Annotated in this window: 47 protein-coding genes, 1 tRNA gene and 1 pseudogene (1 of these 49 only partly in view); 36 read left to right on the forward strand and 13 right to left on the reverse strand. The window is 34.0% G+C overall.

Annotated elements, in window-relative coordinates; genetic code table 11:
• Positions 1 to 238 (reverse strand): Arm DNA-binding domain-containing protein (locus FLEMA_RS77390; protein ID WP_374755634.1); only part of this gene is annotated, 238 nt, incomplete at its 3' end.
• A 400-nt stretch (positions 239 to 638) separates the two neighbouring features.
• Between FLEMA_RS77390 and FLEMA_RS74135 the strand changes: the two genes are divergently transcribed.
• The 13 genes from FLEMA_RS74135 to FLEMA_RS74200 all read left to right on the forward strand — a co-directional run bounded on the left by FLEMA_RS74135 (position 639) and on the right by FLEMA_RS74200 (position 15334).
• Positions 639 to 2450, forward strand: coding sequence for an McrB family protein (locus tag FLEMA_RS74135; protein ID WP_044173583.1), 1812 nt, complete (start codon positions 639 to 641; stop codon positions 2448 to 2450).
• A complete protein-coding gene (locus FLEMA_RS74140) occupies positions 2447 to 3730 on the forward strand; it encodes an McrC family protein (RefSeq protein WP_044173585.1) in 1284 nt (427 codons plus the stop codon). The genes FLEMA_RS74135 and FLEMA_RS74140 overlap by 4 nt, the downstream gene beginning before the upstream one ends.
• A gap of 402 nt (positions 3731 to 4132) precedes the next feature.
• Positions 4133 to 5341, forward strand: a complete 1209-nt coding sequence (locus tag FLEMA_RS74145) for a site-specific integrase (protein WP_044173588.1) — start codon at positions 4133 to 4135, stop codon at positions 5339 to 5341.
• A 601-nt stretch (positions 5342 to 5942) separates the two neighbouring features.
• A complete protein-coding gene (locus FLEMA_RS74150) occupies positions 5943 to 6923 on the forward strand; it encodes a hypothetical protein (RefSeq protein WP_044173591.1) in 981 nt (326 codons plus the stop codon).
• Between the two features lie 9 nt (positions 6924 to 6932).
• Complete coding sequence (gene avs2 / locus FLEMA_RS74155; RefSeq protein WP_044173593.1) at positions 6933 to 10472, forward strand: AVAST type 2 anti-phage system protein Avs2; 3540 nt, start codon at positions 6933 to 6935, stop codon at positions 10470 to 10472.
• A gap of 49 nt (positions 10473 to 10521) precedes the next feature.
• A complete protein-coding gene (locus FLEMA_RS74160; protein WP_044173594.1) occupies positions 10522 to 11061 on the forward strand; it encodes a hypothetical protein in 540 nt (179 codons plus the stop codon).
• Complete coding sequence (locus tag FLEMA_RS74165; RefSeq protein WP_159102730.1) at positions 11058 to 11750, forward strand: hypothetical protein; 693 nt, start codon at positions 11058 to 11060, stop codon at positions 11748 to 11750. Before FLEMA_RS74160 ends, FLEMA_RS74165 begins: the two co-directional genes overlap by 4 nt.
• Positions 11751 to 11752: 2 nt before the next feature.
• A complete protein-coding gene (locus tag FLEMA_RS74170) occupies positions 11753 to 12298 on the forward strand; it encodes a hypothetical protein (protein WP_044173599.1) in 546 nt (181 codons plus the stop codon).
• 123 nt (positions 12299 to 12421) lie between these two features.
• A complete protein-coding gene (locus FLEMA_RS74175; protein ID WP_044173602.1) occupies positions 12422 to 12754 on the forward strand; it encodes a helix-turn-helix domain-containing protein in 333 nt (110 codons plus the stop codon).
• Positions 12751 to 13170 carry a hypothetical protein gene (locus FLEMA_RS74180; RefSeq protein ID WP_044173604.1) on the forward strand — a complete coding sequence of 140 codons (420 nt, stop codon included), beginning with the start codon at positions 12751 to 12753 and terminating at the stop codon, positions 13168 to 13170. The genes FLEMA_RS74175 and FLEMA_RS74180 overlap by 4 nt, the downstream gene beginning before the upstream one ends.
• Positions 13157 to 14290 carry a hypothetical protein gene (locus tag FLEMA_RS74185; protein ID WP_144080157.1) on the forward strand — a complete coding sequence of 378 codons (1134 nt, stop codon included), beginning with the start codon at positions 13157 to 13159 and terminating at the stop codon, positions 14288 to 14290. The genes FLEMA_RS74180 and FLEMA_RS74185 overlap by 14 nt, the downstream gene beginning before the upstream one ends.
• 391 nt (positions 14291 to 14681) lie before the next feature.
• On the forward strand, positions 14682 to 15101 hold the full coding sequence (locus FLEMA_RS74195) for a hypothetical protein (RefSeq protein ID WP_044173566.1): 420 nt from the start codon (positions 14682 to 14684) through the stop codon (positions 15099 to 15101).
• 2 nt (positions 15102 to 15103) lie between these two features.
• Positions 15104 to 15334 carry a hypothetical protein gene (locus tag FLEMA_RS74200; RefSeq protein ID WP_044173608.1) on the forward strand — a complete coding sequence of 77 codons (231 nt, stop codon included), beginning with the start codon at positions 15104 to 15106 and terminating at the stop codon, positions 15332 to 15334.
• 115 nt (positions 15335 to 15449) lie between these two features.
• Here the strand turns inward: FLEMA_RS74200 and FLEMA_RS0154450 are convergent, their stop codons facing one another.
• From FLEMA_RS0154450 to FLEMA_RS0154475, 4 genes are all read right to left on the reverse strand, one after another.
• Positions 15450 to 15953 carry a hypothetical protein gene (locus tag FLEMA_RS0154450; protein ID WP_044173612.1) on the reverse strand — a complete coding sequence of 168 codons (504 nt, stop codon included), beginning with the start codon at positions 15951 to 15953 and terminating at the stop codon, positions 15450 to 15452.
• On the reverse strand, positions 15893 to 16300 hold the full coding sequence (locus tag FLEMA_RS74205) for a hypothetical protein (protein ID WP_144080158.1): 408 nt from the start codon (positions 16298 to 16300) through the stop codon (positions 15893 to 15895). Before FLEMA_RS74205 ends, FLEMA_RS0154450 begins: the two co-directional genes overlap by 61 nt.
• A gap of 98 nt (positions 16301 to 16398) precedes the next feature.
• Complete coding sequence (locus FLEMA_RS0154470; protein ID WP_144080159.1) at positions 16399 to 17580, reverse strand: hypothetical protein; 1182 nt, start codon at positions 17578 to 17580, stop codon at positions 16399 to 16401.
• 72 nt (positions 17581 to 17652) lie between these two features.
• Entirely contained in the window at positions 17653 to 18084 is a 432-nt protein-coding gene (locus FLEMA_RS0154475) for a hypothetical protein (RefSeq protein WP_044173617.1), read from the reverse strand.
• Positions 18085 to 18223: 139 nt separating this feature from the next.
• On the opposite strand from FLEMA_RS0154475, the gene FLEMA_RS74210 reads away from it, so the two are divergent.
• From FLEMA_RS74210 to FLEMA_RS74230, 5 genes are all read left to right on the forward strand, one after another.
• Complete coding sequence (locus tag FLEMA_RS74210) at positions 18224 to 20983, forward strand: tetratricopeptide repeat protein (RefSeq protein WP_044173620.1); 2760 nt, start codon at positions 18224 to 18226, stop codon at positions 20981 to 20983.
• A 95-nt stretch (positions 20984 to 21078) separates the two neighbouring features.
• Positions 21079 to 21513 (forward strand): hypothetical protein, encoded by a 435-nt coding sequence (locus FLEMA_RS74215; protein ID WP_044173623.1) that lies wholly within the window; start codon positions 21079 to 21081, stop codon positions 21511 to 21513.
• A 161-nt stretch (positions 21514 to 21674) separates the two neighbouring features.
• Positions 21675 to 23114, forward strand: coding sequence for a hypothetical protein (locus FLEMA_RS74220; RefSeq protein WP_044173625.1), 1440 nt, complete (start codon positions 21675 to 21677; stop codon positions 23112 to 23114).
• Positions 23098 to 23883 carry a hypothetical protein gene (locus FLEMA_RS74225; protein WP_144080160.1) on the forward strand — a complete coding sequence of 262 codons (786 nt, stop codon included), beginning with the start codon at positions 23098 to 23100 and terminating at the stop codon, positions 23881 to 23883. The genes FLEMA_RS74220 and FLEMA_RS74225 overlap by 17 nt, the downstream gene beginning before the upstream one ends.
• Before the next feature lie 89 nt (positions 23884 to 23972).
• Positions 23973 to 25772 (forward strand): caspase family protein, encoded by a 1800-nt coding sequence (locus FLEMA_RS74230; RefSeq protein ID WP_044173629.1) that lies wholly within the window; start codon positions 23973 to 23975, stop codon positions 25770 to 25772.
• Positions 25773 to 25778: 6 nt separating this feature from the next.
• On the opposite strand, the gene FLEMA_RS0154655 is transcribed toward FLEMA_RS74230, so the two are convergent.
• Positions 25779 to 28628, reverse strand: a complete 2850-nt coding sequence (locus FLEMA_RS0154655) for a tetratricopeptide repeat protein (RefSeq protein ID WP_044173631.1) — start codon at positions 28626 to 28628, stop codon at positions 25779 to 25781.
• A gap of 145 nt (positions 28629 to 28773) precedes the next feature.
• Here FLEMA_RS0154655 and FLEMA_RS74235 point away from each other — a divergent pair, with 145 nt between their 5' ends.
• Together FLEMA_RS74235 and FLEMA_RS74240 are read left to right on the forward strand one after the other, a co-directional pair.
• On the forward strand, positions 28774 to 29292 hold the full coding sequence (locus tag FLEMA_RS74235; protein ID WP_044173634.1) for a hypothetical protein: 519 nt from the start codon (positions 28774 to 28776) through the stop codon (positions 29290 to 29292).
• Between the two features lie 207 nt (positions 29293 to 29499).
• Positions 29500 to 30183, forward strand: coding sequence for a hypothetical protein (locus tag FLEMA_RS74240; RefSeq protein WP_044173636.1), 684 nt, complete (start codon positions 29500 to 29502; stop codon positions 30181 to 30183).
• Positions 30184 to 30228: 45 nt separating this feature from the next.
• Here the strand turns inward: FLEMA_RS74240 and FLEMA_RS0154695 are convergent, their stop codons facing one another.
• The gene (locus FLEMA_RS0154695) at positions 30229 to 31044 is read right to left on the reverse strand and encodes a LuxR C-terminal-related transcriptional regulator (RefSeq protein WP_026997261.1); all 816 of its coding nucleotides are present in this window, start codon (positions 31042 to 31044) and stop codon (positions 30229 to 30231) included.
• 698 nt (positions 31045 to 31742) lie between these two features.
• Here FLEMA_RS0154695 and FLEMA_RS77400 point away from each other — a divergent pair.
• The 9 genes and pseudogenes from FLEMA_RS77400 to FLEMA_RS76335 all read left to right on the forward strand — a co-directional run.
• Positions 31743 to 31835 (forward strand): annotated as a pseudogene (locus FLEMA_RS77400) (hypothetical protein); the annotation flags it as partial.
• A gap of 75 nt (positions 31836 to 31910) precedes the next feature.
• Complete coding sequence (locus FLEMA_RS74245; RefSeq protein WP_510186136.1) at positions 31911 to 32201, forward strand: hypothetical protein; 291 nt, start codon at positions 31911 to 31913, stop codon at positions 32199 to 32201.
• 107 nt (positions 32202 to 32308) lie between these two features.
• Positions 32309 to 33241, forward strand: coding sequence for a hypothetical protein (locus tag FLEMA_RS74250; protein ID WP_044173638.1), 933 nt, complete (start codon positions 32309 to 32311; stop codon positions 33239 to 33241).
• Between the two features lie 417 nt (positions 33242 to 33658).
• On the forward strand, positions 33659 to 34984 hold the full coding sequence (locus FLEMA_RS74255) for a hypothetical protein (RefSeq protein ID WP_044173639.1): 1326 nt from the start codon (positions 33659 to 33661) through the stop codon (positions 34982 to 34984).
• Positions 34985 to 35775: 791 nt separating this feature from the next.
• On the forward strand, positions 35776 to 36354 hold the full coding sequence (locus tag FLEMA_RS74260) for an FHA domain-containing protein (RefSeq protein WP_044173642.1): 579 nt from the start codon (positions 35776 to 35778) through the stop codon (positions 36352 to 36354).
• 26 nt (positions 36355 to 36380) lie between these two features.
• Positions 36381 to 38633, forward strand: a complete 2253-nt coding sequence (locus tag FLEMA_RS74265; protein ID WP_044173644.1) for a serine/threonine-protein kinase — start codon at positions 36381 to 36383, stop codon at positions 38631 to 38633.
• A gap of 1 nt (position 38634) precedes the next feature.
• Positions 38635 to 39519: a serine/threonine-protein kinase gene (locus FLEMA_RS74270; protein ID WP_044173647.1), complete on the forward strand. Its 885-nt coding sequence runs from the start codon at positions 38635 to 38637 to the stop codon at positions 39517 to 39519.
• Positions 39516 to 40745 (forward strand): PP2C family protein-serine/threonine phosphatase, encoded by a 1230-nt coding sequence (locus tag FLEMA_RS74275; RefSeq protein WP_052354269.1) that lies wholly within the window; start codon positions 39516 to 39518, stop codon positions 40743 to 40745. Before FLEMA_RS74270 ends, FLEMA_RS74275 begins: the two co-directional genes overlap by 4 nt.
• 601 nt (positions 40746 to 41346) lie before the next feature.
• Complete coding sequence (locus FLEMA_RS76335) at positions 41347 to 42762, forward strand: FHA domain-containing protein (RefSeq protein ID WP_052354272.1); 1416 nt, start codon at positions 41347 to 41349, stop codon at positions 42760 to 42762.
• A gap of 378 nt (positions 42763 to 43140) precedes the next feature.
• Here FLEMA_RS76335 and FLEMA_RS77405 read toward each other — a convergent pair whose 3' ends face one another.
• Positions 43141 to 43347, reverse strand: a complete 207-nt coding sequence (locus FLEMA_RS77405) for an integrase core domain-containing protein (protein WP_052354274.1) — start codon at positions 43345 to 43347, stop codon at positions 43141 to 43143.
• Between the two features lie 832 nt (positions 43348 to 44179).
• Here FLEMA_RS77405 and FLEMA_RS76345 point away from each other — a divergent pair.
• The 3 genes from FLEMA_RS76345 to FLEMA_RS74295 all read left to right on the forward strand — a co-directional run bounded on the left by FLEMA_RS76345 (position 44180) and on the right by FLEMA_RS74295 (position 46072).
• Complete coding sequence (locus tag FLEMA_RS76345) at positions 44180 to 44464, forward strand: hypothetical protein (RefSeq protein WP_052354276.1); 285 nt, start codon at positions 44180 to 44182, stop codon at positions 44462 to 44464.
• A complete protein-coding gene (locus FLEMA_RS76350) occupies positions 44461 to 44697 on the forward strand; it encodes a hypothetical protein (RefSeq protein WP_052354278.1) in 237 nt (78 codons plus the stop codon). Before FLEMA_RS76345 ends, FLEMA_RS76350 begins: the two co-directional genes overlap by 4 nt.
• A 64-nt stretch (positions 44698 to 44761) precedes the next feature.
• Complete coding sequence (locus FLEMA_RS74295) at positions 44762 to 46072, forward strand: NlpC/P60 family protein (RefSeq protein WP_144080162.1); 1311 nt, start codon at positions 44762 to 44764, stop codon at positions 46070 to 46072.
• Positions 46073 to 46494: 422 nt separating this feature from the next.
• On the opposite strand, the gene FLEMA_RS0155075 is transcribed toward FLEMA_RS74295, so the two are convergent.
• A tRNA-Asp gene (locus tag FLEMA_RS0155075) sits at positions 46495 to 46568 on the reverse strand.
• 107 nt (positions 46569 to 46675) lie between these two features.
• On the opposite strand from FLEMA_RS0155075, the gene FLEMA_RS74300 reads away from it, so the two are divergent.
• A complete protein-coding gene (locus FLEMA_RS74300) occupies positions 46676 to 47194 on the forward strand; it encodes a DinB family protein (RefSeq protein ID WP_044175227.1) in 519 nt (172 codons plus the stop codon).
• Between the two features lie 135 nt (positions 47195 to 47329).
• Positions 47330 to 48103 (forward strand): diaminopimelate epimerase, encoded by a 774-nt coding sequence (dapF, locus tag FLEMA_RS74305; RefSeq protein ID WP_044173651.1) that lies wholly within the window; start codon positions 47330 to 47332, stop codon positions 48101 to 48103.
• A 163-nt stretch (positions 48104 to 48266) separates the two neighbouring features.
• Here the strand turns inward: dapF and FLEMA_RS74310 are convergent, their stop codons facing one another.
• Positions 48267 to 52820, reverse strand: a complete 4554-nt coding sequence (locus FLEMA_RS74310; protein WP_052354280.1) for a translocation/assembly module TamB domain-containing protein — start codon at positions 52818 to 52820, stop codon at positions 48267 to 48269.
• 441 nt (positions 52821 to 53261) lie between these two features.
• Here FLEMA_RS74310 and tsaD point away from each other — a divergent pair, with 441 nt between their 5' ends.
• On the forward strand, positions 53262 to 54260 hold the full coding sequence (gene tsaD, locus FLEMA_RS74315) for a tRNA (adenosine(37)-N6)-threonylcarbamoyltransferase complex transferase subunit TsaD (protein WP_044173653.1): 999 nt from the start codon (positions 53262 to 53264) through the stop codon (positions 54258 to 54260).
• Positions 54261 to 54369: 109 nt separating this feature from the next.
• On the opposite strand, the gene FLEMA_RS0155175 is transcribed toward tsaD, so the two are convergent.
• A complete protein-coding gene (locus tag FLEMA_RS0155175; protein ID WP_044173655.1) occupies positions 54370 to 54933 on the reverse strand; it encodes a hypothetical protein in 564 nt (187 codons plus the stop codon).
• 74 nt (positions 54934 to 55007) lie between these two features.
• Positions 55008 to 55760: a DeoR/GlpR family DNA-binding transcription regulator gene (locus tag FLEMA_RS0155180; RefSeq protein ID WP_026997272.1), complete on the reverse strand. Its 753-nt coding sequence runs from the start codon at positions 55758 to 55760 to the stop codon at positions 55008 to 55010.
• Between the two features lie 66 nt (positions 55761 to 55826).
• Here FLEMA_RS0155180 and nudK point away from each other — a divergent pair, with 66 nt between their 5' ends.
• The gene (gene nudK / locus FLEMA_RS74320) at positions 55827 to 56408 is read left to right on the forward strand and encodes a GDP-mannose pyrophosphatase NudK (RefSeq protein ID WP_044173657.1); all 582 of its coding nucleotides are present in this window, start codon (positions 55827 to 55829) and stop codon (positions 56406 to 56408) included.
• A gap of 80 nt (positions 56409 to 56488) precedes the next feature.
• On the opposite strand, the gene FLEMA_RS0155200 is transcribed toward nudK, so the two are convergent.
• A protein-coding gene (locus FLEMA_RS0155200; protein WP_026997273.1) for an adenylosuccinate synthase crosses the window boundary here: on the reverse strand, positions 56489 to 57671 show its 3' portion. Its footprint extends 98 nt past the window's final position; only the last 1183 of its 1281 coding nucleotides appear in the window; its start codon lies off the right edge, out of view; its stop codon occupies positions 56489 to 56491.

Here is a 57671-nt window from a genome sequence, read left to right on the forward strand (position 1 = left end):
GTGATTCTTCAGCAGTAAAACTTGCCTTTTCATCCTCTAACTGCATCAAAAGTCGTCTTGCATCTGTTTTTGTTCTTTCAATTTTAATAATCATTTCAGTGGCAAGAGGATGTTTTTTAGCTGGTAAATTTTTCTTATCATCCCACATTGCTTTGGAGCAACTCATACCCACAGAGATATATTTAGGTTTTCGGTCTTTAATCAATCGAACCATAATAGGATGTTCCCCGTTTTTAATACTTTGGAGGTGTACAAAAGCACATCAATAGAAGCCATTTACAAATTTTGATTTATATGGTTTAAACATAGTTTAAACAAATGTAGCAAAAAAATACAATTAAATACAAATAACCAAAAGAATAAACGCATATAAACGTTTAAAAATCAGATATTTAAAAATATATCAATATAAATAAAAACAAACAATACATGCCTGTCACGCATGAGGTCGCTAGTTCGAGTCCCGTCCAGACCGCAAAAGCTCAGAAATTTCTTTCTGAGCTTTTTTTGTGTTTATAGCCCTCCACCTTACACTTTTTAAGTTTATATTTGGTATCTAATTATACCTTCTTCGATATAAAATTACCTGTTTCATCTATACTCTTAAACCAACCTAACCACCCAAGGCCCATTTTAAAATGACCAAATTACAACAACTACACGAAGACATTTACACTTTTCTATTAGACTATCATCAGAAAAATCCTTCTTTTTATTTTGCACCAAGAACAAGGTCTATACCAAATGGGAAAACGCTTACTGATGGCTACTGGTTTAATGGTAATGACGACTACTTATTCATTGGATTTTATGTTCCTAACGACGGCGATAACAAAACCAGAACCATAGGCATTTTTGTCAAATTTAAAAATGAAGAAATTGCAAATGCGTATCTTTTAATCACATTTAGAGATGAAAAGTCTGAGGCTTATATTCCATTTTATCAAGGAATCCTAGAATCTTTGGCAACACAAGGGGCGTTTCAGATGGAAACAGAAAGGAAATATAGAAGATTTTACTCGAATCCTCAAGATTGGAGAGGCTTTTTGAGCTGTTTTCTGGAAAAAGAAAAGCCATTAATTGACCATTATATTAATGAAAAAGGGCTGAGTAATGAGTTTTTCATAACGCCTTCGGGCTTTGACAGCTATTTAAAAACAATTGAAGGTTTCAGAAATAGAGAATACAAACCAAATTCACAGTCGGAAAAGTATCATACCAAAAATACCATTAGCAACATGGCAACACCTAACCCCTACCCGCTCAATCAAATTCTCTACGGCCCTCCCGGCACTGGCAAAACTTATAGTACTGTTGAATTAGCTTATAAAATTATTCATAACGATTCGCCAAGCAGTTATGAAGAAGCTCGCAATTGGTACAAAATGGCTTTAGCTCATACAGAAGACCGTCAGGTTGAGTTTATTACTTTTCACCAAAATTATAGTTATGAAGATTTTGTGATGGGTATTAAGCCACAATTGAGTGAAGATACTTTGGGCTTTCGTGAACATAAAGGGATTTTCTTTGAGATTTGCCAAAGAGCTTTGAAGAATTTACGGCAATCATCATTAGAAGAAAGTGTAGAAGAACCTACTTTTTTTGAGGTTTTAGATGAATTTATTCGTCCACTTATCGAAGAAAATAAGCCGATTGTAATTCCGATGAAGTCTAATAACTATTCATTTAAACTCATCAATTTAACAGAAAAAAATATTGGTTTTGAAAAGCAAAGTGGAGCTACAAATCATAGTTTAAGCATTAAAACAATTCAAGATTTATACGAAGGGAATCGAGAGTATAACCTTCAAGGTTTAGGAGTATATTATTATCCACTCATTGAAGTTTTAAAAGCATTTGCCAAAACTAAAACAAAAAGAGTACAACCAGTAGCCCTCAAAAACTACGTAATCATCATAGACGAAATCAACCGTGCTAATATCTCAAGGGTTTTTGGCGAACTTATTACACTGTTGGAAGAAGACAAACGTTGGGGAAATGAATTTGAAACAGAAGTACGTTTGCCCGATGGTGTTACCAAATTTACTGTGCCTAAAAACCTCTACATTATTGGTACAATGAACACCGCTGATAAATCAATTGCTTTGTTGGATATTGCCTTACGACGACGCTTTGAATTTACGGCTTTATATCCTGATTCATCAAAAGTTAGCCCCAATTATCAAACGTTTTTTGAATCGCTAAATGAGCAAATTGTCGCTAAAAAGGGGATAGATTTTACCATTGGACATTCTTATTTTATGACTAAAAATGGTGAGGAATTAGACTTCGTTAAAACGATGAATAAGAAGGTAATTCCATTGTTGAACGAATACTTTTACAACGCTAAGGATAACAAGCTTGTCGCTGAGTTGATAGAAAAAGCGATTGCCAAAGCTGGTTTTACCCATACTATTGTTCCAAGTGCTTATCAACTGCTCATTCAATGATACAATCAATTTATGAATTTGGTAAAGAAATAAGTACTGGCCTTTCTGACGATAAAATCAAGCGTTTTAAAACCTATCTTGATGAAGTTTGGCAAAGCAGAAAACAGTATGGTTTGGAGGAAGATGAACGTGATTCTTTCTATGGTTCAGACAAGAAAAAGCAGCGTTTCCTGACTTTTGATGGAGATAAAATCAGAGCGAATAACTACGTCGGTTTCATTCAGTTTGAAGGGCTTACGCTTAATATTTATCCTAAAATTTGCCAAGAAATGCCCCAAGAGCAAATTAGCTCAAAGGTACTTTACTGGTTAAGTTATGGGAAGAAAATTAATTTGCCATTTGCAGAATTACCGCTCGACCGCCAAGCATTTGATACTTGGTTAGAAGCCTTTATTTTTCTGTTTGCCCACCATACAGAAGAAATTTTGACCAATCAGCCTTATCAATCTTACCAAGAAATTACCGAAGAAACGAGCTATTTGCGAGGTTCGTTAGCCATTCAGCCGTATGTACAACATAATTTATTGACAGGCAGACACCAGTTTTTTCATTGTACTTACGAGCCATTTTTATACGACAATCAGTTTAATCGAATTGTAAAATTCGTTTCCAGAATGCTTTTATCATTCACAAACAATGAAAAAAGTAAGCAAAAACTGAATAGTCTATTGTTTTTATTAGACGATGTGGCGGACGAATATTGCCAAGAAAGCCATTGTGATTTAGTAAAACTCAATCCACTTTATCAAGATTTGGCGATTATATTAGAAATGGCTCGAATGTTTTTGTCGTCGTCAAGCATTAGTCAGTCGGATACCAATAAAAATAATTTCTGTCTTTTATTACCGATGGAAGTAGTTTTTGAGGAATTTATTTTTGGAATCATTGAGACTCATTTTAGCGATAGAAAACCCAACGCTCAGGGAAAAGGATTTTTAACAGAGCAAAGCGTATTTCAGATAAAGAATGACATTATTCTGCAAAATCCCAATTTGGTGATTGACACCAAGTACAAAATCCGAGATAAAAAAGATAGTAAAAAAGGGATTTCACAAACCGATATGTATCAAATGCTTGCATACTCCATCAGGCGAGAAATTGACCAAGTATTATTGATTTATCCAAAAAACGGAGCGAAGCCTTCGGAAGTAGATACTTTTACCATTGCCGATAAATTTGCCAATGATAAATTAATAACAATTAAGGCGGCTGACATTGATATTTGTGGTGAAGAAGATGAGATAATTAGGCAAATTAACGAGGTTTTAGCTACTGACTAATGCCTTACAATTTATAGTTGTATAGAAGAATGAAAACCGATGACATTATTCAAGAACTCTGATAATATCTATATGTTGTGTTAGATTCGGCAATAAAGAATAATATGACGGCTAGGCACATGTACTACATTAGTGCTATTTTCATAAGTAGAATGAAACTAATAAACACAAAAAAAGCTCAGAAATTTCTTTCTGAGCTTTTGCGGTCTGGACGGGACTCGAACCCGCGACCCCATGCGTGACAGGCATGTATTGTTTGTTTTTATTTATATTGATATATTTTTAAATATCTGATTTTTAAACGTTTATATGCGTTTATTCTTTTGGTTATTTGTATTTAATTGTATTTTTTTGCTACATTTGTTTAAACTATGTTTAAACCATATAAATCAAAATTTGTAAATGGCTTCTATTGATGTGCTTTTGTACACCTCCAAAGTATTAAAAAATGGGGAACATCCTATTATGGTTCGATTGATTAAAGACCGAAAACCTAAATATATCTCTGTGGGTATGAGTTGCTCCAAAGCAATGTGGGATGATAAGAAAAATTTACCTGCTAAAAAACATCCTCTTGCCACTGAAATGATTATTAAAATTGAAAAAACAAAAACAGATGCAAGACGACTTTTGATGCAGTTAGAGGATGAAAAGGCAAGTTTTACTGCTGAAGAATTCACCAAGAAACTTAAAAACCAAAGTAAACGTATAACAGTACTTCAGTTTCTCGATGAGGTAATAACTGACCTGATGAAAGCGGATAAGGTAGGCAATGCAAACGTTCATAAAAATTTAAAGAAAGTACTTGAGCGTTTTAGAAATCAAAAAGACTTCACTTTTTCCGAATTGGACGGTTCTTTTTTGCGAAGGTTTGAGCAAGATTTCAGAGAAAGAGGTGTTTCTGAGGTTTCTATGAGTGTACACTTTCGTACTTTGAGAGCCTTGTACAATAGAGCAGTGGTAGAAGATTTTGCCAAGAAGGAAGCAGACCCTTTTGTTGATTACAAAATCTCTAAATTCAACACTAAAACGCAGAAAAGAGCTATTAAAAAAGAGGATATTGTTAAAATAGCTTCTCTCAAAATTGAAAAAGGAACTAGACTTTATGATTCTCAAAACACTTTTCTTTTTAGCTATTATTGTTCTGGAATCAACATTAGTGACATTATCGAACTTGAGTGGACGAATATATCCCCAGATGGTTTGATGGAGTACGAGCGAAACAAAACACACCAACGTCAAGTGGTGCAACTCTTACCACCCGCTAAAGAAATACTCGCATACTATCAAAAATATAGCTTAGGAGACTATATATTCCCGTATCTTGATAAGTCGAAACATAAAACAATTCCTCAAATTACTAATCGTATTAAGAAAGTCACAAAGCAGATAAACCAAGATTTGAAAGTGCTAGCAGAAATGGCAGGAATTGAAGCTAACTTAACAACCTACGTAGCGAGACACACGTTCGCAACGGTTTTGAAGAGAAGCGGGGTCGAAATTAGTAAAATTAGTGAACTGATGGGGCATGAATCAGAGAAAGTGACAAAGGTTTACCTCGATTCATTCGAAAATGACGAGCTGTATGAGGCTACTTTAAATTTATTGTAGAGTTAGTTCATTACAAACTATGCTTACTTATTGGCTGTAAGAAAAGAAGTCCTTTGATGATGATTCTTGTGATTAAAAATCTAGTCGAAGCAAGTTTCGCTAAGACATATTAGAAGGATACAAGTAACTATTTATGGAATATATGAGTTATGTTACTTATTTCTCCATTTGAATAAGATTTTATATAACAGATTATTAATTTTATAGGAATACTTTTTTGAAATTGGTAACTATGCTTTTAAAGTATGAGAGATATAAGAAAAAGCTTTCTTACTGAGCAATAATTTCTTAATTGAGAGTTTCAAAATATTAGAACAATAGCATTAATGTGATTATCTTTAGTCTAAGATAGTATATGCAAAAAACAAATATGATTTGATTGAAAATAAATGAGTTAATGAGTGCATTTACTGAAGTCCTATCAATTAGAACAAGTACCTATCACATCTATTATGTGAAAAAGGCTTCAAAGCAATGTTTAGTAGAAACTATATTTGGCTGAAACTTTAGTAAATGATAAATAAACTAGAGGATTTTCTATCATTGAATCTTAAATTAAACTGTTTTAATTTGTAATTTAATACTATAATTATATGGGTATATGACCGAAAAACAGTTATTAAGACTTTACACCAAGTATCATAGAGCTAAAACTAATGAGCTTAAGTCTATTACTAAAAGTATACACTTTAAGTCCAGAGATTTAACAGTAGCCTCAGATGTCGAATTTTGTATTATTATGATTGCTTCTTGTAATTATTTTCGGTCTCAATTTATTGCGAATATATTAAAAGCGGGAGAGATTAATTATAAACTTGGAGTAGGATATAAATCTTTAATATTATCAATTATCCATGTACAGGAACGCCATAAAGCAACTAAAGAAAAATTCTTTAAAGATAAACCAGAGAAGGAAACAGGTCTTGTTTTTCGTAGGAAAAAATTATGGAGATGGTTTCCTATCCCTTTCACAAAAACAATAGAATTTGAAGGAAAGTACAATCCATATACGTTTATTTTTGATTTAGAGGTTGTTAAAACTGAGGAAGAAATCATCAAACATTATGCTGAACAGAAAGCATCTTTATACCATTACAAGCGAGTTTTGATTAAAAATAAATGGTTCAAAGGGCAATTTTATAACGCTCTTGTCGAAGGTAAAATTGATAAAAATAAAATAAAGGATATTATGATTGACGTAATTACAGAATTTCAAAATCAAGCACCTGAGATTGTAGGATTTTTAGGAAAAGGATTAGCAAGTGGCTTGTTTTCTGGTGTCGGGAAAGATTTTTGGGAGAAAATAAAAGACCGCTTCAAATCTGAAAAAGACAAAGTCGTGATTGAAAAATTTGAAGAAAACCCAGAAGATATTAGACTCCAAGGTAAACTTGAAGGCTTGTTAGAAAACAAAATGGCTGAAATGTCCCAACAAGACCTTTTAGAGTTATTTCAACTCTTCCAGAAAGTAAAGACAGAGAATCCAACTATAAACATAATCAATAACAGTAAAAACGTCCTTAACAACTCTACGATTCATGTTGGAGGAGATTTTCATTTGGGCGATAAAACAAATCAATAGTTTCTACCAATGGAGGAAAAGGTAAAAGTTGAAAATTCTAAAAATGTTATTGTTAATAGTGAAATCAACGCTGTTGACGTACATATCGGAGATAAAATATACAATACACCCAAACTTGAACTAAATAAGCAATGGTTTGAAAATTTATTGACTAAAAGTATCAATAATCTTGGAGAACGATATTCTGAAGAGTTGAATTTTGATTTACCTATTGCTTCGGTATTTAATGGGATAGCTAGAAATCAAAAATTTAAAAATGAACTTAAAGAAAAGGTCAAGATAGTTTTAAACAAAATTGGTGATTTAATAAAAATTCTTAAACGTTCGAAAGTTCTTAATGAAAACCTATCAAAAAATATTCAAGAGCTTGAAAGTAAGAGTATTGAAATAAATAATTGGTATAAAAGTATAAAATGGGATGATGGGGGAAGCCTCCAATATAAAGTCATCAATTCATTAATCAATAGTTTGCTCAAACTGGTGTCAGAAATTCAAGCCATTTTTGATGATTTAGAAGCATTAGAACCAATCCCAACAAACAACTATCAATCTCTAAAATATAACGATGAGCAATACTATCTTCGGCAAATATCAACTACAGGTTATCAATTTGGAAGATTTTTAGACTTCAATATATTTCAATTAGCTGAAAGACCTTATTTATTACTATCAGGAGATGGAGGACATGGAAAATCACACCTTTTGGCAGATGTAGCCAGAAATCACCAATCCAATGGAGGATTTAGTATTTTATTGTTAGGTCAATATTTTTATAAGGGTGAAGTATGGTCTGAAATCTTCAAACAGTTAAGTATTTCTACATTTCATACTAAAGATGAATTACTAACACTTCTGAATGAAATAGGAAAGGTATCTGGAAAAAGATTATTATTTTTCATTGATGCTTTGAATGAAGGAGAGGGTAAAACAATATGGAAAAGTCAATTATCTGGATTTTTGGAAGACTTTAAAAAGTATTCATGGTTAGGAGTTATCGTAAGTGTTCGGAGTACATTTTTATCCTTAGTCGTACCAGAAAATTTACGTAAAGATAGTAATACATTAGTACATATTACCCATCAAGGTTTCAGAGGATATGAGTATCAAGCATCCAAAAGATTTTTTCAATATTTCGGATTGCAAGCTCCTAAAATCCCATTATTAACCCCAGAATTTACGAATCCATTATTTCTACTTCTTTTTTGTAAAGGTTTGAAAAAAAATGGATATACCCATATTCCAGAAGGAATGAATGGAATATCAAAAATTATCCAGTTTTTCTTTCAAGGTATCAACAAATCACTTTTCGATAAATTCGAGTTTGAACCTAAAATTAATCTTGCTAATAAATGTGCAGAAAGTTTCGCACAATCACTTTCGGAGCAAAAACAAACCTTTATGAATTATGATACTGCATTTCTATTATTGAATAATGTAGTTAAAACCTACTTCCCTTTTGTTCAAAATTGTAATATTCTAACTGAGTTAATTTCAGAGGGATTGTTTAAAGAAAATGTAAGGTACAATCGTGATAATAGAGAGACAGAGTGTGTTATTGAATTTAACTATGAAAGATTTGGAGACTACATAATCACTAATCTTTTGGTAGATAAATACATCGACCCAAAGAACCCTTCCTTAGCATTTAAGAGAAATGGAAACTTATCATTCGTATTAGAAAGCCCTAATTCCTACAATGAGGGTATTATAGAGGCACTATCAGTTATTTTACCTGAAAAAATCAGTAAGGAACTTTTTGAAGTAGTCCCCAAAAAGTATTATTCTGTGGAGTCTATTTCTCATGGATTTATCAAGAGCTTAATTTGGAGGAGAGAAGATACAATCACAGGAAAATCACTTGAATTTACAGACGTAGTTCAAAAAAATGGATTTGTCAGGGAATATGTTGAAGTAATGATTTCTGTATGTTCAAATGATAAACATTTATTTAATGCTAATCATCTACATAAAATACTTGTCAATAAAACACTTCCTCAGAGAGATGATGTATGGACTACGTTTATTAATTCCCAATATAGCCCACAAGTAGATGAAGAATATGAAATAGGAGTAATACAACGCCTTGTAGATTGGGCATGGTCAGAAGATAATAAATCATACTTATCAGAGGAATCTATTTATCTTTCTGCCAAAACAGTTACATGGTTTTTGACCTCTCCAAATCGCTTTCTTAGAGATTCTTCAACCAAAGGATTAGTGTGCTTACTGACCAACAATTTACCAATCGCTTGCCGACTAATTGATGATTTTAAAGACATAAATGACCCGTATATTCTTGAAAGGTTATTAGCTGGATGCTATGGAGCAATAGTTAGGTCTGAAGTAAATGAGATGTCAAAAGATTTAGCTCAGAAAGTCTTTGATACCTTTTTTATATATGGAGAACCACCTGTACATCTACTCACGAGAGAATATACAAGAGGTATATGTGAGTTTGCAATACATCACAAATTGGAAATAATTGGAAACGTTAACTTTATCTACCCACCCTATAAAAGTGTTTGGGAAGACCCAAAAATGACAGCTGAAAATTGTGTAAAAAAATATAAAATAAAAAACTTTGTGTATGATACTGCAACTAGAGAAGATAGAGGTCAAAATAAGTTAGTTCTTTCGACTAGTGATGATTTTTATGATTTTAATAAATATGAAATTGGCAGAGGATCTGAGTTCTCAGCAATAGAGATTAATTCCGAAAAAAATTATAATGATTTTTACAATTCACTTACAAAAAATCAGAGGCAGTTATTAAACATATGCAAGGATTGCTTTAAACTCTTTCTAAATCATCCCAAAACTACAGAATGGGAAGATAGAACATTAAAGATTTTAAGAGTAGCAGAGGAATATCTTTTGAAAATTTTATCAGAAAGCGAAGTTGTAAAATACAAACAAGTTGCTCGCCCTTTTTTTGAAGCAAAGTTCTTATCAAATGTTAATAGGTGGAACAATATGTCTGAATTCAGTAATGATAAAATGGTTTCTTTTATTTTGGGTAGGATTTTTGAGTTAGGCTGGACAAAAGAGCTTTTTGGTAGTTTTGATTCTAGTTACGATGAATATGAAAGAAAAAATATCCATATTCAAAGTATCGGCGAAAAGTATAGATGGATAGCATATTATGAATGTTTGGCAAGGATAGCCGACAATTTTCTTTATAGGAATAGGTGGAATGATGAAGAAAAGGAATCTCCTTTATTGGGAGCATGGCAAATTGATAAAAGAGATATTGACCCAACTATTACTTCTAGACCTATAAAAATAGACACATGGAAAGAATATAAAAAAACATGGTGGTTCAATCTTCAATATAATAATTGGAATCACTCCAACTGGTATAAAAAAGAGGATGATTTGCCAAATATTAATACTTTGATACAAGTAAAAGATAGCATTGGAAGGTCATGGGTAATGGTTCAAGGATTTCCTCATTGGAAAAATAAGGAAGATGAAAATGAGTATGATGACACCGATGTGAAATCTGTTAGAAAGGAGTTATGGTTTCATTTACGGTCTTATTTGATATAAAGCTAAATTTATAAAATGGGCTTCCAAACAGCGATTTTACAATAATTGGATGAAACAGTCCAAAGAAACACGTCAGGTATTTAGTAGAGAATATTACTGGTCAAATTCTTATAAAACTAAAATGGATATCAAAGACGTTTATTTAGATTGGCAGAGATTGAGCGATAGGCAGGCGGATAATTCATATCCATTTAAAGGGGTTGTGACAACCGATGAATATAAATGGGGTGAAAGTAAAGATGCGACATTGGGAGAAGATGGGAAATATTGCTATTTCAAACCTTCTCAAAGTCTATTCAATATTTTAGACTTATCATTCCATGGTGATTTTGAATTTAAAAATTCAAAAGGGGAAATTGTATGTATAGACCCATCGGGTCGAGAAGAGGGTCTTTCTTGTCTTTTAGTTAGAAAAGATATACTTTTTGAAGCTATGGAAAAAGAAAACTTAGAGCTTGTATGGACAATTATTGGTGAAAAAATGATAACTCATCCAATAAATAGAGGACCCAGACTTTCTTTTTCAGGATGCTGTTTTTTTAATGAAAAAGATAACATTGAAAATAGATTAAGTTTTGAATATTGGTGATAAGATACGAATATAGTTCTAATATTATAAAAGAGAAAGATAGAAAAATGGGAGCGATGAATTGGTATCAAATGTACGAGATAGATACAAGTACAATTTGGCATGAAGCAATAGGTGCTGAAAATATATCAGAAAGCTGTTATGGTGAATTACTAAGTCAATTTGAATCTCTGATGTTAGAGAATAAGGAGAAATATACAAGTAACATTGATAAAGAAGAATATGATGTTCAACGACATTTTCACTTTGTTAGATTATGCGAAAGATATTGGAATCATGATACAAATAAAAAACTTACAAATTTCCAAAAAGTACATTTAGGATATGTAGTTAGAGCCAATAACTCACTTGGAGGTCTTAAATACAAGTCTTGGAAAAATCAAATTGAAGAAGTTTTAAAGAAGCAACTTCCAGATATTATAAAAGGAAATGATATCGAAACCACAAGGCTTTTAGCTGATGAAAACCTATTGGCTGATTCTTCTCAAGAAGAAAGGGAGGAGTGGATACAGTATCAAATGACTAGACATGCTCCTCATAATATTAGGCTCTGTAAGGATGATGTAGAGGAAGCGTACAGATGGACTTATGATATTTATTGGTTTAGACACAGTCGTATTATCCTAACTTATAAAAATGATGATATTGATGAGAAAAGATATTTTACCTTTTTTTTGCATGGGCAGTAGCTGTGCTTGATTTAGAACAGTTAGACGATTTTTTAAAATATCATTTTAAAAATAACTTTAACAATGATTGGAATGAGTTTGGCAAATTTCTTGAGATTTTATTGATGAAACATAGTAAAATACTTATAAATTCAAATCAAGTTCAATTAATAAGAAAGTACTTAGACAGTAATCCTTATAAGGTTTTTATCGTTGAAAGTAATATTAAGGTAGAATTAGAAGAGGAGAAGCAAAAATTAGGAAGAAAACCCAAGCTCAAAATAGAAATTCCTAAACCTGTTGCAAGAACGAAAGGAGATAGAAAAACTATTTTTACTAGTGAGGATACTGCAAAATTATTCTCATATTTAGCACAATTAAATTGTATTTTCAACAACCCAACAGATATGAGCAAAGCTTCTTTTGCAAAAGCTATAGAAGTACTTACAGGTTTTTCATCCAAGCAAATAGAAGAATTCCTAATTTACGAGAATAATACTCCTAGAAATAAAAGTGAAAAAAAGAAGTTACTAGATAATATCAATGGGTTGATTTTAAATAATTTATAGTTGTATTTGGGGTGCTGTTAATATTAGTGGTACCCCACTACTAAATCAACAACCACAAAAAAACAATAAAACTTTGTGTCATCGAAAGGGACAACACACCATCCCCCTGAGTAGACGACACAAATGGAAATATCCTCCAAATTAATCTTAGTAACTCCAGAAGAATTAGTATCACTAATTCAGCATTCCGTTCGCCAAGTCATTGCTGAGCAAACACCAAAATCTTTAGGAACAGCCGACAAGCCTTTGTCGATAGATGAAGCTTCTTCATTTTTAAATATTCCGAAATCAACACTGTATCAATTTACTTCCTCTAGGAAAATCCCTTTTCAAAAAATTGGCAAGAAGATTCTTTTCTTCAAAGCAGACCTTATCCAGTGGGTCGAATCTGGTAAAAAGAAAACTCGAAAGGAAATCGAAGAAGAGGTTTTTGGTAAGAAAGGAGGCTTACGATGAATAATCCTTATAAACAAGCAGATACTAAAGCTTTTGTTTTGTATTGGGAGGAAGCATTTGCTCAAAGCTTTTTTCATGTAGAAAACCTACTTGATGCTAAATGTAAATATCTGGAAAAGCTAAGAAAAATGCTTTTTGATGAAATGAAGGAAGATGTTTCTGTGAGAATTAAAAATTTAGAGACAGAAATCAATCAAATCATTGGTCTATTGGATATGGTACAACTTCTAAAGACGGCATATCTTGAAGAAACGGCACAAATCGCAACACTTTTGTCGAACCTAACGTGTGAAAAACAAGTGCTACTGCTTCAAAATCAGGAATTAAGGGAGCGTAATGATTTACAAGATAATCTCATTAATCTACTTCTAAGTCGATGTTTTACAACCCTAAATGAAGAAAATGATGAATACTGATAAATATAAGCAATACCTCAATCCTGAACAGATTAGCACAGTAGTTCACGAAAAGACTAACATTGCAAAGATTCTGGCAACACAGGAAAAGATACAATCTAATAGCTGTAAAACGATTGCGTTTAGCTCTCCCATCATTACGTATAATGAAACAGGTGTTGTTTTTCCTAACACCATAAATATTATTCAAGGTAAAAAGGGTGTACATAAACCAAGGTTAACGGAGATTTTTTGTGGATTGATGTTGCAAAGAAATATTACCCAATCAAGCCATCGGTTTTTAGGGATGAAACGAAATGCTATGCAGAAATCGGTTGTGCTTTATGTTGATACAGAACGTAATATCAATGACCAATTTCCTTATGCTATTCAAAAAATCAAGCTACTTTCAGGCTATTCGATAGAAGATAAACCCGAAAATTTAGATTACATATCGTTAATTGATATTCCTCGAAGTGAAAGGTTTGATACGTTAAATGAGTATATCAAAAGGTTTAGAACACGATATGATATATATAATCTCTTCATTGTGTTCGATGTCGTGACTGACTGCGTTGAGAACTTTAATGATGTAAGAGAAAGCCTTAGACTTGTTGATATGCTCAATGAAACCATTAACACCTATAATGTTACTTTTCTTTGTGTAATTCATGAAAATCCTTCAGCAGGTAACGACAAAGGTCGTGGACACCTTGGTACGGAATTAAATAATAAGGCTTCACAAGTTATACAGATAGGCTTTGAAAAGGATAATCAAGGAAACGATACAGACTTGATACGTTTAAAGTTCTTACACTCAAGAAATACTAAGAGATTAGACCCAATTTACGTACAGTATTCAGAAGAAACAAAAGGGTTAGTCCTTGCTAGCAGTGACTTTATTAATGAAAAGCTAGCCATGAAGAAAAGTAAGGCACAGATAGCAGACATTCAAAATTGGCTTACAGATAATATGAAGGAACCCAAAAGTAAAAAAGAGTTGATTGAGTTGATTACGGAGGCTTTTGATTGTGGTTCGAGGATAGTTGAGGATAGGCTCAAGGAGCTAGATGACAAGGGATTTATTGAACGATTTACGGTGGGGAAGAGTGCACATTACAAATTAATTATTCCATTTTAACATGTTCGCACTCGCAAAGTCATATATATGGGTCTGCGAATGCGAGCGTATAAAAGCTCTCAATATTATGTCTGATACAAATAAGTTTCCTCCGATGAATAGAACGGAGTTAGCTCGAAAATATAAGGTAAGCCTACCTACTTTTAATAAATGGCTTGGATTAATCTCGAATCTTGTTCTGATTGAAAATCAAAGGATATTCACTCCTAAGCAAGTGGAGTTAATCATAAACCATCTAGGAGAGCCCCCTGACTGACTCATGTAAACAGCATGAATTAACTTCAATTAATTCGAATTAACGCATATTAACCCTCGTTAACCCAAAGGTGGTTTTCGAGGGTTAATTATTTTTAAACCAGTAAGTTAATAACGATTAATCTAATATTAAGCAATGAACGAAATTAGAACAGGGAGAGCATTACAGTTGGAAGGACTCCAATATGCTACCAACAAAGTAACCTTAGGCTTCAAGTGTGAAGCTCGAACTAAAATAGAATTGGCACAAGAGGCTCAGCAAATGGGAATGACTTTGAGTGAGTATGTAGACACTATCATATCAACCCGAAAGCAGCAAACAAAATCAGACAACAACTCTGAGTTGGAGACATTGTTATCTCAACAAAAAGCCGACCTTCATCATTTTAAAAGGAAAGTCGATTTTTATGAAAATGAGTTATTGCAAAACGCATTTCAACTGCGTAAAGGTCAGACTCTCGAATACAGAAATATCTATGGAGAGACCGTAAGTAAAACGATTACCCAGATTGAGGATATTTACACCATCTTATTAGACACCGTTAAACTCTCGTAATCATGTTCGAAATAATTTCTAATCCGTTTGAAAATGTGGGCGAAAGTCTATCAGGTTTAGCTATTGAGAAAGCTATTGAAGTAGTCACACCATCTACCAGTAAAGGCTTTGGAGTGCTACGTATGTTATTGATTTTGTTACTCTTGGTGTTCGGAGTATTTTTTTATATCATCTTCTACTACTTGCCTAAGCAAAAGAGGGAGGAAGAGGACGTTGAGGGAGGTATAGAGTAACAACATTACCACCATTTTCTTTTCCATATATAGCTAATTTTAAGGCCTGATGGTTATTTTCAAACCTTAAAATTAGCACTTTCTCTGGTAGTAAATGCTAGGATGAAATTTGACTTTAGAATGAGGCAAGTTGCACCTTATTCTCTAAAATATTCCCCCGAACGATAAATGTACTTTGTCGTATTTTCATCTCATTCAACCATTTTTTCCATAAGGCAATAATGATACTTTGTTCTTGTAATGCCATATTTTTGGGATGAATCTCAGCTACACATACTTGAAGATTTCCAAAGCTACTTTTTACGGGTATGATTCCTTCTTCGGGTGAGTTCAATACTTGTTGCCAATTGGTTAAATTCCTCAATCTGTTAATCATTCTTGAATCAGTTGTTCTGTTACCGTTTTTTCCAACAAATCTATTACTCTCAAAATCAAGATAACCATCGGTTAAAATAAACAATTTATTCAGCCCATTTTTTAGTAAACTTTGCGGTAAAAAATCGTTGAAGCTACGCCAAGTGTCAGCTCCCATAAAATCAGTCGTTTTAGTTCTTTTCTCTATGGCTGCTTTGTATAAAGTTGTAAGTAATGCTGGAAGACTCTTTTTAAAAGCTTCCATTTTATTCTTTTTTGTGAAGTTGGAATACTCTTTAAATCAATGAAAAGGTTTTGTGTATAAATATCGTTATCGATACCCCCTTCTTGCGGAATGATGTTGATTTGAAAAACATCTTCTGAGAAAATATAAAAATTCCCCTTGACTATTTTTTCAAATTCTGCAAAGACCGATTGAATCAATACCTTGTCTCTATCTGCTTGTTGTGGTAGCAAAAGCCTGTCCGATAAATCAAGTAAAATGATGTATTTTTGAGGAGGTGGATTTTTGGCTGCCTGTCCAAAAGTGTGTGAAAATGACCTAAGTAGCAGTATCAGCATTATGACTGAAAGTCGGATAATCGTTTTCATATTCTTGATGGTTATAATGAGTTTTAGTTTACTTTAGAGTAAAATGCCATAGCTTTTTAGAAAAAGGCTCAAATCACTATGGCATTTTAGCGAGGCTACTAATTATTATGAAGAAATTCGTTGCCTAAATACGTTTGCCTAAAATGCTTATATACTTCATCACATTTGGCTCTTTTGCTCTCGGCATCTGGCATAGATGGGAATATCTTAATCCAACCATCGTAAAACTCATTTAGTGCTTTATCCAAGGCAGGTTTATTGATGGATACCCGTGACAAAAGTTTTTCATTCGTTTTTTGTAGATGTACAACACTTAGTTCTAATTGTGCGATATGGGTTTGTTGTGCTTGTACCTTGATTTTTAGCTCGTCTATTTCTTGATACAACTGCTCTATCAGCATTGTAATGCGTTCAATCTCAAGTCGAATGATTCTTTTGCCATCTATCTTTTCCAACTCTTTGGTGTAAAAATAGGTCGAAGCCGATAGCAGTAAACTCGGTACAAATCCCAGCATCAAGACCCCATAAAATGTTACATCTTTCCACCATAAATAATTGGGGTCGCCAAAGCCCATTTGTTGCTTGAGACTTTCGTTAGTAGTTTCTATTTTGTAGGCAATAATAGCATCGAAGATGAATACAGCTATAATTACCACCGTCGTAAACACTATCCTCTTTTTGCCTGTATATCGTTTCATCAGGTTTTCTACGATTGTGGCAAATAGGAGAAAAACGATTGGAATAAGCCAGTGAAAATTCAATGTTGCAAAAGCATCAGCAGAGAAAACCGACTGAAAAAGTGTGTTGATAACCTTCTCACGAGTTTGCTGCGTAAAGGCTTCTGAAACACTTCTAAAAAATGCCATATAGCTGGAGCTTACATAAAACCCGAAAAGATAGATAGATGCCAAAATCATGACTACACGCAGGCGATAAAGCTCAAAACGATTTACCTCATCTGGCTTTTGTCCTTCGTGCAATGCTTTTTCGTACTGATGTCTTTTTTCTTTGTTTTGTTCAATACGCTCTTTGCGGCTTGGTATCTTTACCTCTTCAATGCTTTGAATTTCCTTTTGAGCCGTAATTTTGTCTTTGTCATGCTGCAAAATCGCGTTGTCGTTGTTGTTGATTTCCTGCTGAATACTGGCATTTGACGAATCATCTTTGAGTATATGTTCATTTCTCAATACAATTAAATTTGTTTCTAAGCCAGTTGCATGACCTCCATGTTCAACAGATTGGCTAAAGCCTAATTCGTTATAATTTCTTGAGTTTTCCATTGTGTTGTTGGGTTTACCCTTATCACGAATGTTCTCTTTCAAGCAACATTCGTGATAAGGAAATGTTACATATTAGTTCCTGTAAAAAATGATGAATTTCAAGCGGTAAGTATAACTGGAGGAGTAGCTATCATAATTCTTTACTTGTACCTTCAATTGTCGGGTCGAGTACGGCGTATATTTGAGCAGTTCGTAGTTGTTACTGGAAGTGCTTTTTGATAGCAAGTAGTTGTCTCCATCATACAGATAGAGGTCTATGTCATTCACGCCATCTTCTTCGGCAAAAGCAACAATCATATAATTTACCTGCGAATAGAAGGTCTTCCAGCGAAAGGTAGAGGAGCCTTCCTTTACGTCTGCATACAGTGTTTCAGAAACGGCATACCCTCCTTGAGCCATAATAGCTACGAGTTCTCGTTCCATATTAGTGTTTTGGGCTAAAGATGCTTTAGCACTCAAGAGCATGGCAAAAAAAGCCAGCGTAAGCATGGTGATATTTTTCATTTCCTGATAGGGGGTTTATAGTGTCAAAAGCCTGATAGTAAGCTTTCTATTTGTCTATATTAAATACCCTTAGCTTCGTGAGTTTTGGTGAAAAAATCTTTATCTTCAGTAATAAAATTTATATTAATAGCAACACGCCATGAAAAACACTTTTCTTAGCCTTATCCTCCTTTTACTCACATTTTGTACAACGATTGATACAGCCAGAGCTCAAAAAATAACGCCCGTAGCTAAAGCAACAGAACCCATAGTCACAAAAAACACCTCAAACGAAGAGCTTACACTTGCTTTAGTCGTTGGGGTTAGTAAGTACCGAACCATACAGCCGAATCTCCAATTTGCCCATCAAGACGCTATTGACTTTGCCAATTTTCTGGTTTCTAAAGTAGGGGGGCGTGTTCCTGAAGAGAATATTGTCTTACTCAAAGACACTATGGCTACGTCTTCACAGATATATAGACATTTGGAGGATTTGAAAGAGAGAGCTTTAAAAACAAAAGCTGGTAAAAAGGTTAGAATTGTACTCTTCTTTTCTATGCACGGAGGAGCTTTTATAGACCCAGTAGGAAAGGCAGAAAAAGGCTATTTGTTGACTTATGATACCGATAGGGGTTTTCCTACACAATCGAGTATTCAGTTTGAAAGACTTCATCAATACACCCAAAGGTTATTGAAACGAGAAAATACGAAAGTGGAGGTATATATTGATGCTTGTAGAGCAGGCTTAGATATAACTCAGAAAAAAGAAGAGGCTTGGGCTTCCGAGTTGTCGTTGAAAAATTGGGATAATGTGCTAAAAATAGTGTCTTGTAGCCCTCGTGAATACTCTTATGAAAGTAAGCAATGGAACAATGGGGCTTTTACTTACTACTTACTAAGAGGCTTAAGAGGGCTGGCAGATGATGAAGGCAATAAAGATGAGAAGGTAAGTTTATATGAATTAACGTATTTCTTAGCCAAGCACTTAGAAGGTGATTTGGGGGCAGATAACCCCCAAATGCCAGAAAAACAAGGCTATGGACGTTTGACCTTAGCAAAGGTTGATTCTGTTACCTTAGCAAGTATTAAATCCAATATTGAAATAGTAAATATTGGAGTTTTTACGAATAAGTCTTTTGTTGAAAAGAGTATCAATAACATGGACAAAGAAATCCAGCGTATCTACAAACGTTTTACTAAAAACCTATACATAGGTTCTATGGATTTAGCTGTTAAAAATTATGAATTATTAGCTAAAAAAATTACAGAGGAAAAATATTTGCCTATTAGAGGTTCTATTAAACGAGAGTTAATAGCTGAGTTGATGGATGATAGTTATCGTATTCTATCATCTTATTTAGTTTGCGATGATAGAAGCACAGCATTAAAAAAAATAAATATTAAAGATTTGCTTAAAAATTTAAATTATACTTTAGACTTAATTGGGAAACATGATTTTAGATATAAGAGTATAGTTTCTGAAATAAAATTCTTTGAAAGCTTACGAGAAATTTACAATAACAATTTAGGTAATGCAGAACAGATATTGACTACCATTTTGACACAAGATACTACTGCCATATACGTGTACAATGATTTAGCCGTGTTACTTGAAATTAAAGGCTATTATGACAAAGCTTTAAATATCCTTGACAAAGGATTAAAGATTTACCCAAATTGGGCTAATCTTTGGAGTAGTAAAGGGATAGTTTTACATGAATCAACCCGATTGGAAGAGTCAATAATAGCTTTTAATCGTGCAATAGCTCTAAATAGAAATATTGCAGAATCGTATTACAATAAAAGTGTTGTGTTAGTAAAGTTAGAACAATATAAAGAAGCAATAAGAGTGTTGGATACTGCAATTTATTTAAAAAAAGACTATGCACTTGCTTACTGCAACAAAGGATTTGCACTGTCTAAATTAGGAGAGTACTCAAAAGCTGTGTGCTATTTTGACACTGCATTAATATATAAACAAGATTTAATTGAAGCATATAATAATAAAGGGGATTGTTTAGTGAGGTTAGGGCGTAATGACGAAGCAATAATAGCTTCCGACTCTGCTATTCTCATAAATAATAGATTTATATCAAATTATAACAAAGAGTCTTATGTTGGAGGAAACTTAAATCGGTATATTAATTCTAAATTCGACTCTGCTAATGTGAAGATTAATAATGGTGAACTTATAATGTCATATAATACTAAGGGGGTAGCACTCATTAACTTAGGTCGGTTTAGGGAGTCAATTACTGCGTTTGATTCAGTTATAGCATTAAAAAAAGACTTTGCGGGTGCATACTATGCAAAAGGATTTGCTTTATATAATTTAAGGTTTTATTCCGATGCAATTAAAGAATTTGATTTGGCAATAGCTCATAAAAGAAACGATGTATATGTGCATGGTTATAAAGCAAATGCACACTACCTTTTAGAACACTATGCTGAAGCAATTGCTACATGTGATGTAGCGATTGCATTAAAAAAAGATTATGCTGATGGATATATTGTGAAAGGTTATTGCTTTTCTAAATTAAACCAAGATACAGAGGCAATTATCGCTTATGATTCAGCGATTGCAATTTATGAGAAGCGGTTATTCTCATTTGCATTTAATGAATTTATATCAGATATTCATAATAGCCGAGGATTCTCTCTATGTAGATTAGGACGATACGCAGAAGCAATAAATGCTTTTGAAAAATCAATCACATTAAATCCTCAGCAACAAAATCCCTACTATAACCTATCATGCCTGTATTCCCTACAAAACCAAAGTAAAGAAGCCTTGTCTTATCTTGAGCAAGCCTTGCAAAAAGGCTATAACGATTTTGCCCATATCAAAGAAGATACAGATTTAGATAATATTCGGGCTTTGCCAGAGTTTAGTGCGTTGCTCAAAAAATATCAAAAATAGGTCAAGAAAACTCACACAGCCTCTGCATTTTTAGATAGTCTATTAGAAACTCTTTGAGAGTAAATCAATCGTAGATTATTAAAAATGTCAATCAAATGAAAAAGTGGGCTTTAGGTTTATCGTTGTTAGTATTGGCTTGGGCATTCAGTCAGTGGAGTAGTAAAAAGCTACATCCCAAGCCAGATATTTTTGGGCTATTAACACATCAAAAATGGCTTTTAGCAGATACAAATGCCATAAATGAGAAAGCCGAAACCATAGGTTCCAGCTATGTATATGTTTTTTTGCCAGAAGGAAAATTCAAGGTAAATGGCTATCGAAAAAAGAAAGAAACCGCCACGATATGTTCTGGTTATTGGTCTTTAGAGGAAAACAATCTTTTTCTGTTTTTTATGGAAGGCGATGTTCTTCAATATACCGTCAGCTCTATTACGCATCAGGAGCTAATAACCGAAATAAAAGGCTGTGTCAATAAAAGTAGTACCAATACCTGCCGTCAGCTTTTCCTTGCTTTGGCATCCTTAAAATAGCTAATGCTTTTTGTTGATTAAGTTGCTGTATGTCAGTTATCTGTTAATTGATTTTGAGGAAAATGTATTTTAGGCAAGGACAATTACTAACTCAAAACTCACAGCTCATAGCTCAAAACTATATCGCTTTTCCCCGAAACTAACCCCCAAATTGTAATACAATGGTCAATATAGAAAATATTAAAATCTCAGAAATGTTACTCTATGCCAATAATGGGCATTACTATGGAGACATGATTAGCCCTAATCTATTGCCCCAAGAAAAAGCAACACTCATCATAACAGCTCTAAAAAGGATAAAATATATCCAAAATGCCTTAGAGTCGATTGATTATTATTTGAATCGTTGGGACGAAGTTGATTTGAGCGATACCCAAACGCAAAAAGCCTTTTTTTTTCTTTTGCAAGATGTTAAGGCATCGCCATTAGAAAAAGAGAAAATTAAAAATTATTTACAAGATTATTTCAATAATAATCTGGGGAAAAAAGATGCCGACTTATCAACAGAAGAAAGTGAAAAAAAGGAGGAGGATAAAAGTAGAGTTACAACTTTTGTCCGTAATATTTTTGCAAATTTTTATAAGGAGCAAGTAGTATTTGACTTAAAGAACTCTATAAATGATTTTATTACTGGTATAAAGAATGATTTTGGTGTAAATTCAAAGCTCAAGCAAGCTATTGAAAAACATTTTTATAAAGAAATAGCAGAAAATAGAATTAAAAAGCAAGACCTATACAAGAGCTTTTTGACTAAAAAAAATAATTTTCAGACTTTCCTTAATGATTCTATTGTTCAACAGCTACTACAATTATCTAAAACGGAACCATTAGTGAAATTATATAACCAAGCTGCTATTGGCAAAATCAATCTTTTGGAGATGAATTACTATTCATTACCTGAATTTTCACAGTTCATACAACTTCTTTTAACAGTAAAGAATCAATACGAAAAGGTACAAATTCCTGATTTACAGCGAAGAATTCAAGCTACTGTAAAAAGAGCAGGACAAAAAAAACATGAGGATGAACAAGAAGAAATCGTTTCTGAAATCCGTGATGATATCCGAGAAATGTTCTGGAATGGTTCTTTTGATAATCAAAATTTTGGAGGCTATATCAATACCATTGCAACAAGGAAAATGAATGAATTGCATAAAAATAGCTACCGTTTTGATAGTTTTAAAGAAGTAGAGACTATCGAAGAAAGCGAAAGTGGCGATATTTCTGCTAAATATCAAGATAAGAGTATTGAGGCTTTTACCTTAATTGATTTGAATGAGTTTAAAAATTATGATGAAGAAGAAACAAAAAAACTTATTCTCAAGCAAATAGCTCCATTGATAAAGCCTTATGAAGAAAAACGAAAGGAAATTAAAGGGATTAATACAGCTTTATGTTTTTTAGAGGAGTTAGGAGATTACAATATTATTGCAAAGAAATTGCATGGTAAAAATGATGATAAAACCAAAGAAAAAACCAGACAATCCAAAAAAGATGGAAAAACTATTTTAATAATAGATAATCCCAAATTTGAAAGGTTTTTTGAAGTAATAGAAAAGTATTCAATCAATAAAAAAAATGACAATGGAACTAAATTCTGAAAATTTATATAGATATCAAAACGGGTTTATGACAATTCAAGAAACCCTTGATTTTGAAGAATTACTTGAAAATAATCCCGATTTTCAAGCAAGGATAGAGCAAGTTGAAGACCCTGTTTTCAAGCACTTAGCCGACAATCGAGCGTTTATTGATGAATTGCTTGAAGCAAAAGCAAAGCCTATTCCTTGGTATCGTCGTAAGGCATTTGCTTTCGCTGCATCTGTTATTGTACTTGTTGGTGTTACATTATTGGTCTATAATATTTACGATTTAAGTAATCCAAATAGTGTAAGTATCAAAACGCCTGATAATACAACGTGGGAAAAATTATATCAACTTGCTGGAGAAAATAATGAAACCAAAGGTTTTGCTGGCCCAAGTACAGAAGAGAAAATAGATACCTTATGCGATTGTGGGAATGATTTGAGATTGAAATTTGCAAAGGATAAACAAGCATTCCTTCATTATTTAGATGAATGGAAACCTACTGGACTTTACCAAAAGCAATGTAAAACTTACTGGTTAGGGTGGATATATCTTTACGATAACCAATACTCAAAGGCTCAAGGTTATTTTGAAGAAATATATAATGATAAAAATATTGCAGGATTAACCAGACAAAGAGCTACGATTGGATACATGAAAACGCTCATTTATCAGAAGAAGACCACTACTTTAGCCCAAGTGGCTGCTTCAGTACTAAAAGAACGTATAGACTGGAAAGATACTCATGACTTTGCTGCTAAAGTAATGGAAGCAATGCGTTAAAATCCTGAACAACAGCACTTTTTTTGTGCTGTTGTTTCATAAATTCTTTTCTTTTGAGTAGCTTAGGGCTAAACTCTAATCTACTCATTATGCTACTTAAATCAGCCATTGTATGTTGTTTTATTAGTCTGTTGTTGGTATCGCAGACTTTTGCCCAAAAATCTCCTAAATATGCTTTTATTGTTCAGAATACTAAGTTTGATAATGACTCATGGTATAAGACTGGTGACTTGGGTTCTATTAGTGAGAGTGGACAAACTATCAGCAATCTTTTGACAACACAAGGCTTTACGAATATTGTTGTTAGGAAAAATTTAACATCAGATGAATTTAGAAACGCTTTTAATAAGTTTATCAGTAGTTTACCCCCAGGAGCAACCTGTGTAGTCTATCTTTGTTCACATGGTAATAAAGTTCATGATAATTCAGGGGATGAGAAAATAGCTGACCCGAATCAAAATGATACTGATGACGAAGTGTTTGTTTGTAAAGATACTCCATACGATTCAAAATCAATTAATACAAGACAGCAAACAGACGACAAAGGACTGTTTGACTATAGCCCCAATGCCATTATTGATGATGAAATAGGGCGTTTTAACGAAAAGATTTTAGAAAAAATAGGGAAAGATGGGCATTACCTATTGTTAGCTGATTTTTGTTATTCTGATAGGTCAGAAAAAGGGGAGAACAAGTCTGCGAATATTGTCCTAAAGGATGCTTCTTACTTCGTTGAAGCCAATAGCCTTCTTTTCATTAAAAAATCTCTGAACACTGCACCATTTATTGTGATGGCAGCATCAAATCAATTAATGCAGGTAAATACTTCCCCTAATCGCATAAGCTATTTTGTTGCAGCAATACAATATGCCTTTGAAGCAATCTATCCATCAGATACGCCAAGCTATCTATCATTCTATCTCAAATTTCGGGACTATTTAAAATCAATCAAGAAAGGAAGTCCAAGTATTCAGCTAAAACCTGATACAAAAGTAGCTCAATTGCCCATGTTTAAAGGAGAAAGTACCTTTAAAGGATTTATGGTACTGCTCAAGAGTAATGGCTCACAGCCTACTGGAATTAAACCTCCAAAGACAATTAAAAAAGCGGTGGGAGATGAATTTCAAGAGGTAAGCTTTACATTAGCAAACCCATTTTTATTTGAAAAAGGCTATACTGTTAACTTGTTTGAAAATAGCATAAAAAAAGCAGAAGGATTAGTTACAGACATTGAAGAAGATGCCATCGTAATCAAATTCCCACAAGGTATCCAAGCCGAAAAAATCACGTCTATTCACATCAGCGAACGTACTAAAGAAGCTATAAAAAAATTCCAAGCTATTCAATCAAGAGAAGAGCTTGGAGCAGTACTAAAACTGTTCCATAATTCGTCTTTAGCTGTTGAAGTGAAAGATTGTATCAATCAGTATGAACTTTTAGCAGACCATACAATACGTTTAAATAATAATAATAATTGTCTGCCCAGTGCTGCCTTTAAAACCCTTAGTTTAAAAGATAATATCAGTATTTCTGTAAAAATTCCCGATGGCTATTTTTATGATATTTTTGATGTAACAGCTACCAATGGTGTAAGAAGTTGTTACCTTATGCAAGACCCCAATACAGATGATACAGTTCCTTTATTTCGCACTCAACAACCTGACAATAATATATTTCGTTCCAAGATAACTCCACCGCTGGGTGCTTCTGCTTTATGGGTAGTCATGAGTGATGTTGCCTTTGATGGTCACTACCTTAAAGAGTATCTCTTTGATAGTGACCCCAAGCAAAACACCCCATTACAAGAATATCAAAAATATCAACTTTGGGAAATAATTAAACATATTCGCTATTTCCATGAGATAAAATATACCGTAGTGGAAAAATAAGGCATTTTATTTTTGATATTTTTTGAGCAAAGTACTAAACTCTGGTAAAGCCCGAATATTATCTAAATCTGTATCTTCTTTGATATAGGCAAAATCGTTATAGCCTTTTTGTAAAGCTTGCTCAAGATAAGATAAAGCTTCTTTGGGCTGGTTTTGTAGGGAGTGTAGGCGAGATAGGTTGTAGTAGGCGTTAGTAATATTAGGATTTAGGGCTATTACTTTTTTATAACAAGCGATAGCATTTGTATTTTGGTGAATTATTGAACAACGAGATCCTTTATTATAGAAAGCCTCTATGTAATCGTTTTTATAATAAATTGCTTTGTCGTAAGCATCAATAGCGTCTTGGTGTTTCCCCATTTGACCTAATGTACAGCCTTTATTATAATAGATAAGAGCATTTTCTGGATTTAATGAAATAGCTACATTGTAAAACTCAATGGCTTTATCGTAGTTCTTCAAATCCGCTAATACATTAGCTTTATTAATATAAGCATCTATATTATACCTATCAAATTCTATTCCTTTACTGTAATACTCTGATGCCTTATTATAATTACCTAACTCATACATAAGTAATCCCTTATTTACATTAAAAACTGAGTTCATGGGTTCTATCTCAAGTGCCCTATCATAATAAATTAAAGCTTTTGAATACTTTTTTTGATTTTTCAGAATATTCCCCGCTGTAGAATAGGCATCAGCAAAATCATCTTTCAACATAATTACCTTATTTAATGATTTTAATGCCTCTTCTTCTTCACCTAATTTTTTCAAAAGTAAACCTTTGTTATAATACGAATAAGGATATTCAGGTTTTATTGTAATAACAGTATCATAGCATACTAATGCTTTGTCATTCTGAGAGAATAGTTCAAATAATATAGCCTTACCCATGTAAGCTTCCACAAAATCCTTTTTTATAAAAATAGCCTTATTATACAACTCCATTGCGTGATTGTATTTCTGTAATGTGGTAAAGACCTCAGCTTTGTTATAGTATGCAAGATATTCGTCGGGCATCTGCTCGATAGCAATATTATAACATTTAATAGCATCCTCATAAGAGCCTAATTTCTCTAAACAGACACCTTTATTTGTATATAATTGCGGAATTGTGTTATCTATAGAAATAGCTAAGTCATAATAATCTAAGGCTTCCCTAAATCTACCTAGTTCTTTTAAAATTCGAGCTTTATTATAAAAAAGAGTAAAGGTTCTCTCTTTTAAAGAGATTGCTTTATCAACATACTCAATAGCTTCCATATTCTTTCCTAAATTTGAAAGAGCTACAGCCTTATTATTCAATAAAAAAATCCATTCTGGAGACAATTTTAATGCTCTGTCAAAAATGTTAAGTGCTTCTTTATATTTTTGCTGCTTATTATATATAAACCCTAATTCATTATAACTATATATAGCTCGGTTGTTGTGAAGAATAGATTCTTGCATTTTAGCTGTTGCAAATAGTAAATCGTTTCGGTAAATTCTACTTAAAAGTCCTTCAAAATAGTTGATTTCTGCTAATAAATTATTATACCGATAATCACGGACTCCAAATAAAACTAAACTGTAATTTAGACTTTGAATAATTTGCTCAATTTTTTCCTTACTTATGGGTTTATTATCATTCGCTAAATATTTTGATAAATGTTCATAACTATCATCAACCAACCCTGCAATTAGTTCCAGTTTGATAAGATTTTTTGCTGTTTGGTCAGTGGTTGTCTTAGCTAATAACTCATAGTCTTGGATGGCTTTATCCATAAAACCTAAGTCCAAATTATTCACAAAACGAGTATAAGCAGTTTGGCATTCTTGGCTCAGTTGCTTTATAAAATGTTCACCAAAGCTTTTTGGATAAACCTTTCCTTCCCTTACCACAATGGGTTCATTCTTGATAAGTTCATTCAAGGTTACACTATCTACCACTGCCAGTACAGTGTTGTCTTGTCCCTCTTTTTCAGGTGTCTGTACATTCATTAACAGGTCTTTAGCAATCCAATCTGTTATATAATGTTTTATTTCACGAACCATCACAATACCATCAGGTTTATCATTTCTGTATTCTTGACCATCCGCTAATCCCATTAAGCCTCTTAAAAGATAATAGGTAAATATTCCATTTTCCCATTTCTTCCCTTCATAAGCACTCTGATTGTCGAGACAAGCAACTATTTTTGTGATATTATTATACCTCCATTTCCTGTATAATTCTTCTTTCAAGATTGAGCTTTGAGTACGACTTATCAATGCTCCACTTCTGCAAGCATCTATATATAAATTAACCGATACTTTTTTCTTTAAAAAAGCAACATCCTCTGCATAATCCTTCAAAAAAGGCAATGCCAAAAATCTATCTTTATAGCCTGGGCTTGTATCGTGCAAACATAAAATACCATGCGTAGCAGTGTCTTGTTTATAGACGATTTTATCCTCGTAGCCATGTGAGGAAAAAAAGAGTATAACCTTAATTTGATATTTGCTTGTGTCAATTTTATTAGATAAAGCACTTGCCTTCAACCATTCTAATTGGGTCGTAACCCTTCCAAAAGTTGCGTCTTCATTTGTCAGTATTACAATATTACTATCAGGCACACTGCCTCCAGCCTTTAATCGTAAATAGGCTTTAAAATCACGAGCATCTTTATCTGCATATTTCAATCCCTCAATCTCTCTGTATTTGCTCACACCAACAATAAAGGCTAAGGTATATACCTGTTTAGGCTTAGGGGCTGGGATAATAACAGGATCTACCAAAGGAGACTTTGCCTTAACCTGAGCCTCTGTTTTCCAACCCATCAAAAAATTAAAAAAGATAAGACCTACTAACGAAAGAAGTGATTGAGTTTTCATGGTGTGATTTATGGCCAAAAGATTTGTAAATAAAAATAAGAATTTTTCAATAGAAACTCACAGAGCTTCTATAAAAAGCTATTTAAAGTTGAAGCCTCCAGAAGGGGTTTGTAATTCATAAACTTTAATAAAAACTTTTATTACCATGAAAAAATTAGCAGTAACCTTAATCATCTTTATCTCTGCTTTAATCGCAGGACAAGTCCATGCTCAAGCCTTTCAGCAGGGCGATAAATTATTAAATCTGGGTCTAGGACTCAATTCTTATTATAGCGGAGGTGTTCCCTTTGGTGCTTCCTTTGAAGTAGGTATTGATGATGACCTTAGTGTTGGTGCGAATGTAGATTATCTCTCAACATCAAATTATGGTTATCGATTTACTGCCCTATATTTTGGAGGAAGAGGTTCATATCACTTCAACAGGATATTGAACATCAAAGATGAAAAGTTCGACCTATACGCAGGAGCAGGCTTAGGATACAGAAGTTTTAGTTGGGCAGACTCTTATGCAGGAATATCAATAGATGCCTATGGGAGTGGCATATACTTGGGAGCACATTTAGGGGCTAAATACTATTTTTCGGACACAACAGGGGCATTCGCTGAATTGGGGGCTGTTGGTTCAACCAATGCAAGAATTGGGGTAGGGTTTAAATTAAAGTAGTTTGGATTTATTGCTCACTGCTATGCGGTGAGCAATCTTGTTTATTTTGTCAACTCATTCAAAATAATTACCATCAATACACCATGTTGATATACCCCTTATTATTGCAGAATGTAACAATTTGAGAATAATTTATTTTCATTAATACTCACAGAGAAGCTATAATTCCTGATATATAAATAGTACAAAATATAAACATCAGATGCTATGACACATAATTTTTATTACCTCAAAAATCCAGGGATAGAGTTCCTTCAGATTTATAAAACCGAATACGAAGCTTTGTCGAAGACAGAAGTTTCAATTGATTATTTACAAAAAGCAGATACATATTGCTTCTTTTCTGGCCCTAAAATGGTTGGGGGACTTGTACTCGCTTCTGCATCAAATGGTAACTCATTCCGATACTTTAGTATTTTCGAAGGGAACGAAGATGGAGTTGGTACTCTAAGAGCCTTAAAAAGAAAGTTCGGTGTTAATGAAAAAGAGGCAGTCGAAATCTCTTGTATTTGGATGAAGCGAAAAATAATCCCTAAATATAGAATATTCTTTTATCGCATTATGCTATCTGAAACACTTAAACTCGTAAAAGAAAAAGGGTACAGATATATTTTTGGAGGCTCTGTAGAATTACACATTCAACAATTTCAGGAGCAATTCTTTTCGAAGGTATTTTATCTTGGTATGAAACCTCCACAGGTTAAAGGAACCCTTAGTAAATCTGGAGGAATAGCTGTCATGATTTATTTTTTAGATGCTGGCTCATTACGTTTTCAAGCATTACGTTTGCTTTATAATCTAATATGGAGTAATATCTACAGTAAACTCAAATCAATATTAAAGATAAGGTGGAACTCAGTTTTCAAGAAAACAAAAGTAACATTAGGGTAAAATTATTCATAACATGAGGTAAATCCAGATGCTATTTACTTCATGTTATTTTAAAAGACCTTGTTTGCTCATAAATTTAGCCACATCCAATGCTGTATATAAAGGTAAATCCTCTCCAAAAAGTTGTTTTGCTTTTTCAAGAATATTTTTATTATAACTATTAATAGTGTTGATTTTAAGTCCTTGACTTTCTGCCAAATCTTTGGAAGACCTCGCTCCATTAACGTACTCTTTTAAAATTAATAATTCACGAGGCGAAAACGGATTATCTGCTGGTTTTAGTTGATTGAAATTCCTATTAAATTCTCGTAAAATTAAATTAGAGTATTCTTCAGGTAGGTCTTTTATCCTTGGATTTAAGGGTTCAAAATCATAAGTTTTAATTACAGTAAATTCTGCTACATAAGCGGTAATTTTCCCACATTTAGTTATTTGCCATGGAGATATAGTTCGCTTCACAAGAAAATGCACATCCTCTTCATGTTTAAATTTCATAGGTATTTGAACAATAAAGGATGGCTTCAAAAAAGCCATAAGATGAGATTTGGCTTTAAGAAAGGTCTGTTCTCCTAAAAGCTGTAATAAAGAGGTGATTCCTTTAGATGGAATCATTTGGAAATATGTTTTGAGTGAGAAGGTTTTAGAATCGAAACCAAACTCTTCCAAACCTCCGTGGTCAATAATCTTGAAATTAAGTAAGTCAATGATAATAAAAAATTGTTCTTGCCTTATTCCCTTTTTTAAACGGTGTATCTCTGTCTGTTGAGTTTCTTGTGAAACGATAAACTCATAGTCTGATTTTTTATTGTAGTGTTCATCAGCAAAGGCCTTTACGCTCAAATATACAGCATTTGTATCCATTTTAATTAAGGTAATACTAAAGATTAATTTTTAATATAATAATACTATTTTTTTTAAAAAATAGCCCTAGGATAGGGTAAAATTTTATATTAAATCATCTATTATTTTGTAACCGTAGATAATACTTGATTTGTAAGGGATGGAGGTATACGGAAAGATAATATAAGTCTTTATTGTCAAGTTAAAGATTTGATTAGAGACAGCTTACATATTATATTTTCTATCGTAGCGGTAGAATAATTTCTACACAATAACATAGCTATCAAGAAGGTGGATTCCCATGCTTGAATCAAATCATTAACACAGAAGTTGTGTAGTTAGTATAAATTTAACAGATATGAAAACTGAAATAAAAACTAAAAAATGGCATAATAGTATTTTTTTTATTTATGCCATTTGTGTCATTTTATTCCCAGTAGGGATATACAAAATATGGAGAATCTCCCATTTGAACGCAATAATTAAAATAGTTATTACTTTTCTTTCACCTTTTGCCAACTTATTATTCGTTATTTTTTTTTGCATCGGTTATTTTAAAAAATCGCAATACACAAAAAGATGATGTAACCTTTACCACAATGATGGATGCTTCTGCCAGACACGCTAAAAGACTTCTTTCCATCGCTGTTGCAGATTCTAAAATGGAAGAGGGAAAATTTATCTAAGCTGCAAAAAACTATAGTGAATTATTAAAAGATATTAATACAACTGATCTCTTAGTAAAGCGAGCAGAATGTTACGTTAAACTCAAAAAGTTTACAGAAGCCAGAAAAGATTATGACTTAGCAATTACTACAGACTCAACCGATTCAAATATATATTTTAGTAGAGCATCAAATCTATATCTTGATAAAAATGATAATACTATTTTGGCAGAACCAGATTCATGCTTAAATGATTTTTCAAAGGCAATTCATTTTGATTCTAATAATTATAAGTATTATATATATCGTGGTGAATTATATAAGAATATGAATAAAAATGAATTGGCAATAAAAGATTATACTAATGCAATAAAAGCTAATCCGATAAGTCTTACCTATTTAAAAAGAGATGAATTATATTACAAACTTGAAAAATTCAAGCAAGCAAAAAAAGATTTTGATCAAGCTAAAAAGCTAGATCCAGAATATTTTAAGAAATTTTATCATCACTAATCTTAATAAGATGGATAAAATGACACTAATTATGGCAAATACTTTATGTAAATCATTTACTTCTAAGGTAGAGTAGTATCAGACTTAAAAAATTACGAAAATTTCCTATGAAAGTTATGCGCTTTTTACTTTTAATCTTTTGTCTGTTTTTCTTTAATCTGCCTTACAAGTCAAACGCACAGGATAATTCCCCCCTTTGTACTAAAGGAGTTACATACGGAGAATTAATTAGTTTTTTTCAGATTCCTACGTCTGATAAATTGGTCAACACTATCCAACAGAAATGCTTTGAAGAGTTTGATGAAGGGCATTTGTCAGGATTCAAGATATATGAAAGGAAATATTCTAAAGTAGATTATAATACTACAACAGATTATAATGAACACTTAATTACAAAGTATGGCAAAGCCTTTGAGTATAGGTGTTCAGAGTTTGAGCTATGTACAAAGCTTCTAAAACAAATAAATGACAATGCTATTTATTTTTGTCAATCTTTGATCGATACAAATGTATATATTTATCTACTCAAAGATAGAATACATGCAATTGAAATGAGAGATATTCCTGATGCAAATATAGGATATGCTTATGGATTCAAGTATAGAAATATCACTACTTTGGACTGGAAGAGATATAAAGACTCAAAGTTGATAGACGACTTTCCAAAATCAGCGATGGAAAGATTGAGGTTAGAATACAGGTATGAAAGAATTGACTCATTCAATAATCCAACCACAATTTACCTTAATATCGGAGATAAAGTTTATATGGAAGCTGGTGGTGAAATAACCCTTGGTACCTTTGCTGGTAATGGAGAACCTCCAGGTATTGATGGTTATACTAGTTATAACAGGATAGAGGGCTTCAAGCATGGTAGTTTATTGTTTAGGGTTGGTAATAAAAATTGGGATTCAGTAAATTATGAAAAAATATTTACTGTAAGAGAGAATGGTAATTTACAGTTTATTGTAAACGATAGTGACCCATCAAATAATAGTGGATATTACTGGATAAATATTAAAATCATTCGTTCAAAATAGTGCCTATAAATGAATTCTAAAGCTTTATACAATTCTGTTTTTATGCAGGTTTATCCAAAAATGAAAGCATCTTTATAACCGGTTAAATTCATCAGACAAAATATTCTATTATTTGATATAATAATTTAGTGGATAACATTAAATCAATTTTACATGCTTCAAGTTTGGCTTTATGTCCTATTCTAATAGTTGGAAATTACTTTTTATGAAATATTAGAAGCTATTCTGAATCATGCCTACAGCCTAATGTGTAATACTTCATTCTTAGATTAATTGATTGCTATTGCTAAAGTCTGAATACTGATTCGTAAGTGGTTAAACGAATGATTAAAGATCTAAATTATAGTATTTTACCTTTTGAATTGAATACGTATAACATTATAATAATATTGATCACAATAATTAATTTTACTAAAAATGGAATACAGGAAATATAGCCTTAGCTTTTCTAAATGCTTTGTATGTTTATTTCTATTACTAAATTGTGTTGACACAAGAGCACAACTCCCCAAATTATTAAAAGATGCTTCAGAAACCTTTAAAAATGGGGCAGAGGCTATAAAAAGTTTGGGAGGGCTCATTGATGCAACAAAACGTACTAGCGCTGAATTTAACAAATCCGTTAAAGTTGTAAAAGATAACTCGTTTCAATCTTCAGTTTCTGAAAGTCAACAGACAAAACCTAAATTTAAAAAAGGAGTCTTCACAAATTTTAAATGGGAGCCGGTTGCATATTTTGAAAATCAACTTTTTCCATCCGTTATTATTAGTATGGCAACATATAAAGGAGAGGTAGACGATCCAATGATGAATTCTATTAAAAGTAGTTCATTAGGTTTTAGATTCAATAGTGATAAATCCTTTATTCCGGTTAGATGGGAAATAGAAAGTGTTGATAAACAGTACTTCGATAAGGTGAGTGGTGATTTTATGTTTCAACAAGCACGGCAAGAAATATATTTTATGCCTTCTGTTCCATGGAATGTCTCCACCCTCGCTAAACAATTGAGCAGCACACCAATCAATGTAGTTTTTAGGATATTTGATAGTGATGGCAATAAAGAAGAAAAATCTGTCCCTCTTTTTATGAGAAGTATAAATGACTGTTTATTTAGCTATAAAGATAAAAAACTTGACTTCCTTTTTACCTCGTATATACAAGAGCAACATCCAGAGGTAGACAAAATCCTAAAAGAAGCATTGAATACTAAAATGATTACTTCAGTGTCTGGCTATCAAGGAGATGAGTTAAATACGCTTCACCAAGTTGCCGCAGTATGGAAAGTCCTTCATGATAGAGGGTTTCAATATAGCAGTACTACAGAAACATCAACAAATAGCACAATTGATTTTCAAAGTCAACAGGTTAGAACCTTCGATAATGCTTTAAAAACACAACAGGCAAACTGTGTGGATGGTACTGTTGTTTTCGCTTCAATTTTGAGAGCAATGGGGATTTCTACTTTAATGGTATTGACTCATGATCATTGCTTTTTAGGTTTTTATACTAGCAACAGGAAAGATAGAAAACGCCTATATTTAGAAACAACCATGCTTTCGTCATCAGATATAATAGACAAAGCTAAAACCCCTTCTGAGAAAAAGAATGCTTATTTTAACCAGTTTTTGTACGCACTTAATTACGCAACAAAGAAAGAGTATCCAGAATATAAAGCCGCAAATGATTTGATTGAAGTAGACGTAAACTACTACAGAAATTTTGTAAGGCCTTTACCTTTTTAGCAGGTTGGATGCTGTAACAATTAAGTGGTGAAGTTATTTGATTTTCTGATTATTTATTTTGAAATCTATATACTATTTAATCGTATTAAATGAAGAAGGGTGACATTGTTATTGATCTTCTAGCGAAAACGAGATGAAGCTATTTTCTCTCATTTCTAATTAAAGAGAGTATTATGTCTATATAATAATGCACGTATATGGATATGGGTTAACTATTTTAAGTTTTTAGATAATCTCTTTCCTAATTTAATGCTATCGAGTCAAAACTAGTGATCATTCTAAATGAAAGATTAATTACAACGCTTGTCAGGGTGACATTGAAAATGCTTTAAAAGAATGTGACAAAGAAGCATCGCCAAGTTACATAACAGAATAATTGTGTTTTATTTTATAAGAATTGTATACCTTCAAAGCAAAATATATTTCATATGAGAAATAAACTTTTTTTAGGTTTTTCATCCTTTGGTATTCTAATATTATCTTTAATTGTACTGTGTTGGCCTACAAGTAAAGAGTCCCAATTTGAATTGTACGCTTTGGAGGGTTTAGTTGGTCTCGCTTTATTGATTCTTTCCATTGTTTTATTTCTATCATTTTTAATATCTATTCTTCTAGATAGGAAGAATAAAAATAAAGACTAAACTCATAATTATGATATAGCGTCAATTGTATTTTCGAAACAATCGACTATAGCTGTTTAATAAAGTCCTTGAGATTTGTGACTGGATAACAGGTGACTAAACACCAACTTCTTATATAGGAAAATTTGTACCATCAATTAATTAAGAATCATGGCAAATACCAAATTGAATAACTATTCCGCTCAAAATGGAGGAACAATTCCCATTCAAAATAGTGAAGGAGGAAATATGAAAAGTGGTGGCACAATTATCGCTGGTCACGAGGATGATCATAAATCGGAAAATCCAGAAGGTGTCAATACATTAGTAGGTTTCCTTGTATCTTACTCTAAGACAGAACTTGGGGAGTACTGGGTACTAAGAGAAGGTAATAACTTTCTTGGAAAAGAAAACGATTGTAACATAAAACTTAACGAAGGTACTGTCTCAAGTAAACATGCTACACTCAATATTACTCGAAATGAGGACGAAAATAAATTTGATGTGGTGCTTATTGACACAGCTTCAGCCAATGGTACATTTTTGAATGGCAAGAAAATATTAGCCTATAATGGTATTATCGCTAAAAATAATGATAAGTTAAGAATAGGCAATTATGAATTGAAGCTTATGATAGTTGATAAATACGCCGAAAATCTAAAGAAGAGCGATATTTTTAGAGGAATTGTTGATTATGATTATTCTTCAAGAGAGTTCAATTCAGACGGGACAAAACCTATGAATTACTAAGCCCTTTCACTAAAAATCTCTTGTATATGTCGTATATCAAACTCAAAGGCGATAATAATACCTATATATTCAACCCCAAAGATGTCAATAGCTTTTTAGGCGCTGGGGGTATGGGACGTGTTTTCAGTGGAAAAAAAGTAAACACGAATAACGAGAATGAAGAGGTAAATGTAGCTATTAAGGTGTTGTTCAGAGACCTTACCGAAAATGTTAATAATGTAGAGAGGGTAAAGCGAGCTTCAGAAATTAAAATAAAACATGATAATTTAATTGAAATGCTTGATTTTGTTGAACAAGACGGCATTTATCACGATGTGAGCGTTTTTGTTCCAGGTGAAAATTTAAGCGATAAAATAGCTTCTAATAAAATCCAAAACAAAGTATTTTCCTACGATGAAGCCAAACCAATTATAAATGGGGTATTGAATGGTTTAGAGGTTTTACATCAAAATGGAATAATCCACCGAGATATTGATCCTTCTAATATTCGTATATGTAGTGATGGTAGTGTAAAACTGATGGATTATGGAGTCGTTAGAATAACAGGGGGAAAAACAAAATCTTTAACAGGAGTAGGTACGTTGATTGGTAAACCGAATTATTCACCTCCCGAACAAATCAAAGGTGAGAATGATAAAATAAAAGAAACTACCGATTTATATGCTTTAGGTATCACTATTTACGAAATGCTTACAGGGAATCCACCCTTTGAAAAGGGAAATGAATTTGATACAATGCAAGCCCAAGTAAGTAGCCCATTACCTAAAAATAGTATTTTGAGTGACGCAATCTATGATTTTTTAGATAAAGCGACTGCAAAAGAACCAATAAATCGTTTCCAAAGTGTAGCAGAGTTTCGTAACGCTTTAAACAATCCCCAAGCAATAGATTGGTGGAGGAAAAAGCAGGTTCAAATTATGGGACTTTGTGGTATTGTTGTAACCTTGGGAGTGATTGGTTTCTATCTAAATCATAATCACAAAATCACTCATCATCAGGAAAACTACCAAAAAGCAAGTGATTTTTTAGAAATTGCCCATTACGATAGTGCAACAGTTTATTTTGATAAAGCTCTCGAATACATTGATGCTGACTCTACTAAACAAAAATCTGCAATGCTACATGAATTAGTTCCTGCTATGTCTGCGTTTTACAATGCAAAATATAAAGAAGCATTCTCAAAACTACAAAAAGCAAGTGATTTAGGCTCTGGGGATGCTGATTACTATTTAGGAGAATTAACGTATAATGGCTTAGGGACTGTAAAAGACTATAACAAAGGCTGGGAATATACCAATAAAGCTATTAAAAAAGGTTTTAAAATGGCGTATTGGAGAATTGCAAATGCCTATCAAACAGGTAAAGGTGTATTAAAGGACCCAGAAAAAGCTGACAGATATTATTTGGAGGCAATTGAAGCCATGAAAAAATTAGCAGAATCAGGAGATCCAGAAGCCTTAGGAAACCTAGGCGCAATGTATTCTAGTGGGGATGGTGTTTCTAAAAATAATAAAATAGCATTTGAGTATTACCTGAAATCCGCGAACAAAGAATATGCCTTCATCCAATCAAATCTAGCACAAATGTATTTTTATGGTAATGGGACAGACATTAATTTTGAAGAAGCTGCAAAATGGTATAAAAAGTCGGCAGAAAAGGGGCATCCAACGGCACAATTAGCATTAGGAAACATGTATTTAGAAGGTATTGGAATGCCCCAAGATATAATCAAAGGGTTAGAATTAATAAACAGTGCCGCCAAACAAAATTATTCTAGTGCTTTATCAAGATTAGGCTATTTATACTACATGGGGAAATATGTGGCCACCGACTATGAACGCTCGTTTCAATATACAAAGAAAGCAGTTGACTATGACAATGATAACATAACAGCCATCGAAAACTTAGCTTTCGATTATAAAGAAGGGACTGGCGTTGAGAAAGATTATGCTGAGGCAAAAAAATACTATTTAAAAGCCATTAAGCAAGATAGTTCTACAGCTGGAAAAAATTACCTTAGAATAGCACTTTTATATCTTAAAGGTGGATATAAATTGAAAAGCAGCGAATCTGAGTTTATAATATTTTGTGAGTTATCCGAACAACATGGGAATGTCGATGCCACTAAACTTTTAGGGATATACTATAACGAAAATGGTGTAAAATACTATAATAGTAGCAGTTACATTATGGCGAGAGATTATTTCGAAAAAGCAATTGCAAAAGGGAATGTCCAAGCAAAGAATAACCTTAGAATTATGAACTTAAACGAACGCTAATATGCCTGAAATATATTTAAAAGGCCGAAACGCTTCTTACAATTTCAACCCATTTCCTCCCAATAGTCCTATTGGACAAGGTGGGATGGGTAAGGTTTATGCAGGTAAACATTCAGATGGCACACCCGTAGCTATCAAAGTTCTTTTTGCTGAGTTGGCTACCGAAAGTCAGTTTGTTGAACGATTTGTAAAAGAAGCTCTAATTCAAACAAATCTCAACCATCCTAATATTATTAAAAGTTATGATTTTGTTGTTGCTAATGGTAAATACCACATCATCAGTCGGTTAATTAATGGGAGTTCGATAGAACAATACCTGAAAAGTAATCAAGAAATAGAAACCAAAATTAAACTATTTGGCGAGGTGCTTGATGCACTAGATTTTTTACATTCACAAAATCCTAAAATTATACATCGTGATATAAAACCAGCAAACATCATGGTAGAGAACGGTAAAGCCATCGTAATGGATTTAGGGGTAGCCAAAGTTACAGGAGGCAAGCGTCAAACCAAAGTGGGTCTACTTATGGGTACTCCTCAATACTCTCCTCCAGAACAAATAAGGGGGGAAAGCCACAACATCAATCCTACTACTGATATTTACGCTACGGGTATTACTTTCTACGAGCTTTTGGCGGGTCATCCACCTTTTGACGGAACAAACGAGTATTCGATTATGGAAATGCAGGTAAAGAACACTATTCCTCTACATCGTTCGATACCCCTCAACATATACAATGTTCTTAGAAAAGCAACCGCAAAACAGCAAAACCAACGTTACCAAAGTGCTTTGGAGTTTAAGAATGCCCTATTAAAGGCTATTGATCAAGAAGAAGATTGGTGGGGTAAATTAAAATCTATTTTGGTTAAAAATATTACTCAATGATACAAAATAATCAATTCAAAACGGTTTCTAAATCGGCCATAGGTGGCAGAAGGGAAAACCAAGATAGTGAGGGAAGCCTAATGACAAAATTAGGATTCTTATGTGTCGTATGCGATGGTATGGGAGGAGCAGCAGGAGGAAAAACAGCTTCGGCAATGGCTGTAAATATTATATTACAGGAAGTTGCCAATACCACAATATTACATCCAGGACAAGCTTTGTTGACAGCAATCAACAAAGCTAATCATGAAATATTTAGTCGTGGTCGCCAACAGACCGAACTACGTGGTATGGGAACAACTGTGACCGCACTAATTCTAAATAATGATAAAGCAACTATCGCCCACGCAGGCGATAGTCGTATATATTTATTGCGTGATGGAGAGAAAGTGTTTAGGACAAATGACCACTCGAAAGTATTTGAACTGGTAAAACGAGGAATTTTGACAGAAGAACAAGCGAGGCTATCAGAAGAATCAAATGTAATACAAAGGGCGTTAGGAATAGCTCCTGATATTGAAGTTGAGATAAACGATAATATCCCTTTCTTAAAAAACGACCTATTCATGCTTTGTACGGATGGTGTTTGTGGAGCAGTATCCGAAGAAAACCTCTTACAAATGCTTACAAAAGACAAAGATATTAGAGCCTTAGCAGAAAAAATAATTACACAAATTGATACACTTGGCAATAGACAAGGCGGTGGACATGACAACCTAACTGTTTCTTTTGTTCAACCATTAGTCAACTCAAAATTAGAAGTTAAAATTGATATGAAAACCAAACTTATTATATACGCACTCAGTACAGTCCTCGCCTTGTTTGCAGGTTTAGCAGGTTATCTGTTTTTCTCCAGAAACCCCCAAACAGATACTTCAAAGTTTGAAACTGAGATAGCCACATTAAAAACAGATACAACTCAATTAAGAGCAGTCTTACGAAAATTTATACAAGAACTGGATTCATTGAAATCGAAAAAAAATAACAGCTCTCACGCGTCCATCACATCCACAGAGTCGATTTCTAGGGCAGGGAATTCATTGCCTCCTTCCAATCCCACGATTCAGAAAGATCTTCCTTCTACGGATAAAAAGAAGAAAGATGTTAGACAAACTGTGCCAAATAATGAAAATGCTGACGGTCGAGATACAAAATTAGATAACAATATTGCTCCTAAAGACTCCAGTGAGCGGCAAAAAAAAAAGGATTTGTCTTCTACACAGTAAGATCTCTTGATACAGGAAGATCTATTTTGAGGCATTTTAATATTAGGGACTCAGATGAGAATTTACGAGAATTGGTAGTCTTAAACAAAAAAATTGATTGGGAAAACCTTAAAATAGGTAAGAAGTACAAAATACAACTTCCCAAAAAAAAATAAAGGCTATTAAACAGCTAGTTGAATACGCCGATAGAGTATTTGTATACACCGTGCAAAGATAAAGTTTGGGATTAAACAGCGATAAAGTGAGACTATAAGATATACTATTTAAAACAGATAGTTCTATTTAATGAACTTTGAAAAATCATCCTACTCGATACATCACACTTAAGCTAGTTTCATTCAAATGTAACTATTGAAATCTTTGGAAACTTAACTTTGACCAATAGGAGCGCTAGTCAAACGCAAGTTATCTCTACTCATCTGAGGTAATAATCCTTGTGTTTTGTTACATTGGATTTGAATGACCAAATAAGTTCATAAAAGTTTTACTCTTTTCTTTATGCTTTTATTGATTAATACTCATTTAACAAACCTATCATAGTTAGAAACCAAATTACTTAGGTCCGCGAGGAAGATTATTAACACTCAAAACGCATAATACAATGATATTAATCACTATTGGACGTGGCTCAAATAATCAAATTATCATCAATAATGCTCATGTAAGTGGTAACCATGCTGAATTAAGCATAGATGATTTTGGCAATATAACGTTAACCGACCGGAGTCAAAACGGTACTACTGTAAATGGACGTAATATACATAATACTTCAACTTCTGTTAAAAGAGGTGATAGAATTCTTTTTGCTAATATTATTCATCTAGATTGGAATCAGGTACCTATATCATTAGTCAATAATGGTAACTTTAAACATATAATTACCGTAGGAAAAAATACAGATAATATAATTCAAGTTTACAACGACAACATAAGCCGCTATCATGCCACCATCAAAATTGACAAAAAAGGGAACGTTTTTATAAATGACCAAAGTAGCAATGGCACATTTGTAAACGGAAGCCGTGTCTCAAAATATACAGATTTTCCAGTTAAAAGAGGTGATAAAGTAAGTTTCGCCAATGTTCAAGATTTAGACTGGAAGCAGATACCCAAATCCAGTATAAGCCCTATTTATTATATTTTACCAATTTGTCTTGCCATACTTTCAGGAGTAACCTACTATGAGTACTTTGTTAAAACCGATGTATCAAAAAAATATGAAAATAGTATCGGTCTAATTTATAATTCATACTATTTGGCTTATATTGATGACAAAGATACTTTGTATTATATTGGAGCTGATGATGTAGTGGATATGAAAAACAATCCTAAATCAAAAGAAAGCTTAAGGCCAATAGAAATCACTGGGTCAGGCTTTTATGTTAGCGAAGATGGTAATATTATTACCAATAAGCATGTGGTATCGCCTTGGGATAGTGAGCTGGCAATTGATAAAGAAGAAATTGAAAAAAGAATAAATATTATCCGAGCGATGAAAGGTGAGGCTTCAAAAAACTCACATGTAGAGGGTGTAATTGTAAAACTAGGTATTTTCCCAAATGGGTCCTCTCTTAATAAATCGGACCCTCTTAAAAATATGCTTCCCTGTAAACTGGTCAAATTAGCAAGTGAAAAAGAATTGGATTTGGCATTAATTCAGTTAGATACTAAAAAAACACCAAGTAATTGTACACCAGTAACAGACATTATTAAGGGAAAAGAGCAAATTTCATTGGATGATGAAGTTAGTATTTTTGGATACCCTTTTGGTCTTGATCTTGCTCTCAAAAATAGCGAAAGTCGAATCAAAGCGTCTTTTGATCATGGAAAAATTAGTAAAATATCAGATAAATACGAAATACAGTACAACGCTCCTTCATTCCATGGAGCGAGTGGCTCACCAGTATTTAATCAAAAAGGGCAGTTAATTGCAGTGAATTACGCAGGAATGGAGAAAGCTCAGGGTTATAACTTTGGGATTATTGCAACCCATATAAACAAGTTACTTGACTTCTAGTTCTTAAAATAAGAATACTATTAATAAAATCGATATGTATTCTCGGTGCTGTAATGTATGCCTAGAGCTTCTCTAGAATATTGATATTGGCTAACATTTGTTTGCCGCTTAAAAATTAATATTGAAAGCAAGATCATTAAAAATTTTCTTTCAAAACTTCTAAGCAGACATTTAAATTTTGGAGGGGGTATGTCGGCCTCCCATTTTTAGTACAGTTTAAAAGATACATAATCTATCTGTTTTGATTATGTTTTTAACCCATCTTGGGCTGAGTGTAGCACAGCGGAACGAAGCCCAAGATGGGTGTTTTGTTTTTTCATTCTATAATCCACCGGACTCATACTATCCAAAAGGACATACGGACGCACGCAATAATAATCACTCATCCTTAGATAGATCTGTTTCATAGAGTATCTCCACCAAAGAATCAAAAGCATCTAATACATGTCTGCGGTAAGTTTGGTTGAATAGCTCAATGTAGGCATTCTGCATTGGTTTCCCTGGTTGATTACAGTGAAATACTATGTCAATACTCTGACTCCATTCTTGCGCTAGTTTTACTTCAAATTCTGGGACATTATCCATTCGAATCTTAGTAGGCTTGCCAAATCACCCTACTACTCTTGAGCGAGTAGTATGTCTCTATGAAAAGTATTTCTCGATTGTAATCATCTATCACATTAAAGCTTCGGAATGAACGCCCGTTAGTCAAAACATCACTCATGAAGTCTATGCTCCAAGTATGAGTAAATCTCTGTGGAGTCTCTATAGGCTCTCTTATCCAAACCTCAAGACGGAATTAGCCTTTCTAAGAATAAGAAGGTGCAGGCTGCTCATATCCCCGATGCACTCGCTAATAATTGAAGCTATTACCTGCACGGCTCATTCGGTAGTAAAACTTCCAAAAGTCTTCAAGAGATGGTCTTTGCTCAATTGAGATAATACATCCATTAACAGTTGATCATACTTGACGGATTGATAGTATAAACTGTTTCGGCTCGTATTGATGAAACGGCATGGCATGTAAATATCTTTTGACTTAATCACACTCTTTAAATAGAAGCATATCGTTTTAGCTATTTTGCAATCTTCCTATTAACCCTTTTGGGGAAATTATACAAAAGTTACAATTCGGTAGATTTTATGTGAAATTATCCTGTTTTTATTTCTAATAGCCTTAGGATAGGGGTAAATTCTAAGGTTTATTCCATTGAAATTTGTAATGAACAAATTAGAACTTAGAGTCATAAATTGATATTATTCTATAATTCTCCTTTGATTGTTACTATGGCTGGTTCTGACGGTGACAAATAAAATTTATTCAGTGTTGTCGCACCTAGAAGTTCTCATTTTTTCAACCCATTTAAGCAACACACTAATCATTTCAAAAAAAAATTAAACACTAACTTTTTTTACTATGAAAAGAATAACAGTACTAACGCTAGTCATTTTTTTTTCTGCTCTAATTACTGAGCAATCTTTCGGACAATCGTTTAAAAATGGCGAGAAATTATTGAACCTTGGATTAGGTCTCAATTCTTATTATACTGGAGGTGTACCCATTGGTGCTTCTTTTGAAGTAGGTATCGACAAGGACCTGAGTGTGGGGGCAAATGTAGATTATCTCTCAACATCGAATTATGGATATCGATTTACAGCCTTATATTTTGGAGGAAGAGGGTCAACTTCAACAGGGTTTTGAATATCAAAGATGAAAAGTTCGACCTTTATGGAGGTGCTGGTTTAGGATATAGAAGCTTTAGTTGGGCAGATTCCTATAATGGAATATCCATTGATTCTTATGGAAGTGGTATATACTTAGGAATACATTTGGGCGCTAAATACTATTTTTCGGACACTGTAGGGGCATTTGCTGAAATTGGAGCTGTTGGTTCTACCAATGCAAGAATTGGGGTAGGGTTTAAATTAAAGTAAATCCTAAAAAGGAATAGACTGATTAATGAATAATCTATCAATTTAATTTAATTTAATAAGTAAAATGAAAAAGATATTCTTCTCCAAACTTATTATTGCTTTTCTTTTATGCTCCGCACTTTTTATGATCTCATGTAAGAATGAGAGTCCTGAAATTCAAGAATCAGTGGGCGATGCAACACCTGAGGAAATAATAAAACAATTTGATAAGTTTGATGTCATCCAGATTGATGCTTCAAACATAATAGGGATAAATGGTTTGACTACCTCGGAGTTTGATACCTATTTAAAGGAGAAATATGGTGATAAATTTGGTAATAATGTTCCTAGTCACCAAAGAGTAAATGCAGTATCCTTAACACCAAATGAACAGCTCACTAATCTCACTAACAAGATTGCTTCCAACCAGGTAGTATTCACCTTAAGAGATGTTTATGCAAAGCTATACCCTAGCCAACCAAATGGATTAGCGTATGTCTTTGATGGAAAATCTGATCAGATTCATGCTCCTCATACAAAATCAAAGTGTAAAGAGAATCTTGCTGGTCTAGACTGTTCAGGAATGCTATATCAAGGAGCATTGAAAACTGGCATATATATATCAAAAGGAAATGCTATACAACAAGCGAATGTTGAAAATTGGAAGAAATGGTTAAGTGTATCAAACTACACATATATTAGTGCAGAAAAAACAGATATTAATTCATGGAATGATGACGATTGGAAAACGGGTGATATTATCATCTTTAACAATGGAAGCCATATAGGAACAATTAGTATTGCAGATAATAACAAAATTGTGATAATACACTCACAAGGAAGTGAAGAACATTCATGTGATCAGAATAAAGGTCCCAGAAGTGGACCTAAAGCAATGACATCAACAGATAAATATAATTGGGATGCTTTTACTAAGATGAAGTTAGCAAGATTAAGATTTGTGTTAAAAGACAGTTATAATATCTCCATAAGATGTTCTGGAATGAGTAATTATTTATATACTACCAATCTCTCTATAGACATTACTAAGAATACTACTTTTGAAGATGAAGTTATCTTCAAAGACTATGATGGTTCTAAGAATCGTCAAAAGTTTAAAATTACATATGATACTGATAAAAAGGAATTTTATATAGTCTCAGAAATGACAGATGATCAAGTACCAGGAGGGTTAAGAAAAGATGAACTTTCTATTCCATTGGCTTCAATAGGGCAGCCTATAAGCTCAACTACAAGTTTTTTGGGGAATATGGAGGGATGTAATGCTGAAATTTTATTAGACAAAGGGTTTAGATATAATGCTGATATTAATTCAAAGCCCAGTAGAATAGTTGTAACTAAAAATGCCTGTTCATTCACGTACTCAAAAAAATAGCTAAGACACAATCATCTGAAAGATTTGCCATGATTCCAAACAAATCAAAATTAGTTCCATTTTACCTAAGGGTATATACAGAATTATTGTACACTTTAATAGTCGAGGATATGGAACCTATGCAGATAGGGCTATTGGGCAATCTACTAATTTAAAGAAAGTCTAGGAATTTAAGTAGGACTTTTGGAGAAGGGTAAAATAAAGTTGAGAAATATTCATGTTTTAAGGAATATTAATCCTTCATGAGTATGTTGAATGAAATGCTATTTCTTTAATATTTTGTAATTCTATAGTCGATTATGTAGTCGAAACAGCGATCAAAGTCATTAAAAGTTTAAACTATGTTTAAACTGAAAATCATAGGATAAACCAATATAAACAAAAAAGTCTCATAATCTATTGACTATGAGACTTTTAATCGGCGGTCTGGACGGGACTCGAACCCGCGACCCCATGCGTGACAGGCATGTATTCTAACCAGCTGAACTACCAAACCTTTTACTTTTTAACAACTTGTTATTACTTCGTTGCTGAATTGTGATGCAAAATTAGTGGTTTTTTTCTGTAATGCAATACCTTTGTGAAAAAAAAAATAAAAAAACGATGAGACAGGCCGAAAAAAATGAGTATCCACAACATAAATATTTCTCAAGGTATATAGAGTATTCTGATAGTCAGGATGTTATTGAGATGCTTGTGAAGCAAAAAGAGGAGGTGTTTTTTTTATTAAAAAATTTGACAGAAATCCAACAAAGCTATCGTTATGCCGAAGGAAAGTGGTCGATTAAGGAGTTGGTAGGACATATTACCGATACAGAACGCATTTTTTCGTACCGTTCGTTGTGTATTGCTCGTGGTGAAAAAGCTCCTTTGCCAGGTTTTGATGAAAATGAATACATGGCTATGTCTAATTTTTCTGAACAAAGCTTTGAATCTTTGCTCGAACAATACCGTTTAGTAAGAGAATCGTCTATTGCTTTGTACGCTTCTATGACAGAAGAAATTGCCTCTCGTATGGGCAATGCTAATGGCTTTGAGGTATCGGCAAGAGCCTATGCTTGGGCGATTGCTGGCCACGAGGCTCATCATATTAGTATTTTGAAAGAAAGATATTTGTCATAGCTAATTGATGTTATAAGCTAGAAAACGAAGTGTTTTGTGAAAGTCTTGATTAAATTGTCTAACTAATCTGGATTTATAACTAATCAAAATTGTGCCATCGTATTGTAGTACTTTGTGCCTTAATAATAGATAAATATGAAATTTTATAAATACCAAGGAGCTGGTAATGATTTTGTGGTGATTGACGACCGAGATAAATCGTTTCCTGTTTCTCAAGAATTAATTGCACTGATGTGCCATCGTCGTTTTGGCATTGGTGCCGATGGCCTAATGTTGTTGCAAAATGACGAGCAGTATGATTTTAGAATGGTTTATTTCAATTCTGATGGTACAGAAGGCTCGATGTGTGGCAATGGAGGACGTTGTTTGGTGCGTTTTGCTCATGATATTGGTGTAATTGGCAACACCACCACTTTTATTGCTATCGATGGCGAACATGAGGCTTCGGTGAACCCCGATACCATTTCTTTAAAGATGATTGATGTTGCAGGGGTTGAGCAGACAGTGAAGTATGATTTTATGAATACAGGCTCTCCACATTATGTAGAGTTTGTGGAAAATTTGGCTCATTTCGATGTTTATACTACAGGCAAAAATATTAGATATGGAGAGCCTTTTGTGAGTAAAGGAGGAACAAACGTAAATTTTGTGGAAGTTATAGGACAAAATGCTTTGTCGGTACGTACTTATGAGCGTGGTGTGGAGGATGAAACTTATGCTTGTGGAACGGGGGTTACAGCTTGTGCTCTATCTGCCAATTTACGACTTGGCTTTGAAAAATTTGTTGATGTAAAAGTACTTGGAGGAGATTTAAGAATTGAGTTTTCTAAAAAAGCTGATAATACTTTTGAGAATATCTATTTAATTGGCCCTGCTGTTCAGGTATTTATAGGAGAGTGGAGAAATTAGTTTAATAGAGAGGGGGGAGCTGTTAATGAGTAAGTTAGTGATTTTTAATTGAGTCAATTGTGAGTGGATTGTTAGTTAAGGCCAAATGCCATCTCAATATTTTGAGTTCTTCAAATACCAACTTTTTTCAAAAAAATCACTAAATCACTCATCAGAATTAACACTAAGGATTACTCAGAAAGTCGATTTGGTTGGTTTTTTCTTGACCATCGCTTAATGAAGCTGCATTTTTGAGTTTTTGCTTGTTGGGAAAAAGGTAGTTAAAGCTTTTTGAATAAAGTACCGACATCCCGCCAGAAGTGAACGTTTGGTATTGAGTATTGAATGAACCTAAAATAGAGGTTTGTACATTTCGGTTATAGGTTTTGAGCCTCAAACTTCCATCTCTTTTGATAAACCACTCTAGCGACCAGTCTCCGATAAGCGATAGGGCATTGGTTTGGTTAAGAGCCGTAGTAAAGCCACCACTTCTTGTGATACGGAAACGGTCGTTGAAATTGTACGAAAACCTTAATTGTAGGTTATTAATCAAATCTTGATTAAGGCCATTACCATTGAGCGATAAGTCTACATTAAGGTTCTGGTCAATTTTTGAGAATACATTACTCAATTGGTTCGAGGCCAACTCCATGAGGTTATTAACCAAATTGACGGAAGCAAATGCTGCAGCACTATTAGAAACCATTTGTCCTAATAACAACACATTGCTAACCTGTCGGTTGAGTTCTTGCTCGTCGGTTCTGATACGGTTCTGAAATGCTGTTACCCCCGAATTAAATTCTGGGTTTTGAGGGTAATCGTGTAGTTTTAAATCAAATGAAATATTGGGTTGTAACAGACGGTCTTTAAGATTAATAATGACATCTACTGGATAACGACGGGTAAACTCTGCCCGATTTTTGTAGGTACTAGAACCCTGAGCCGAGGTATCGATAACCGAGCCAAGGTAATTGACGTTTTGCGTATAGGCAGCTTTAATATCCAAAATAGCATCGTAAGGGCTACCCGACCAGCTAATTCGGCTGCCACGTTGAATCGTAAATTTCTTATTAATAATATTTTGGAAAGTAAAGGTATAATCTCCTCGTTCTATGGCGTATTCGCCTGTCATACTAAAATCGCCTTTGGTATCTACTTTTAGGTTGATTTTTCCTGTTCCATTTACTCGCATGATATCGCCAGTTTGTTTGTCAAACTGTACTTCACCATAAGCATCAGGGTTAAAATCGAATTTGAAATCCATTTTGATACGGCTATCGCTAGTCTCGATTTTTTGTGTGGTCGTAGCCGACGAATCTTTGGTTTGTGCTGCCAAAAACTCTATTTCTTCTTGGTTGCCTGCATCTTGTGCTTTGTCGAGCGGAATAAATAAACGTGTGCCTCTATCGCTGCGAATATCAGCATCTATATTGAGGTTGCTGGGTGTACCAGTAATGCCGATGCGTCCACTGGCATAGCCTACACCGTAGTAAGTATCATTGTCTTTACGGGTTGTATTCAAAATCTTGAAACGATTCATATTGGCGTTGAGCTGTAGCGTAAAGGTTTTGTCACCATCATAATACACCCCACCCGACAAGGTAGCTTTATTGCCTTCTTCGTCGGTTAGGCGGAGGCTTTTGGCACGAATTTCATCGGGTTCAAATACCAGTTTGTCCTCAAAATTCAAAGTAGTTTTGAGGTAATCAAAGAACAATGAGCCTTTTTTTAGATCAATAGTGCCATTGACAATAGGGTGGCGTAAATTTCCTGAAATATTTAAGTCGCCACTAGCAGAGCCTTTGAGTTTTGAAAAAAGACCTTTGGTAAAAGGTTCGAGGATTTGAAGGCTGGTTTGGTTGAGGTTGGCTGTCAAATTCAGCGAGTTTTCTTGTTGTTTAGGGTCATAGGTTCCTCGCATTTTTAGTACATGATTGCTCAAACGTTCGAGGTTATAATCAATTCGGACAATCTGGGCTTCTTGGTCGTACATGCCTGTTCCTTCCAAATTACCAATCAAAAAGTTATCTAAGGTTAAGCCATCGATACGTAATTGAGAATCGGCGTTGACATGGTTGTATACTTCTTTTAGTGACACGTCGGCATTGACAATGCCTCCAAAGTTGAAGGCAATAATAGGAGCGAGGGTTTCGAGGCTAAAGTTTTTTGCCTTAAAATTCATTACTTCTGTGGAGTCGGTCGATATTTTGCCATTGAGCGATACAAATTGGTCGTCGTTGCCTACTACTAAATTTTGTGCACTCAACTCTTTCCCCATCACACTAATAAGGTTTTCGGGATTGATTGTCCACACTTGGTCGAGCATCCTGAATTTTGACCGAATAAATTGTAACGAAATACCTTCTTGGATAAACCTTAGAGTACCATTGAGATTGGCCTGATTAGTAGCATTTTCTTGTTTGATATTACTAGTAAATCTGATTTTGTCTTGGTCCCACGAGGCTTCTAAATCTAAATTTTCGGTAGGTTGCAAAATGCTTATTTTTTGATTTTTTGAAGAAATAATAAGCGATGCTAGTACTTCGGGTGTATTATAGAATTTTGAGCTATTGAGGTCGATATGCGAACGATAAAACTGATATTTATTACCCAATAAAAGGGTGTCTATGGTCGACTCCAACGAAAATGTCGAGGTATTACTAATACCGAATGTACCATTGATTTGGGTATTTTTAGCTACTTTCCCTTCAGGATATACCAAGGCCATTACAGGGTAAAAATCTTTCAGTAAAAACTTATAGTCGATTCTGTAAGGCATTGGGGTAAAGCTGAGTTTATGGGCATAGTAGCTTTGTCGTGCTTTTTCGTCGCCCGTAAAGTACAACTTATATTCCTGTACCAACTGCTGTAAATCTCTGACAGCCTTACTTGGTTTGAAGTCGCCAGAAAAGGCAAAATTAGCCACCTCCGACTCCAAAGCCCAACGCCGATGATTGGGGTTAATTTCAGATACAATACGGATAGAGTCGAGAAACAAATCTCGTCGTTCAAAACCAATAGTTGTATTATAAAACTTAGCTTTTCCGATGGCCTTGTCTATTTCATAACCCTTGAGTTGTACATCCAAAATGGTAGTAAAACGCCAATCGTCTTTGGTAAAGTTGAGTTCACGAAGGTTGGATTTTGATAGCTTCCCGATAAGGTCAATTTGGTCTTTATTATTTCTAAAATCAACTTTGCCAAATAGGTCAAAAATCAGGTTGGTATCTTTTACGGCCACACGCCCTTCAAAAAGCTTTTTGGCGAGCTGGCCATTTACATAAATATTTTTGTACTGATACTGGTTAAAATCAATCTGATTGACATCTCCATCAAATTTTAATACTGCATCGTTCCACGAAAAACCTTTACCTTCTATTTTGCCTGCCAAGGTCAAATTACCTAGTATATTCTGCTGGTCGATGAGTTTGCCTAAGTTAAAATCTTTGGCTTTTACCGAGCCACTGTACGATGATCTTGCCGAGTTGTCTTGCAAAAGCATACTTACATCCATGTCTAATTTCCCCAATTCAGATTCCAATAAACCTTTTGTTTTGAAATTAGAGGTAGTGCCTACAAAGTTGCCATCAAATATGATATGGCCAAATTGCTGAATACTCGAAACCGTTTCTTTTCCGATATAATTTGCCAAATCTTGAACCTGCACATGTGATTTATTCATACGAAGATTCATTTGAGTTTTTGGAATAGAAGGTAAGCCATCGAAGGCAAAATCGCCATGAAGTTTTGATTTTTTACCGAAATATAAATCAAATTGTGAAAGCCTAAATTTATTGACAGTGCCATCAAAATTACCATTAAGGTAATAGGTATCTTTAAATTGATACATATCGTTGACAAATCTGCCAAGGTCGTCCGAGCTTACCACTGTCGAATCAAAATTAGCTCGCATGCGTACCTTTGCATTCCATTTCTTAAAATCTTTTTGACTATTGAACGACATCACGATCTGGTTTCTTACCACCGAATTATTCAGTTTTAATAGCAATTTATCAAACCGCATTTGGGTATCCGAAATCAAGAAATTGGTTTGAAGAGTTTTGATACGAGTATCAGAAAAACGGTCATAACCCTTGAGGGTTGTTTTGAAAGAAATCGTATCTCGAATAAGCGTAAAGTCATTGAGGTGAGCCTCTAGCTCGTGTAAAGTAAAATGATAGTGGTCAAATGACTTTCGATTGTTGAGATATGGCTCAGACTCATCGTTCAGCGTAAATACACCATCGACAATATCGGCTTCTTTGATAATAAAAGGCGAAGGATGCGGGTTTTTTGGGCGAGGCTTGGGGGGGGCTAACAGTTTATTGATTCGACGAATAAATTCATCTATATTCAAATCACCGTTTTTGTCAATCACCAAAACTACTTTTGGACGATACAAGCGCACATAATCTAATTGATTTTGGGTGGTATCTAAGGCTAGATTTTGTATTTGAAAGTCTAGATCAAGCTTGTCAATATCAATCATCTGATAACCCTGATAGTCTTTTACCCGAACACCTTCTAAGGTAGCTTCGTCAAAAAAATGTATAGTAACTTTGTCTATTTCAATAGGATAGCCCAAAGCCTTAGAGATTTTGGGGGCATAATATTGGGCTAGTTTGGTCTGAATATAGGAAGTTCTCAGAATAGCAGCCAGCAAAACAGCTATCAACAAAAAGCCTACAATGGTGTATAGGACAGTTTTAGTAGATATTTTGAGGGCATTGAAAATCATGAATACTTTATTACGAAAGAGAAAGAGATTGTATCAATAGTAAGTACTTATACGTTTGGTGCCATCTTTATTGGGCAGCGGCAACAACTCATTTTTATAGGTTAATGTAATATCGCTAAATCATAGAGGCATAATCGTACAATTAAATACTTAAATAACAAAAATTTAGAAAAATGATTAGTACTATTCCTATAATCAACGATTGAACGAAAAAATAAGTATTATCAAAAAGGCTGTTTGCAAAATATTGAAGCATTTCATTCAAAATAACTTTATCTTGAAACTTAGGATTATTCTCTTTTACTATTTCTCAAAGCTATAATTAATTTGTATGCTAGCAAAAAACATTTATTGATAACAAATAGCCTAAATATACTCTTCTGATTGTGTAAGATACTCAGCTTAATAAATGATTGGTTATCTTTGTGAAAAAATTAGATTATGACCATTTTAGCCATAGAATCATCTTGTGACGATAGCTCAGCGGCTGTTATAATAGATGGCAAACTTCATTCCAATATTGTGGCAAGCCAAGCCATTCATCAAAAATGGGGTGGAGTTGTTCCCGAACTAGCAAGTCGTGCTCATCAGCAACATATCGTACCCGTAGTAGCCGAGGCTCTACAAACAGCGAAGATAACAAAATCTGACCTAAATGCCATAGCATTTACTCGTGGACCAGGACTTTTAGGTTCATTATTGGTAGGTACTTCTTTTGCCAAAGCATTGGCTATGGGTTTGGGTATTCCATTGATAGACGTTCACCACATGCAAGCTCATGTTTTGGCACATTTTATTGATGACCCCAAGCCTCAATTTCCCTTCCTTTGCCTAACCGTTAGCGGTGGACATACACAGATTGTGTTGGTTCGTTCGCCATTAGATATGGAAATTATTGGCGAAACCCAAGACGATGCCGTAGGAGAGGCATTCGATAAAACGGCCAAGCTTTTGAATTTGCCTTATCCTGGTGGGCCATTGATTGACAAATACGCCAAAGAAGGTAATCCTTCAAGGTTTGAGTTTCCGATGGTTGAAATGCAAGGACTTAATTACTCATTTTCGGGTATTAAAACAGCTTTCCTCTATTTCTTACAAAAAGAAACAGCCAAAAGCCCTCAGTTTGTCGAAGAGAATTTAGCGGATATTTGTGCTTCAATGCAAAACACCCTGATAAAGATTTTGTTGCAAAAGCTCAAAAAAGCAGCAAAGCAATACAAAATTAAGGAAATTGCTATTGCTGGAGGTGTTTCGGCCAATTCAGGTTTGCGTGCTGAATTACAAAATTTAGGACAAGAGTTGGGCTGGAATGTGTATATTCCTCAGTTTCAGTATTGTACCGACAACGCAGGCATGATTGCAATGGCTGCCCATTTCAAGGCCGAAATAGGGGAGTTCTGTGGGCAAGATGTTAGCCCTATGCCTCGAATGGCTTGGTAATAGAGGTTTTGCCTTTGGGATGATTTTTTATCTCAAAGGCAAAATTCTATGAGAATCGGGCATATAACTTAAAGGCAGCCTGCTTAATCCAGTTTATGCCGATACTTTTTTAAGCAAATAAAATCTTCATGGCAGCCCAAAGGGCTTTTTTGCAATTAAGGTCGTCTTTAATCTCACCAAGTGCATCCGAATAAAGTAATTTGACTCCCTGAATTTCTCGGGTTTGGTAAGGTGTTAGTGGTATTTCGAGGTTGATTTTAAATAATGAAACCCCAAAGGTCAAAAGCTGATTTACTGATTTTTCGGTTAGTAAGGCTTTTAAGCTAGCATTGCCAATTTTAGATAAATCCAATAAGTCAACCTGATTGATTTGGAGATTGACAGCATTCAAAATTTTTGTTAAAAATGCCAATTCTTCTTCGTTGATATGTTGTACAATAACCAATACTTGGTGTTTGGGATTGTAAGGGATAGAATCTGGCTCGGCTACTGGTGCAACAGGGGCTGTAGTTACATTTTCTATATTTTGTACTTTTACAGGATTTTCGGAGTTGTGCCTAGTGGCTATTTCGTTCTTTACATCGGGTTTTGCCAAAACCTCTTTGTTTGGAATGAAGTAAACGGTTTCTTCCGAAAATAAATACTGTAAATATGTTTTATCTACTTCTGTCATGAACTGATGCTTGGGACATTTGAACAACAAATATCGGAACTGTTGCCCAAAAACATTTTGCTTTTATTTTTTTTCTACTGAATCACGCGTAGATTTTTTGCTCGGTATTGTTCCAACAGCTGCTTATCGGCATTGTAGTCGGTAATAAGTGTATGGATTAAGGTGAGAGGAGCAAACTGGAAATAAGCATTTTTTTCAAGTTTGCTAGCATCGCATAGCAAAAAAACTTCTTTTGATTGGCTTGCCATAGCAGTGGCAATACTCGCTTCTTTTTCACTGGCAGCACTTAGGCCGTTGTGTAGCGATATGCCATCTACCCCAATAAAAGCCTTGTCGGCATGATAACGTGCCAGATGCTCTAGGGCAATACTTCCATGTACCGCTTGGCGCTGGTGGTCAACTTCGCCCCCTACCAAATTAATAGAAATACTCGTATTGATTAATTCGTACAATACTGGTAATGAATTGGTTATTACTTTGATACGTTTGTGTTTAATAAAAGGGCAAAGCCTAAACAAAGTACTGCCACAATCAACAAATATGGTATCGCCTTCCTGAATAAATTCATTGGCCTTTTGACAGATATAGTCTTTTTCGGTGGCATGTGTAGCTGTTTTGTTACTAAAACTAATAGGATTTTGGGTCAAGCTCAGCTTCATTGCTCCGCCATGTGTTCGATATAACAAACCTTGCTCGGCCAAAATAGCCAAATCACGCCGTACTGTGATTTCGGAAGTCTGTAATATTTCGGCTAAATCCTTGACTTCTACCGAGCCTTGAGATTCTACCGTTTGTAAAATAAGCTGTTTTCTTATTTGGAAATTCATAGTAATCTATTTTCTTTGTTAAAAATAATCATAAATAATCAAAATCGTTCATAAATAATCAAAAAAATGATTCCTAAAATAGAAATTAAAGAAGAACAATTATTATCGGATAACTGGTATATTCTTAAAAAAATTACTTACGATTACTTTCGCAAAAATGGGAAAGTAGAAACTCAGTCAAGAGAAGTGTATGACCGAGGTAATGGGGCAACGATATTGTTGTACAATACCGAGCAGAAAACGGTTATTTTGACCAATCAGTTTCGTTTACCAACTTATGTGAATGGCAATACAACAGGAATGTTGATAGAGACTTGTGCAGGTTTGCTAGACTATGATAATCCTGAGGTAGCCATAAAAAGAGAAACAGAAGAAGAAACGGGCTATAAAATAGAACATGTACACAAGGTATATGAAGCTTATATGAGTCCTGGATCTGTTACAGAGATTTTGTATTTTTTTGTGGCCGAATACAGCAAAGATACTGCCCGTGTTGCTGGTGGTGGAATAGAGGAAGAAGAAATTGAGGTACTCGAAATACCCTTTGAAAAGGCTTATAAGATGATAAAAACAGGTGAGATTAAAGACGGTAAAACGATTATGCTGTTGCAGTATTTGAAGCTTGAGGAGCTATTAGTTACTACTTAAATTATATTTATGATACTCATAAAAAAGGTTCGACAAATACAATTGCCGAACCTTTTTTTGGAAATCAATATGATAATCAATTATGCCAATGCACCTCTCAATACACACTCGTCACGGTCTGGGCCAGTCGAGATAAAGTTGATAGGCAAGCCCAATTTTGCTTCTAAGAAAGCAATGTATTCTGTCAATTCTTGAGGAAGGCTTTCAAAAGTTCTTAAACCAGCCAAAGAAGTATTCCAGCCTTTCAATGTTTCGTAGACAGGTTCTACCTTTGTATCAGTCATATCGTAAGGTAGTTGGTCGGTTAAAGTACCATCTTCTAATTTATAGCCAGTACATATTTGAATTTCTTCAAAGATATTCAATACGTCGACTTTCATCATAACCAACTGCGTAACGCCATTAATCATCATGGCATATTTAAGGGCAGGTAAGTCAATCCAGCCACAACGACGAGGACGACCTGTGGTTGAGCCAAATTCACGACCTTCTTGACGCATACGCTCGCCAACTTCATCCAAAAGCTCGGTAGGGAATGGGCCAGAACCTACACGAGTAGCGTAAGCTTTGAAAATACCATATACCTCACCAATATTTTTTGGAGCAACACCTAAACCTGTACAAGCTCCAGCCGTAATAGTATTAGAAGAAGTCACAAAAGGATATGAACCAAAGTCAACATCGAGCAAAGAGCCCTGAGCCCCTTCTGCTAAGATTGTTTTGCCTGCTTCAAGAGCCTGATTTACAGAGTATTCAGAATCAACCAAGTTGAATTGTTTCATAAACTCAACAGCTTCAAAGAATTCTTTTTCGGCTGCTTCGAGGTCATATTCAAACTGATATACATCCAAAATACCCTTATGACGAGCTACTAAGTTATCATATTTGGCTTTGAAATTTGGAGAAATCATATCACCTACACGCAAACCTTGACGAGAGATTTTGTCGGTATAAGTTGGGCCAATACCTTTCAAAGTTGAGCCAATTTTAGCATCACCTTTGGCTTTTTCATAAGCGGCATCCAACAAGCGGTGTGTAGGAAGAATGATAGAAGCTTTTTTAGAAACTTCGAGGTTTTTTTGAATGGGCAAATTGTATTTGGCCAAACCTTCAATTTCTTTTTTGAAGATGATTGGGTCAAGAACCACCCCGTTTCCGATGATGTTTTGAACCTCTTGACGGAAAATTCCTGAAGGAATTTGATGCAAAACGTGTTTGAACCCGTCAAATTCTAGTGTGTGTCCAGCGTTTGGCCCACCTTGA

The sequence above is a fragment of the Flectobacillus major DSM 103 genome (assembly GCF_000427405.1).
GTDB lineage: Bacteria > Bacteroidota > Bacteroidia > Cytophagales > Spirosomataceae > Flectobacillus > Flectobacillus major.

Coding starts and splice junctions, on each gene's coding strand:
- FLEMA_RS0154450 (WP_044173612.1), bottom strand. CDS start 15,953: ATGGAAGCTTTTAAAAAGAGTCTTCCAGCATTACTTACAACTTTATAC.
- FLEMA_RS0155175 (WP_044173655.1), bottom strand. CDS start 54,933: ATGACAGAAGTAGATAAAACATATTTACAGTATTTATTTTCGGAAGAA.
- FLEMA_RS74205 (WP_144080158.1), bottom strand. CDS start 16,300: ATGAAAACGATTATCCGACTTTCAGTCATAATGCTGATACTGCTACTT.
- FLEMA_RS0155180 (WP_026997272.1), bottom strand. CDS start 55,760: ATGAATTTCCAAATAAGAAAACAGCTTATTTTACAAACGGTAGAATCT.
- avs2 (WP_044173593.1), top strand. CDS start 6,933: ATGGAGGAAAAGGTAAAAGTTGAAAATTCTAAAAATGTTATTGTTAAT.
- FLEMA_RS74180 (WP_044173604.1), top strand. CDS start 12,751: ATGAATAATCCTTATAAACAAGCAGATACTAAAGCTTTTGTTTTGTAT.
- nudK (WP_044173657.1), top strand. CDS start 55,827: ATGATTCCTAAAATAGAAATTAAAGAAGAACAATTATTATCGGATAAC.
- FLEMA_RS74230 (WP_044173629.1), top strand. CDS start 23,973: ATGCTACTTAAATCAGCCATTGTATGTTGTTTTATTAGTCTGTTGTTG.
- FLEMA_RS74295 (WP_144080162.1), top strand. CDS start 44,762: ATGAAAAAGATATTCTTCTCCAAACTTATTATTGCTTTTCTTTTATGC.
- FLEMA_RS76345 (WP_052354276.1), top strand. CDS start 44,180: ATGAAAAGAATAACAGTACTAACGCTAGTCATTTTTTTTTCTGCTCTA.
- FLEMA_RS74140 (WP_044173585.1), top strand. CDS start 2,447: ATGATACAATCAATTTATGAATTTGGTAAAGAAATAAGTACTGGCCTT.
- FLEMA_RS74260 (WP_044173642.1), top strand. CDS start 35,776: ATGGCAAATACCAAATTGAATAACTATTCCGCTCAAAATGGAGGAACA.
- FLEMA_RS74270 (WP_044173647.1), top strand. CDS start 38,635: ATGCCTGAAATATATTTAAAAGGCCGAAACGCTTCTTACAATTTCAAC.
- FLEMA_RS74275 (WP_052354269.1), top strand. CDS start 39,516: ATGATACAAAATAATCAATTCAAAACGGTTTCTAAATCGGCCATAGGT.
- FLEMA_RS76335 (WP_052354272.1), top strand. CDS start 41,347: ATGATATTAATCACTATTGGACGTGGCTCAAATAATCAAATTATCATC.
- FLEMA_RS74175 (WP_044173602.1), top strand. CDS start 12,422: ATGGAAATATCCTCCAAATTAATCTTAGTAACTCCAGAAGAATTAGTA.
- FLEMA_RS74220 (WP_044173625.1), top strand. CDS start 21,675: ATGGTCAATATAGAAAATATTAAAATCTCAGAAATGTTACTCTATGCC.
- FLEMA_RS0154475 (WP_044173617.1), bottom strand. CDS start 18,084: ATGAAAAATATCACCATGCTTACGCTGGCTTTTTTTGCCATGCTCTTG.
- FLEMA_RS0154655 (WP_044173631.1), bottom strand. CDS start 28,628: ATGAAAACTCAATCACTTCTTTCGTTAGTAGGTCTTATCTTTTTTAAT.
- FLEMA_RS77405 (WP_052354274.1), bottom strand. CDS start 43,347: ATGGATAATGTCCCAGAATTTGAAGTAAAACTAGCGCAAGAATGGAGT.
- tsaD (WP_044173653.1), top strand. CDS start 53,262: ATGACCATTTTAGCCATAGAATCATCTTGTGACGATAGCTCAGCGGCT.
- FLEMA_RS74150 (WP_044173591.1), top strand. CDS start 5,943: ATGACCGAAAAACAGTTATTAAGACTTTACACCAAGTATCATAGAGCT.
- FLEMA_RS74310 (WP_052354280.1), bottom strand. CDS start 52,820: ATGATTTTCAATGCCCTCAAAATATCTACTAAAACTGTCCTATACACC.
- FLEMA_RS74185 (WP_144080157.1), top strand. CDS start 13,157: ATGATGAATACTGATAAATATAAGCAATACCTCAATCCTGAACAGATT.
- FLEMA_RS74200 (WP_044173608.1), top strand. CDS start 15,104: ATGTTCGAAATAATTTCTAATCCGTTTGAAAATGTGGGCGAAAGTCTA.
- FLEMA_RS0154470 (WP_144080159.1), bottom strand. CDS start 17,580: ATGGAAAACTCAAGAAATTATAACGAATTAGGCTTTAGCCAATCTGTT.
- FLEMA_RS74160 (WP_044173594.1), top strand. CDS start 10,522: ATGAAACAGTCCAAAGAAACACGTCAGGTATTTAGTAGAGAATATTAC.
- FLEMA_RS74250 (WP_044173638.1), top strand. CDS start 32,309: ATGAAAGTTATGCGCTTTTTACTTTTAATCTTTTGTCTGTTTTTCTTT.
- FLEMA_RS74300 (WP_044175227.1), top strand. CDS start 46,676: ATGAGACAGGCCGAAAAAAATGAGTATCCACAACATAAATATTTCTCA.
- FLEMA_RS74225 (WP_144080160.1), top strand. CDS start 23,098: ATGGAACTAAATTCTGAAAATTTATATAGATATCAAAACGGGTTTATG.
- FLEMA_RS74210 (WP_044173620.1), top strand. CDS start 18,224: ATGAAAAACACTTTTCTTAGCCTTATCCTCCTTTTACTCACATTTTGT.
- FLEMA_RS74265 (WP_044173644.1), top strand. CDS start 36,381: ATGTCGTATATCAAACTCAAAGGCGATAATAATACCTATATATTCAAC.
- FLEMA_RS0154695 (WP_026997261.1), bottom strand. CDS start 31,044: ATGGATACAAATGCTGTATATTTGAGCGTAAAGGCCTTTGCTGATGAA.
- FLEMA_RS74240 (WP_044173636.1), top strand. CDS start 29,500: ATGACACATAATTTTTATTACCTCAAAAATCCAGGGATAGAGTTCCTT.
- FLEMA_RS74255 (WP_044173639.1), top strand. CDS start 33,659: ATGGAATACAGGAAATATAGCCTTAGCTTTTCTAAATGCTTTGTATGT.
- FLEMA_RS74145 (WP_044173588.1), top strand. CDS start 4,133: ATGGCTTCTATTGATGTGCTTTTGTACACCTCCAAAGTATTAAAAAAT.
- dapF (WP_044173651.1), top strand. CDS start 47,330: ATGAAATTTTATAAATACCAAGGAGCTGGTAATGATTTTGTGGTGATT.
- FLEMA_RS74235 (WP_044173634.1), top strand. CDS start 28,774: ATGAAAAAATTAGCAGTAACCTTAATCATCTTTATCTCTGCTTTAATC.
- FLEMA_RS74215 (WP_044173623.1), top strand. CDS start 21,079: ATGAAAAAGTGGGCTTTAGGTTTATCGTTGTTAGTATTGGCTTGGGCA.
- FLEMA_RS74135 (WP_044173583.1), top strand. CDS start 639: ATGACCAAATTACAACAACTACACGAAGACATTTACACTTTTCTATTA.
- FLEMA_RS74195 (WP_044173566.1), top strand. CDS start 14,682: ATGAACGAAATTAGAACAGGGAGAGCATTACAGTTGGAAGGACTCCAA.